Origin of the sequence: Exiguobacterium sp. s57 (genome assembly GCF_018617685.1) — a bacterium.
Classification (GTDB): domain Bacteria; phylum Bacillota; class Bacilli; order Exiguobacteriales; family Exiguobacteriaceae; genus Exiguobacterium; species Exiguobacterium marinum.
The window spans coordinates 229,300-285,764 of the sequence record NZ_JACSKR010000004.1; the positions used below are offsets into that span (position 1 = coordinate 229,300).

Annotated in this window: 60 protein-coding genes, 1 riboswitch and 2 other annotated features (2 of these 63 only partly in view); of the genes, 33 read left to right on the top strand and 27 right to left on the bottom strand. The window is 47.0% G+C overall.

Annotation, left to right across the window (positions count from 1 at the left end):
* A protein-coding gene (cbpA, locus tag KNO98_RS11335) for a cyclic di-AMP binding protein CbpA (RefSeq protein ID WP_026824532.1) crosses the window boundary here: on the top strand, positions 1–364 show its 3' portion. 272 nt of this gene lie to the left of the window's left edge; only the last 364 of its 636 coding nucleotides appear in the window; its start codon lies beyond the left edge, outside the window; the stop codon is at positions 362–364.
* 35 nt (positions 365–399) lie between these two features.
* Here the strand turns inward: cbpA and KNO98_RS11340 are convergent, their stop codons facing one another.
* The 3 genes from KNO98_RS11340 to KNO98_RS11350 all read right to left on the bottom strand — a co-directional run bounded on the left by KNO98_RS11340 (position 400) and on the right by KNO98_RS11350 (position 2,368).
* A complete protein-coding gene (locus tag KNO98_RS11340; RefSeq protein ID WP_214700997.1) occupies positions 400–924 on the bottom strand; it encodes a GNAT family N-acetyltransferase in 525 nt (174 codons plus the stop codon).
* Between the two features lie 57 nt (positions 925–981).
* Positions 982–1,866 (bottom strand): diacylglycerol/lipid kinase family protein, encoded by an 885-nt coding sequence (locus KNO98_RS11345; protein WP_214700945.1) that lies wholly within the window; start codon positions 1,864–1,866, stop codon positions 982–984.
* A gap of 127 nt (positions 1,867–1,993) precedes the next feature.
* Complete coding sequence (locus KNO98_RS11350; protein ID WP_015880488.1) at positions 1,994–2,368, bottom strand: hypothetical protein; 375 nt, start codon at positions 2,366–2,368, stop codon at positions 1,994–1,996.
* A gap of 159 nt (positions 2,369–2,527) precedes the next feature.
* On the opposite strand from KNO98_RS11350, the gene KNO98_RS11355 reads away from it, so the two are divergent.
* The 4 genes from KNO98_RS11355 (at position 2,528) to KNO98_RS11370 (ending at position 6,413) form a co-directional block, all read left to right on the top strand.
* Positions 2,528–2,959 carry a MarR family winged helix-turn-helix transcriptional regulator gene (locus KNO98_RS11355; RefSeq protein ID WP_026824529.1) on the top strand — a complete coding sequence of 144 codons (432 nt, stop codon included), beginning with the start codon at positions 2,528–2,530 and terminating at the stop codon, positions 2,957–2,959.
* A 119-nt stretch (positions 2,960–3,078) separates the two neighbouring features.
* Positions 3,079–3,714, top strand: a complete 636-nt coding sequence (locus tag KNO98_RS11360) for an NAD(P)H-dependent oxidoreductase (RefSeq protein ID WP_214700946.1) — start codon at positions 3,079–3,081, stop codon at positions 3,712–3,714.
* Positions 3,715–3,794: 80 nt separating this feature from the next.
* A complete protein-coding gene (locus KNO98_RS11365; protein WP_034770695.1) occupies positions 3,795–4,472 on the top strand; it encodes a uracil-DNA glycosylase in 678 nt (225 codons plus the stop codon).
* Between the two features lie 143 nt (positions 4,473–4,615).
* Positions 4,616–4,809, top strand: a binding site (T-box leader).
* 44 nt (positions 4,810–4,853) lie between these two features.
* Entirely contained in the window at positions 4,854–6,413 is a 1,560-nt protein-coding gene (locus tag KNO98_RS11370; RefSeq protein ID WP_214700947.1) for an aromatic amino acid hydroxylase, read from the top strand.
* A gap of 49 nt (positions 6,414–6,462) precedes the next feature.
* Here KNO98_RS11370 and KNO98_RS11375 read toward each other — a convergent pair whose 3' ends face one another.
* Together KNO98_RS11375 and KNO98_RS11380 are read right to left on the bottom strand one after the other, a co-directional pair.
* Positions 6,463–7,461, bottom strand: coding sequence for an alpha/beta hydrolase (locus KNO98_RS11375; protein WP_214700949.1), 999 nt, complete (start codon positions 7,459–7,461; stop codon positions 6,463–6,465).
* A 30-nt stretch (positions 7,462–7,491) separates the two neighbouring features.
* Positions 7,492–8,313: a Cof-type HAD-IIB family hydrolase gene (locus tag KNO98_RS11380; RefSeq protein ID WP_026824525.1), complete on the bottom strand. Its 822-nt coding sequence runs from the start codon at positions 8,311–8,313 to the stop codon at positions 7,492–7,494.
* 125 nt (positions 8,314–8,438) lie between these two features.
* Here KNO98_RS11380 and KNO98_RS11385 point away from each other — a divergent pair, with 125 nt between their 5' ends.
* The 4 genes from KNO98_RS11385 (at position 8,439) to KNO98_RS11400 (ending at position 12,358) form a co-directional block, all read left to right on the top strand.
* Positions 8,439–9,131, top strand: coding sequence for a response regulator transcription factor (locus KNO98_RS11385; protein WP_026824524.1), 693 nt, complete (start codon positions 8,439–8,441; stop codon positions 9,129–9,131).
* Positions 9,128–10,507 (top strand): sensor histidine kinase, encoded by a 1,380-nt coding sequence (locus KNO98_RS11390; protein WP_214700950.1) that lies wholly within the window; start codon positions 9,128–9,130, stop codon positions 10,505–10,507. Before KNO98_RS11385 ends, KNO98_RS11390 begins: the two co-directional genes overlap by 4 nt.
* A gap of 64 nt (positions 10,508–10,571) precedes the next feature.
* The gene (locus KNO98_RS11395) at positions 10,572–10,937 is read left to right on the top strand and encodes a DUF1499 domain-containing protein (protein WP_026824522.1); all 366 of its coding nucleotides are present in this window, start codon (positions 10,572–10,574) and stop codon (positions 10,935–10,937) included.
* Complete coding sequence (locus KNO98_RS11400) at positions 10,934–12,358, top strand: dihydrolipoyl dehydrogenase family protein (protein WP_214700951.1); 1,425 nt, start codon at positions 10,934–10,936, stop codon at positions 12,356–12,358. Before KNO98_RS11395 ends, KNO98_RS11400 begins: the two co-directional genes overlap by 4 nt.
* Before the next feature lie 33 nt (positions 12,359–12,391).
* Here the strand turns inward: KNO98_RS11400 and KNO98_RS11405 are convergent, their stop codons facing one another.
* From KNO98_RS11405 to KNO98_RS11415, 3 genes are all read right to left on the bottom strand, one after another.
* On the bottom strand, positions 12,392–13,171 hold the full coding sequence (locus tag KNO98_RS11405) for a flagellar motor protein MotB (RefSeq protein WP_214700952.1): 780 nt from the start codon (positions 13,169–13,171) through the stop codon (positions 12,392–12,394).
* Positions 13,149–13,931 carry a flagellar motor stator protein MotA gene (motA, locus tag KNO98_RS11410; protein WP_026824519.1) on the bottom strand — a complete coding sequence of 261 codons (783 nt, stop codon included), beginning with the start codon at positions 13,929–13,931 and terminating at the stop codon, positions 13,149–13,151. Before motA ends, KNO98_RS11405 begins: the two co-directional genes overlap by 23 nt.
* 86 nt (positions 13,932–14,017) lie before the next feature.
* Entirely contained in the window at positions 14,018–14,209 is a 192-nt protein-coding gene (locus KNO98_RS11415; RefSeq protein ID WP_251129482.1) for a hypothetical protein, read from the bottom strand.
* A 200-nt stretch (positions 14,210–14,409) separates the two neighbouring features.
* Here KNO98_RS11415 and KNO98_RS11420 point away from each other — a divergent pair, with 200 nt between their 5' ends.
* Together KNO98_RS11420 and KNO98_RS11425 are read left to right on the top strand one after the other, a co-directional pair.
* Positions 14,410–15,789, top strand: a complete 1,380-nt coding sequence (locus KNO98_RS11420) for a TrkH family potassium uptake protein (protein ID WP_214700955.1) — start codon at positions 14,410–14,412, stop codon at positions 15,787–15,789.
* 180 nt (positions 15,790–15,969) lie between these two features.
* Entirely contained in the window at positions 15,970–16,254 is a 285-nt protein-coding gene (locus KNO98_RS11425) for a hypothetical protein (RefSeq protein WP_214700956.1), read from the top strand.
* Between the two features lie 69 nt (positions 16,255–16,323).
* Here KNO98_RS11425 and KNO98_RS11430 read toward each other — a convergent pair whose 3' ends face one another.
* A complete protein-coding gene (locus KNO98_RS11430) occupies positions 16,324–17,394 on the bottom strand; it encodes an SDR family oxidoreductase (RefSeq protein ID WP_214700958.1) in 1,071 nt (356 codons plus the stop codon).
* The gene (locus tag KNO98_RS11435) at positions 17,391–19,565 is read right to left on the bottom strand and encodes a PAS domain-containing sensor histidine kinase (RefSeq protein ID WP_214700960.1); all 2,175 of its coding nucleotides are present in this window, start codon (positions 19,563–19,565) and stop codon (positions 17,391–17,393) included. The genes KNO98_RS11430 and KNO98_RS11435 overlap by 4 nt, the downstream gene beginning before the upstream one ends.
* Positions 19,566–19,692: 127 nt before the next feature.
* On the opposite strand from KNO98_RS11435, the gene KNO98_RS11440 reads away from it, so the two are divergent.
* Positions 19,693–20,187: a restriction endonuclease gene (locus KNO98_RS11440; protein WP_026824515.1), complete on the top strand. Its 495-nt coding sequence runs from the start codon at positions 19,693–19,695 to the stop codon at positions 20,185–20,187.
* A 217-nt stretch (positions 20,188–20,404) separates the two neighbouring features.
* Positions 20,405–20,887 (top strand): LURP-one-related family protein, encoded by a 483-nt coding sequence (locus tag KNO98_RS11445; protein WP_026824514.1) that lies wholly within the window; start codon positions 20,405–20,407, stop codon positions 20,885–20,887.
* Positions 20,888–20,948: 61 nt separating this feature from the next.
* On the opposite strand, the gene KNO98_RS11450 is transcribed toward KNO98_RS11445, so the two are convergent.
* Positions 20,949–21,572, bottom strand: coding sequence for a DUF1836 domain-containing protein (locus KNO98_RS11450; RefSeq protein ID WP_214700962.1), 624 nt, complete (start codon positions 21,570–21,572; stop codon positions 20,949–20,951).
* 151 nt (positions 21,573–21,723) lie between these two features.
* Here KNO98_RS11450 and KNO98_RS11455 point away from each other — a divergent pair, with 151 nt between their 5' ends.
* Together KNO98_RS11455 and murB are read left to right on the top strand one after the other, a co-directional pair.
* A complete protein-coding gene (locus KNO98_RS11455; protein WP_214700963.1) occupies positions 21,724–22,374 on the top strand; it encodes a diacylglycerol/polyprenol kinase family protein in 651 nt (216 codons plus the stop codon).
* Between the two features lie 154 nt (positions 22,375–22,528).
* Positions 22,529–23,449, top strand: a complete 921-nt coding sequence (gene murB, locus KNO98_RS11460) for a UDP-N-acetylmuramate dehydrogenase (protein ID WP_026824511.1) — start codon at positions 22,529–22,531, stop codon at positions 23,447–23,449.
* Between the two features lie 88 nt (positions 23,450–23,537).
* Here murB and ald read toward each other — a convergent pair whose 3' ends face one another.
* The 4 genes from ald to trhO form a co-directional block, all read right to left on the bottom strand.
* On the bottom strand, positions 23,538–24,668 hold the full coding sequence (gene ald / locus KNO98_RS11465) for an alanine dehydrogenase (RefSeq protein ID WP_026824510.1): 1,131 nt from the start codon (positions 24,666–24,668) through the stop codon (positions 23,538–23,540).
* 132 nt (positions 24,669–24,800) lie between these two features.
* Positions 24,801–26,024, bottom strand: coding sequence for a PucR family transcriptional regulator (locus tag KNO98_RS11470; protein WP_026824509.1), 1,224 nt, complete (start codon positions 26,022–26,024; stop codon positions 24,801–24,803).
* Between the two features lie 90 nt (positions 26,025–26,114).
* Positions 26,115–26,540, bottom strand: coding sequence for a divergent PAP2 family protein (locus KNO98_RS11475; protein ID WP_026824508.1), 426 nt, complete (start codon positions 26,538–26,540; stop codon positions 26,115–26,117).
* Positions 26,541–26,657: 117 nt separating this feature from the next.
* Positions 26,658–27,599 carry an oxygen-dependent tRNA uridine(34) hydroxylase TrhO gene (trhO, locus tag KNO98_RS11480; protein WP_026824507.1) on the bottom strand — a complete coding sequence of 314 codons (942 nt, stop codon included), beginning with the start codon at positions 27,597–27,599 and terminating at the stop codon, positions 26,658–26,660.
* 225 nt (positions 27,600–27,824) lie between these two features.
* On the opposite strand from trhO, the gene KNO98_RS11485 reads away from it, so the two are divergent.
* The gene (locus KNO98_RS11485; RefSeq protein ID WP_026824506.1) at positions 27,825–28,469 is read left to right on the top strand and encodes a TVP38/TMEM64 family protein; all 645 of its coding nucleotides are present in this window, start codon (positions 27,825–27,827) and stop codon (positions 28,467–28,469) included.
* A gap of 17 nt (positions 28,470–28,486) precedes the next feature.
* Here the strand turns inward: KNO98_RS11485 and KNO98_RS11490 are convergent, their stop codons facing one another.
* On the bottom strand, positions 28,487–29,770 hold the full coding sequence (locus tag KNO98_RS11490; protein WP_026824505.1) for a Na+/H+ antiporter NhaC family protein: 1,284 nt from the start codon (positions 29,768–29,770) through the stop codon (positions 28,487–28,489).
* Positions 29,771–29,837: 67 nt separating this feature from the next.
* A riboswitch (SAM riboswitch) is annotated at positions 29,838–29,932 on the bottom strand.
* A gap of 98 nt (positions 29,933–30,030) precedes the next feature.
* A complete protein-coding gene (locus KNO98_RS11495; RefSeq protein WP_214700965.1) occupies positions 30,031–31,710 on the bottom strand; it encodes a GGDEF domain-containing protein in 1,680 nt (559 codons plus the stop codon).
* Between the two features lie 154 nt (positions 31,711–31,864).
* Positions 31,865–32,076 (top strand) — a binding site (T-box leader).
* Positions 32,077–32,134: 58 nt separating this feature from the next.
* Between KNO98_RS11495 and argS the strand changes: the two genes are divergently transcribed.
* The gene (argS, locus tag KNO98_RS11500; protein ID WP_026824503.1) at positions 32,135–33,817 is read left to right on the top strand and encodes an arginine--tRNA ligase; all 1,683 of its coding nucleotides are present in this window, start codon (positions 32,135–32,137) and stop codon (positions 33,815–33,817) included.
* A gap of 44 nt (positions 33,818–33,861) precedes the next feature.
* Here argS and KNO98_RS11505 read toward each other — a convergent pair whose 3' ends face one another.
* On the bottom strand, positions 33,862–34,440 hold the full coding sequence (locus KNO98_RS11505) for a metallophosphoesterase family protein (RefSeq protein WP_214700967.1): 579 nt from the start codon (positions 34,438–34,440) through the stop codon (positions 33,862–33,864).
* Complete coding sequence (locus KNO98_RS11510) at positions 34,437–34,928, bottom strand: YajQ family cyclic di-GMP-binding protein (protein ID WP_214700969.1); 492 nt, start codon at positions 34,926–34,928, stop codon at positions 34,437–34,439. Before KNO98_RS11510 ends, KNO98_RS11505 begins: the two co-directional genes overlap by 4 nt.
* Before the next feature lie 68 nt (positions 34,929–34,996).
* On the opposite strand from KNO98_RS11510, the gene pulA reads away from it, so the two are divergent.
* Positions 34,997–36,994: a type I pullulanase gene (pulA, locus tag KNO98_RS11515; RefSeq protein ID WP_214700970.1), complete on the top strand. Its 1,998-nt coding sequence runs from the start codon at positions 34,997–34,999 to the stop codon at positions 36,992–36,994.
* Positions 36,995–37,008: 14 nt separating this feature from the next.
* Here pulA and KNO98_RS11520 read toward each other — a convergent pair whose 3' ends face one another.
* Positions 37,009–37,173 carry a YycC family protein gene (locus KNO98_RS11520; RefSeq protein WP_214700972.1) on the bottom strand — a complete coding sequence of 55 codons (165 nt, stop codon included), beginning with the start codon at positions 37,171–37,173 and terminating at the stop codon, positions 37,009–37,011.
* 130 nt (positions 37,174–37,303) lie between these two features.
* Here KNO98_RS11520 and KNO98_RS11525 point away from each other — a divergent pair, with 130 nt between their 5' ends.
* The 4 genes from KNO98_RS11525 to KNO98_RS11540 all read left to right on the top strand — a co-directional run bounded on the left by KNO98_RS11525 (position 37,304) and on the right by KNO98_RS11540 (position 42,023).
* Positions 37,304–38,104, top strand: a complete 801-nt coding sequence (locus KNO98_RS11525; RefSeq protein WP_214700973.1) for a hypothetical protein — start codon at positions 37,304–37,306, stop codon at positions 38,102–38,104.
* A 91-nt stretch (positions 38,105–38,195) separates the two neighbouring features.
* Positions 38,196–40,268 carry an MMPL family transporter gene (locus KNO98_RS11530; protein ID WP_214700974.1) on the top strand — a complete coding sequence of 691 codons (2,073 nt, stop codon included), beginning with the start codon at positions 38,196–38,198 and terminating at the stop codon, positions 40,266–40,268.
* A gap of 299 nt (positions 40,269–40,567) precedes the next feature.
* A complete protein-coding gene (locus KNO98_RS11535) occupies positions 40,568–41,200 on the top strand; it encodes a YitT family protein (protein ID WP_026824497.1) in 633 nt (210 codons plus the stop codon).
* A 103-nt stretch (positions 41,201–41,303) separates the two neighbouring features.
* Positions 41,304–42,023 (top strand): YwiC-like family protein, encoded by a 720-nt coding sequence (locus tag KNO98_RS11540; RefSeq protein WP_214700975.1) that lies wholly within the window; start codon positions 41,304–41,306, stop codon positions 42,021–42,023.
* A 1-nt stretch (position 42,024) separates the two neighbouring features.
* Here the strand turns inward: KNO98_RS11540 and KNO98_RS11545 are convergent, their stop codons facing one another.
* From KNO98_RS11545 to KNO98_RS11555, 3 genes are all read right to left on the bottom strand, one after another.
* Complete coding sequence (locus KNO98_RS11545) at positions 42,025–42,972, bottom strand: DUF4003 family protein (RefSeq protein ID WP_214700976.1); 948 nt, start codon at positions 42,970–42,972, stop codon at positions 42,025–42,027.
* An 89-nt stretch (positions 42,973–43,061) separates the two neighbouring features.
* Positions 43,062–43,493, bottom strand: a complete 432-nt coding sequence (locus KNO98_RS11550; protein WP_026824494.1) for a type III secretion system chaperone family protein — start codon at positions 43,491–43,493, stop codon at positions 43,062–43,064.
* Between the two features lie 67 nt (positions 43,494–43,560).
* The gene (locus KNO98_RS11555; protein ID WP_214700977.1) at positions 43,561–43,827 is read right to left on the bottom strand and encodes a metal-sensitive transcriptional regulator; all 267 of its coding nucleotides are present in this window, start codon (positions 43,825–43,827) and stop codon (positions 43,561–43,563) included.
* 276 nt (positions 43,828–44,103) lie between these two features.
* Here KNO98_RS11555 and KNO98_RS11560 point away from each other — a divergent pair, with 276 nt between their 5' ends.
* The 5 genes from KNO98_RS11560 to KNO98_RS11580 all read left to right on the top strand — a co-directional run bounded on the left by KNO98_RS11560 (position 44,104) and on the right by KNO98_RS11580 (position 49,560).
* The gene (locus KNO98_RS11560) at positions 44,104–44,409 is read left to right on the top strand and encodes a rhodanese-like domain-containing protein (RefSeq protein WP_026824492.1); all 306 of its coding nucleotides are present in this window, start codon (positions 44,104–44,106) and stop codon (positions 44,407–44,409) included.
* Entirely contained in the window at positions 44,406–46,871 is a 2,466-nt protein-coding gene (locus KNO98_RS11565) for a CoA-disulfide reductase (protein WP_214700978.1), read from the top strand. Before KNO98_RS11560 ends, KNO98_RS11565 begins: the two co-directional genes overlap by 4 nt.
* Before the next feature lie 203 nt (positions 46,872–47,074).
* Positions 47,075–48,520, top strand: a complete 1,446-nt coding sequence (locus KNO98_RS11570; protein ID WP_026824490.1) for an alanine/glycine:cation symporter family protein — start codon at positions 47,075–47,077, stop codon at positions 48,518–48,520.
* 85 nt (positions 48,521–48,605) lie between these two features.
* On the top strand, positions 48,606–49,061 hold the full coding sequence (locus KNO98_RS11575; RefSeq protein WP_214700979.1) for a hypothetical protein: 456 nt from the start codon (positions 48,606–48,608) through the stop codon (positions 49,059–49,061).
* 52 nt (positions 49,062–49,113) lie between these two features.
* Complete coding sequence (locus KNO98_RS11580; RefSeq protein ID WP_214700980.1) at positions 49,114–49,560, top strand: hypothetical protein; 447 nt, start codon at positions 49,114–49,116, stop codon at positions 49,558–49,560.
* A gap of 39 nt (positions 49,561–49,599) precedes the next feature.
* Here KNO98_RS11580 and KNO98_RS11585 read toward each other — a convergent pair whose 3' ends face one another.
* Positions 49,600–50,628, bottom strand: coding sequence for a metal ABC transporter solute-binding protein, Zn/Mn family (locus tag KNO98_RS11585; protein WP_214700981.1), 1,029 nt, complete (start codon positions 50,626–50,628; stop codon positions 49,600–49,602).
* A gap of 175 nt (positions 50,629–50,803) precedes the next feature.
* Between KNO98_RS11585 and KNO98_RS11590 the strand changes: the two genes are divergently transcribed.
* The 3 genes from KNO98_RS11590 to KNO98_RS11600 all read left to right on the top strand — a co-directional run bounded on the left by KNO98_RS11590 (position 50,804) and on the right by KNO98_RS11600 (position 52,889).
* A complete protein-coding gene (locus KNO98_RS11590) occupies positions 50,804–51,739 on the top strand; it encodes an alpha/beta hydrolase (protein WP_214700982.1) in 936 nt (311 codons plus the stop codon).
* A 63-nt stretch (positions 51,740–51,802) separates the two neighbouring features.
* On the top strand, positions 51,803–52,402 hold the full coding sequence (locus tag KNO98_RS11595) for a histidine phosphatase family protein (protein ID WP_214700983.1): 600 nt from the start codon (positions 51,803–51,805) through the stop codon (positions 52,400–52,402).
* Between the two features lie 10 nt (positions 52,403–52,412).
* Positions 52,413–52,889, top strand: coding sequence for a DUF456 domain-containing protein (locus KNO98_RS11600; protein ID WP_214700984.1), 477 nt, complete (start codon positions 52,413–52,415; stop codon positions 52,887–52,889).
* 76 nt (positions 52,890–52,965) lie between these two features.
* Here KNO98_RS11600 and KNO98_RS11605 read toward each other — a convergent pair whose 3' ends face one another.
* On the bottom strand, positions 52,966–53,439 hold the full coding sequence (locus KNO98_RS11605) for a YwpF-like family protein (protein WP_026824483.1): 474 nt from the start codon (positions 53,437–53,439) through the stop codon (positions 52,966–52,968).
* Between the two features lie 113 nt (positions 53,440–53,552).
* Between KNO98_RS11605 and KNO98_RS11610 the strand changes: the two genes are divergently transcribed.
* A complete protein-coding gene (locus tag KNO98_RS11610; RefSeq protein WP_026824482.1) occupies positions 53,553–53,855 on the top strand; it encodes a hypothetical protein in 303 nt (100 codons plus the stop codon).
* A gap of 32 nt (positions 53,856–53,887) precedes the next feature.
* On the opposite strand, the gene KNO98_RS11615 is transcribed toward KNO98_RS11610, so the two are convergent.
* Together KNO98_RS11615 and KNO98_RS11620 are read right to left on the bottom strand one after the other, a co-directional pair.
* Positions 53,888–55,333, bottom strand: a complete 1,446-nt coding sequence (locus tag KNO98_RS11615) for a nicotinate phosphoribosyltransferase (protein ID WP_026824481.1) — start codon at positions 55,331–55,333, stop codon at positions 53,888–53,890.
* Between the two features lie 22 nt (positions 55,334–55,355).
* On the bottom strand, positions 55,356–55,889 hold the full coding sequence (locus tag KNO98_RS11620; RefSeq protein ID WP_214700985.1) for a cysteine hydrolase family protein: 534 nt from the start codon (positions 55,887–55,889) through the stop codon (positions 55,356–55,358).
* Between the two features lie 139 nt (positions 55,890–56,028).
* Here KNO98_RS11620 and KNO98_RS11625 point away from each other — a divergent pair, with 139 nt between their 5' ends.
* Together KNO98_RS11625 and KNO98_RS11630 are read left to right on the top strand one after the other, a co-directional pair.
* Positions 56,029–56,304 carry a 4a-hydroxytetrahydrobiopterin dehydratase gene (locus KNO98_RS11625; protein WP_026824479.1) on the top strand — a complete coding sequence of 92 codons (276 nt, stop codon included), beginning with the start codon at positions 56,029–56,031 and terminating at the stop codon, positions 56,302–56,304.
* Positions 56,297–56,465 carry the 5' portion of a hypothetical protein gene (locus KNO98_RS11630; protein WP_251129481.1) on the top strand. It continues 314 nt past the right edge of the window, so 169 of the gene's 483 nt are visible here — the first part of the coding sequence; the start codon lies at positions 56,297–56,299; its stop codon lies beyond the right edge, outside the window. Before KNO98_RS11625 ends, KNO98_RS11630 begins: the two co-directional genes overlap by 8 nt.

A 56,465-nucleotide genomic window follows, 5' to 3' on the forward strand; every position in this document is an offset into this window, starting at 1 on the left:
CTTCTCCATCAAAGAATTGCCGTACATTGCGGTATTAAAAGATGAAAGCAACGAGTTTTATGGAATTTTGCCACACGGTAAGATGCTCGGCATGCTCGAAGAGGCGTGGAGTCGTGACACAGGAAGCTACGTCTTGACGATTGCCTTGAGTGAACAAGCGGGGGCGCTCGAAAAAATCACGAAAGTCGTGAACAAGTACACATCGATTGCGAGCCTGATGACACTCGATGCGAAAAGTAAGGTAGTGCGTCGGGTGCTCGTGACGCTGCCACCTGATTGCGATGAAGATAAGAAGAACAAAGTAGTCTCTAAGCTCGAACAAAAAGGCTTCCGCATCGTCGAAGTCGAAAATTTGAATAATTAAGTAAAAAATCCTTCCACATCAAGTGGGAGGATTTTTTAGTCAAAGCGTTTCTCCATACGAATATCGGCCCAAAATTGATCATCCCAATAGGTGAAATGCTCGATCCGTCCAATTTCTTGATAGCCACATTTTGAATAGAGACGATGGGCCGCATGGTTGAAGGCAAATACGCCGAGTTCCATACGAGGCGTTTGTTTGGCTCGCAATATCTCTTCTAACAAACGAAGAGCTTCCGTACCGACGCCTTTCCCTCGACCGATGGATTCACCGATAACGAAACCGAGCCATGCCGTACCGGGTTGTTGACGATACAAGTGAGGCGGGTCATACATAACGTTCATTTCTCCAACGAGATGGTCATCTGCATAGATGAGAAAAATGTCATGCGTTAAGAGTCGTTCTTCTAAATCATCAACTGTCATCTCATAATGGGCGGTCAATTCTTCTTCAGAGCGGCTCGGTCGAATGAGATGTACGATTTGTGGGTCGTTATTCCAACGATTGAACGTATTGACGATGTCGTCGGTTGCTGTTGTAAGTGGAACGAGCGAGATATTAATAGGTCATTCTCCTTTCTCGCTTAAAAACATTCGGTTCCATTGATAAAAGTCCTGCTCTTAGACCGGCTTCAATACGTTTAAATGGCTCGGTAAAATCTCAAATGTGAGCGGCAACGCACCGCCTGTGTCTCCATCTGCGTTTACCGGAAGGGAATCAGGCGAGCTTACTTTCACACATTTCGTACAAAATGATGTGACGCTGTCGGTCTCCTTCAGTTTCCCTGTGAATAGGGCGGGTGTTAATTGAAGGGCATCTTTTAGACGAAGTTCTTCAAAAATATAGACATGAAGAAGCCCATCGTTGAGTCGCGCATCCGGTTCGAAATTTTCAAAACCTCCGACTGAGTTCGTCAAAGCGATGACGGCGAGATATGCCTTATTATCAAATTGTCCGTCCTCACTCTCAACCATCAGTTCATATGGGCTATGTTCTCTGAAGGCTTTAATTCCTTCAATCAGGTAGGCGAACGGTCCCCATTTTGTTTTTTCTTCCACACTTACTTCGTCGACCGCTTCGGCAATGAGGCCGATGGCGATGACGTTCATGAAATAACCGTTCTCATATTTTCCGATATCCATCGGCGTCGGTTTGGCATCACGAAGTGCCTCGATCGCTTTTTTAGGATTGCTTGGGACACCGAGTGCACGGGCGAGGTCGTTGACCGTACCGAGTGGGATGATGCCGAAGTCAGGTCGATGAGTGGCTTCGGCCAGGCCGGTTACCGCTTCGTTCAAGGTTCCGTCCCCACCCATCGCAATGACGGCCTGATAGTGTTTTTCTGCTGCTTCACGTGCGAAGTCCGTCGCATCCTGTTCCTTTTCAGTGAATCGGACATCGACGTGTCCATATCGTTCGCGCAATACCTCTTCGGCATGTGTCGCATGTTGTTCCCCCAACTCTTTTCCTGAGGATGGATTGACGATTAACATGACTGTGTCCATTCCGACATGTCTCCTTTTTCATTCGAATACTGTCCTTTATTCCCGTCAAAGAAAACAGCTACTCCTAAAAAATCCCCATGTCGGCTAGTTGTTTCGGTCTAACCGTCATGGGGGATTATCGTTTTGTTTAGTAATGACGAAATGCGGACATATCTAAATGACTCGCTTCAGACTCATCGACCGCGAGCTCAATCCGCAAATGTTCATTGAATGGAGAGACGAGGGCACCCATACACGCGACCGGTTCATGATCGGGGACCGGTGATTTACGTTTCGTTTTGACGAATAAATAGTCCGATCGTTTCAACGTCAACAAGAAACGTTCCACGGCATGCGGTTCACGGGTCACGTTTGGCCATGGTAAATGATTGAATAGTAAAAAGACCGCGCCTTCCTTTTCGAGCGCATAGTCCGGTGCGATGCCTTCCCGATTCAACAAATCGATGACAGCATGCAAAAACTCCCGTTTAATCGTCAATGAAATTTCGTAATACTCACGCATACGGTCCACCCTTTCTTAAAATCACAATACTACCATTCTAAACGTTTCCGACATAGGCGACAATGAAGAAGTTCCTTGACGAAGTATTTTTCCCGGCTTATACTGCATAAGTCCTGCTATACTAGTGATATATGATGAACGAATTGAGGTGAAACCGACATGATTGAATCCCTTGAATTGAAGGCGTGGGTCGTTCTTGCGCGGACGATGGATGCCATCAGTGATCGTGTGAAAGAAGATTTACGACGCCACCAGTTAAATTCAACAGAGTTCGGTGTTTTATCCGTACTGTATAAACGAGGAGACACCCCGCTACAACAAATTGGGGATCAGATTTTGATTACGAGCGGTAGTGTGACATACGTCATCGACAAGTTGGAGAAGCGAGGGCTGATTGAACGAATCGCCTGTCCGTCTGACCGTCGCGTCACGTACGCCTCGTTGACAGACGATGGACAGACGCTCATGGACGTCGTCTATCCGCAACATATTGAAATCTTCAAAGATATATATGGACCGTTAAGTGATGAAGAGACGGAACAATTGATTACGTTATTAAAACGAGTCGGTTATAACGCAGCGGGCAAATAAAGCCCGTTGCTTTTTTACATAATATCTTGAAATTAAAATAATTGACGATGAGATATACAGATGATATAGTTCTAACTGTTATTGAAAAAGTATAGATTACACAAATGGAGGATTACACGATGACTAAAGTATTATATGTATCGGCTAACCCGAAACCAGCTGAACTTTCATACAGCAAGCAAGTTGCAGAAACATTCGTATCGACACTCAAGGCTGAAAACGAATCAATCGAAGTAGAAGCAATTGAACTCTACGATGTCGATGTACAAGAAATCGATGGAGATGTGCTTAGCGCATGGGGCAAATTCGCGTCAGGTGAAGCACTCACTGACGTGGAAGCGAAAAAAGTAGGAACGATGAGTAGCATGCTCGAGACATTCATGGAAGCGGATCTCTACGTATTCGCGACACCAATGTGGAACTTTTTCTTCCCAGCGCGTATGAAAATGTTCCTCGATAGCGTCCTTATGGCGGGCAAAACGTTCCGTTACACAGAGCAAGGTCCGGTCGGCTTGCTTGAAAACAAACAAGCGATTCACATCCAAGGAACGGGTGGAATCTACACAGGAACGGACCTCAACTTTGCGGACGCGTACCTCCGTCAAGCGCTCGCGTTTGTCGGTGTATCTGAAGTCACAACGGTAGCGGTTGAAGGGATGAACCAATACCCAGACAAAATCGAAGAGATTGTTGCGGACGCGAAAACGAAAGCAGAAGCACTTGCAAAAGAAGTAGCAGGCGCAGTAACGGTATAACCTTGAAGGACGAGTCGACCGACTCGTCTTTTTGTATGCAATTATTTTGGGTATGATACAAAGGGAAAGGGGAGTATGCAATGGCAGATCAGTTATCGAGTCGACTGCTTGGAGATTGGACGGATATCATACAAGAGGAAATGAAACAGCCCTATTTTCAACAGTTGAGGCAATTCGTCGACCAAGCTTATGAAGAAACAATCGTTTACCCGACCCGAGAAGACATTTGGAACGCATTTATTTACACGAAATTCAGTGAGGTGAAGTGCGTCATTTTAGGGCAAGATCCGTACCACGGACCGAATCAAGCGCATGGACTCAGTTTTTCGGTGCAGGACGGGGTACGTTTCCCACCGTCTCTACGAAACATCTTTCAAGAACTAAAAGATGACGTTGGATGTGACCTCCCGAAGAGTGGCAATCTTGAGAAATGGGCGAAACAAGGGGTCCTTCTCTTAAATACGGCACTGACGGTTGAAGCGGGGAAGGCGGGCTCTCACCGTGGAAAAGGGTGGGAACAGTTCACTGACTCCATCATTGAGCGGCTCGGGAGTCGTGAGGAACCAATCGTATTCATTTTGTGGGGAAATGATGCGAAGAAGAAAATGAAATGGATTGGAGACCAACATAAAGTGCTCACGTCGGTACATCCAAGTCCGTTGTCATCCCATCGTGGATTCTTCGGCTCTAAGCCATTCTCCCAAGTAAACGATGCATTGAATGAGTGGGGAAAACCCCCGATTGAGTGGTGTCTCTGACAGTCTGCGAAAATTCGTAGGCTGTTTTTTGTTGACGCCTTTGTTTAGCTTTGGTACAGTAGCTAACAAGACGTAACTTTAGTGCTTAAAAGCATATATGCATAACAGCATAACTGTATAAAAGATAAAGAATTGAATATGTAAGAAAAGCGAAGAAAGAACCGAAGTAGAGACATCTTCCATGGCCCAGAGAGCGTGTGGTGCTGCGAACACGCCCAAAAGATGAATCGAATTACAGTTCCCGAGCTCTCGTGATTGAGCGGTCCCCCGTTATCGGATCAAGTGACTAGATATTCTCTAGTAACTAGGGTGGTACCGCGGCTTTGTCGTCCCTATCGATTCAATCGATAGGGATTTTTTGATTTCAAAGGAGGACTTCACATGTTGACACAATCGATTCCAAAACATCTAGCCCCACATATTTCACCGCAGTTCTACAATGAATACACACCAACGGATCACGCCGTTTGGCGTTTCGTGTTGCGGTTGAACTTGCATACGTTAGAAGGGAAGGCGCATCCGTTTTACATCGAAGGATTGAAACGGACGGGAATGGGACCGGACCGATTGCCGAACGTCGAACTGATGACGGATGAGATGCAGACGGCAGGATGGTCGACGGTCGCAGTGGATGGACTCATCCCCGGTGTTGCCTTTTTTGACTTCCAAGGAAATGGGATGCTGCCGGTCGCGACAGACATTCGGAAAGTCGAGAATATTTTATACAGTCCAGCGCCTGACATCATTCATGAGGCGGCAGGACATGCGCCGATGTTGATGGACCCGACGTTTTCGGAAATCGTTAAACGCTTCGGTCAATTAGGGGCCAAGGCGTTCATGAACCGAGAAGAGCATGCCTCGTTCGCAGCATTGAAACGCTTGACGATTGTGAAGGAAAATGCCAATTCGACCGAACAAGACATCGAGGCGGCGGGAAAAGCCGTCCATGAGGCGAAAGCGCAAGTGACTGGCTTCTCAGAGGCACAACAAGTCGCACGAATCTTTTGGTGGACTGTTGAATTTGGATTGATTGGTGACCTCGAGCGTCCGATGATTTACGGGGCAGGTCTCTTGTCCTCTGTCGGAGAGAGCCGTCACTGTCTGACGGATGCGGTCGTCAAACATCCATTCGACTTAGAGCACGCGCTACAGACGAAGCAGGACGTGACAAACATGCAAAAAGAGCTGTTCGTTATTCCAAACTTTGAGACACTCTCTTCTGTCTTAGATGAACTAGAAGGAAGAATGGCGATTCGAAAAGGTGGAATTGAATCCGTGGCGAAAGCGTTGGCGTCGGGAAGTCAGTCGACGATTCGACTCGAAGACGGATCAGAACGTGTCGGCATCGTTCGCCACATGACGGAGTCGAAAGAGCATACGCTCATTCAATGGGATGAATGCACCATTGTAAAAAGTGGTCAGTTAACGAAACGAGAGCGTCATGGACTCCTCATTGTCCATGATACGGAATCTGCGCTAGACCGCGATGACCTCCTCGGGGACGGGACAGCCGTTCGTCAAGCCTGTGCATCTGATCTGCTCCAAGACGTGAACGTTCAGTTAGAAGGACGGACGATTCCTCTCGACTCACTCGAGGTACGTGTCGACTCGCTTCCATCGACCTTCCCAGGAACGACGGTAGACGAGCTGATGATCATCGAAAAACCTGTGATCATCGAGCGAGATGAGCGTGTATGGACGAACGATGACCCGATGTTCAATCGAATTCATCTCATGCGTGCGCGGGGAGAATCGATTGATGGTCTCATTCCAGAGATTTTAACGAACCACCCTGACGCCTGGTTATTACTCATCGAGTGTCTGGAACTGGTAAATGACGAAGGACTGAAACAGACATTGATTGAACGTCTTGAAGTATTGCGTCATACCTCTTCATCCCGAAATGAATTGATTGGTCGTGCGTTCGAACTATTGCGCTAACGAAAAGATGCGACGTTTTCCATAGTAGGAGAACGTCGCATCTTGTGCATTATACAGATTGATTTGTCGCTTCGCGTAAGAACGTAATCAAACGGCGATACGTAGAGTTAGCCGCTGGGCGGTCCATTTCGAAGTAATAGTTATGACCGAGCTCGTGCTCATTCCGATCATAAAAGACAGTCGTGACATCCGTCCGTCCTGAAAGAATCGTCGCAAATTCCTTGGCCTGCTCTTCAAAGGAATGGTCATTCCCGTCCGCGATAAACGTTGGGACGAATGTGGCCGGTACATTGACGAGTGGCGACGCTTCGGCGACAACCGGTAGGGTCTCCCAATTGTATGTGCCGAAGTAAGCCCATCCGATTCGTTTGAACAAGAAGCGGTTTACTGACTTCGATGATTCGAGCCATGCGCGCTTCAAGTCGAGCGGAGCAGACAAGAGGATGGCTCCGAGAATAGAGGACTTCGGTACGACTTGCTCAACTTCGGCAGAAGGCGAATAGTCGTCATTCAACTGGATGCCGACAAACTGTGCGGCGAGCTGTCCACCGTTCGAATCACCCGCAAAGAAGATGCGGTCTAAGTCGAGACGGAAGCGGTCATTGTTCTCAGCGATAAATGAGTACGCCTCTTCGATTTGTTTGAGCGGGGTCGGATACATCACGTCAGGTGCGAGTGCGTAATTGATACTGACGACATTGTAGCCGTTACTCGCAATCGAAGTGGCGTATTTTAACACATCCGATTTATCTCCGCCGACGAATGATCCACCATGCACCCAAAAAATCGTCGGCACAGTTCGTCCGTTTCCTTCATAACGAATCAAATCAAACATTCCATTGTCATAAGAAGACAAGTAGTCGATGTCTTTTCGGACAGACGTTTTTTGAACGACTTCCTCAAATTCTTTCATCTCCACTTCGTTCCCCCCTGCGAACGAAGTTTTGATTAAACGTGTCGCTGGTTTAGGAGAAAGTAACACATAAGCCGCTCCTGCGACTGCTGTTCCAATCAATCCGACTCCAGCACGTTTCAACCCTTTATTCATCTTACTTCCTCCCTTTCTACAATCAGAAGCTTATTGCGTGACGAATACGTCCGTCATATATGTCTCGATGACATGAGCGATGCCGTCTTCATTGTTTGACTTCGTAATGAAGTCCGCTTTCCCTTTGACTGTCGTGTTAGCGTTACCCATCGCAACGCCTAGACCTGCCCATTCAATCATCGTCAAATCATTGTTTCCGTCACCGCAAGCGATCACTTCGTCTTGTGCGATACCGAGTTGATTGGCTAGTAAGGCGAGGCTTGTGCCTTTTGTGACACCGGCTTCTGTGAACTCTAAGAAGAATGGTTTTGAACGAGCGACGGCTAGTTTTCCGGCCAACTCTTCTTGTAGCTTCGTTTCAATCGGAGCGAGCGTGTCACCATCCGCGAGCATCAAACATTTGACGACCGGAGCCGTCACAGCTTCTTTAAAGTTGTCGACATGTACGACAGGCATGCCCGTCAATTCACCTTCGATATCCGTATAAGAGTTCGGACGATCGGTTACGATTTCGTTACCGACGTACGTATGAATCGCGATTCCTTCCCGTTCACTGATATCATGGAGATGGGCGACCGTGTCCGGTTGGAGCGTACTTGAGAAAATCTCTTCATTTGTCGCACAATTAATGACCGAGGCACCGTTGAACGATAAGATGAAGCTTCCGTATTTCGCGAGCTCCAATTCGCGGGCTGCCTCCCACATCGCAAACGTAGGTCGTCCGCTCGCCAGTACGACTTTATAGCCGCGCGCCTGCGCATCGAGAAGTGCTTCTTTTGTCTTCGGGGAAATCGTATGGTCGCTCGTGAAGAGCGTATCATCCATATCTAATACAATCATCTTGTAACTCATAGTAGTAGGGGGTCCTCCTTCAGAATCTAATGATACAATCCTAAACCTTTTTAAGGTCAATTGACAACCTTGTCGCAAAAACGTAACTATAATGTAGAGAAGTGAACTCTAGAAGAGGTGGAAATATGAATCGAATTTTAGTAGCTGAGGATGAACATGCGATTCGCAGCTTCATTATTGTCAACTTAAAACGAGCTGGATTCGATGTGTTCGAGGCAACAAACGGTCGTGAAGCGGTTACCGCGTTTGATCGTGAACCGTTTGACGTTGTTTTATTAGATGTCATGATGCCAGAAATGGATGGATTCGAAGCATGTGCCGCTATACGGGATATCGATGAAAACGTCGGAATCATCATGTTGACGGCACGAACGCTCGAAGAAGATAAAATTGAAGGACTCGGAAAAGGAGCAGACGATTACATCGCTAAACCGTTTAGTCCAGGTGAGTTGGTCGCGCGCATTCAAGCATTATTGCGCCGAGTCGAGAAAGTGAAACGAAAAGACTCGAAACGCTTGAAGTCGGGACCGTTCGCAATCGACCTTGCAGCGAAGCAAGTGACAAAGTACGGACAATCTATTGATTTAACACCAACAGAGTACGACTTGATTTGTCATCTCGTTCAAAATGAAGAGATCGTCTTGTCACGCGATGCGTTACTCGACGCGGTATGGGGGGTCAATTACTTCGGCGATCGAAAAACGGTCGATGTCAATATTCGACGCCTGCGTCAAAAAATCGAAGACGATCCGAGTCATCCGATCTATATTGAGACGTTATGGGGTCACGGATATAAATGGCGGAGACATGAGGCATGAAACAACAGTTAGTCATTCGCATGATGATTGTCGTGACGATCGTCTTACTTCTGCTCGTCAGCGTCTTGTCTTACGGGACATATCGATACTATTACGAGTATGAGTCAGAAGCGTTACTGAGTCATGCGACAACAAGTGCATATCTATACCCTCAAGCCCAAGTCGGGTTTGAGACGCCTAGTGCGTTCTCTGTCCTCGTCCGAACATTCGGATATCCAGGAACCGATTTGACGATTGTCGACCGGAGCGGTTCGATTGTCAAAACGACCGGTCAACGGACTAGACAGGCTTCTTTTTCTCAAGAACAATTACAAGAGCTTGCACGAGGTGAATCGGTCGTACAAGACTATGATGTCGGTGAAGAGCACTATCTGTCTGTTACGAGCCCAATTGTGACAAATGATACGTCAGAGTTTGCCATTAGTTTCACGCGTCCGCTTGAAGACTTGGATACGCTCATTCGCGAAATCTGGATGACGGTCGTCATAATTGGTGTCTTGATCTGGTTACTTGCTCTGTACACCGTCATTCGGATTGCCGATCGCTTCGTCAGACCGATTCGTCAAATTATTGAAACCGCTGATGAGATGGCTCAGGGCGACTTCGATGTATCGGTTGAATCGAATGAGAAACATGAGCTAGGGGCATTGGCTCGAACCCTCACGTATTTAGGTGCGAAAGTGCAACAACATCAATCGACACGGAACGAATTTCTCTCGAGCGTCTCACATGAGCTTCGAACACCTCTCACATCGATCAAAGGATGGACCGAGACGATTCGGGGAGGCGATGAGAAACTGTCTGAAGAAACAGAGCTTGGTTTGAGCATCATCCATTCCGAAACGGAGCGTATGATTGGTCTTGTGGAACAGTTACTTGATTATACAAAAATCGAAGAGAGTCGATTGGTCTTGTATCGTCAGGAACTGGATTTAGTTTCCTTGTTGCGAAAAGTGACGTTGCAGTTAAAGCAGTCACTCGAAGACAAAGACATCACGCTCGTTGAACGGTATCCTCAAAAGTCGGTCGGACTTTTTGATGAGAACCGATTGAAGCAAGTGTTTTTAAACATTCTCGAGAACGCGATTCGCTTCTCACCAGACGGTGGGACATTGACGATTCGTTTCGTTCAATCAGAACGCGTCGCCTTCATCTCGATCATCGATGAAGGTCCTGGTATTTCTCGTGAACATTTACAGCGCATCACAGAGATGTTTTATCAAGCTCAAGTGACGGAAGGCAGTAGCGGTCTCGGACTTGCGATTTCGAAGGAATTGATCGAGGCACACGAAGGAAAACTGGTCATCGAGAGTGAGATTGGACACGGGACGACCGTGACCGTTTTATTACCGCTCGATCCGAGCGAACTACATTAAAAGGGTTAAATCTCCCGAATTCAGGCTACATATAGATATATGTAGAATGAGGGAGGTTTTTATGATGGCAAATCAATCCTTGAAGCCGTTAAAAGGAAGTCCGAACGCCGTTTCGACACAAACCTCGATTGAGGAATTGCGTATGTCTCCATTGCCATATGCGGGCAGTCGCGAGCAATCGGTTGAAGCAATCAAGATGGCAATGAATCAATTGTCTCGGGCCGAACTGGTGAAAGAAACAGACGATGGTCTTCATTATGTCGTGACTTCGAAAGTGATGCGATTTAAAGATGATGTCGATTTTCTATTTGATGATGCGACTCAACAAATCGAGTTTAGGTCCGCATCCCGTGTCGGCTATTCAGACCTTGGCGTGAATCGAAAACGGATGGAAAATGTGAGTGAACAATATCGGAGGTTGATTCGATGAAGGATTATCAGTTGATAGTCATCGGTGGTGGTGCCGCTGGAATGACGGTGGCCGCGGGTGCTGCAAATTTAGGTGTGAAAGTAGCGCTTGTTGAAAAGAACAAACACTTAGGTGGAGACTGTCTACATGTGGGATGTGTACCATCTAAGGCGCTGATTGCCGCATCAAAAGAAGCAAATGCGATGATGCGGGCGGCGCGTGTCCTCGGAACAGAGTTCAATGGAAGAGAGCATTACCAAATGTCTAAGGCACGAGTCGACAAGGCACGTGCTATCATTCAAGACCATGACGGGACAGAACGCTTTGAAAAGATTGGCGTGGACGTCTATATTGGAGAAGCCTCGTTCCAAAGTCCGCATGAACTAAAGGTAGGGAACGATTTATTGATCGGGAAAAAATTTGTTATCTCGACGGGGTCGAAACCAACAGTCCCTCCCATCGATGGACTAGATCAAGTCCCATACTTAACAAATGAAACCGTCTTTGAAGAAGAGACGCTTCCAGAGAGTTTGATTGTCATCGGTGCCGGAACGGTCGGACTCGAGCTGGCTCAATCATTCGTTCGACTCGGCTCTCAAGTCACGGTGCTCGAGGCGCAGGAAGACTTCCTTCCGAAAGAAGACAAAGACGTCTCAACGTATTTAAAATCCCAACTTGAGATGGCGATGCGCTTAAAAATCGGCGTGAAGGTGAAACGAGTCGATGAAATCGATGGACGAGTCCGTGTCACGACAGAAGTAGATGGTGAAACGATTGAATATGAGGCGGACAAATTGCTCATGGCGACAGGTCGCGTTCCACGGATTGATGCGCTTCGTCTCGACCGGGCAAACGTTCAAGTGACGAAAGGGTATATCGACGTCTCATCTTCGTATCGAACGTCACAATCACATATCTTTGCGATTGGGGATACAATCAAGACGCTGCCGTTCACACATGCGGCCGGCGAAGAAGGGAAGGCGGTTGTCGCGAACGCACTATTTGGGTTATGGAACAAGGTCGACTATAGTAAGCTACCGTGGATTACGTTCACAGACCCTGAAGTGTTTCACGTTGGCATGACAGAGCAGGAGGCGCGCGAGCATTACGGCGATGACATCGAGACGTATGAAGCGAAACTGTCCGAAGTTGATCGCTTTATCGCTGAGCGGCAAGAGGCTGGTTTTGTCAAAGTCATTACGAAGAAAAATGGAAAGATTATCGGTGCGCATGCGGTCGGTGAATCGGCAGGCGATTGGATGCAAATTGTCGTCTATGCGATGCAACGTGGTGACAAAATCGGGAAGCTGTCCCGTATGATTTACCCGTATCCGTCGCGAAGTGAGGCCGTGAAGAAAGTGACAGATCTTTACTGGCGGAAACGGTTGTTCGAAAGTCCGCTCACCGAACTTGCGAGACGCTACTTTAAATTGATGCAATAACACAAATCACCCACTCGAACGAGTGGGTGATTGTTAGTTTGGTAAGGTGATGGTTTCAATCATTTTCGGTTCGCCCTCAGAAAGGTCGACGAGTGGTTTGATCAACACCTCGACACGTCGGTTTTTAGAGCGACCTTCTTCTGTATCGTTCGTCGCGATCGGTTTAAACTCACCGTAACTCGCGAGCGTGAATTGAGCCGGGTTCAAGGCATCATTTGCCAAAAGGCCACGCATGAACGCGGTCGCACGTGCCGAACTGAGTTCCCAGTTTGACGGGAAACGTGCTGTATTGATTGGAATGTTATCCGTATGGCCGGAGACGACAATCTCTCGCTTGCCCGCCTTCTCTAAAATTTGACTGATGTTTTGTGCGACGTTACGAGCATCCGTATCGAGAGTCGCCTCTCCTAAGTTAAACAGGGCACGGTCTTGAATCGTCAAGACGAGACCACTTGAATTGATCGTCGCTTTGATTTGGCTTTCGAGACCGTTCTTTTTAATGTATTTGTTTACATCTTCTTTTAACTCGTCAAGTTGAGCCAATTCATACGTCCGTGGGTTGGCGGTCGTATTGGTTTTGTCTGTGCGACTGATGTCACTGTTTGAGGCAGTCGAAGCCTGAAAGACGCTGACGCCTCCTGAGAATACTTGGTTGAAAGACTGTGACATTTTCTCAAGCTTTGTCTGGTCGATGTTACTCGATGCGAATAGTACGATGAAAAGCGCGAGCAACAGTGTCAACAAGTCGGCGTAAGGAATCAGCCAGCCTTCGGGAATATGTTCTTCATGATCATGCTTCTTTTTGCGCTTCATAGTCAGCTCGCTCCTTTGGAGACAAATACACAGACAGTTTATCTTCTAGCGTTTTTGGAGATTCACCACTTTGAATCGATAAAATCCCTTCAATCATCATTTCCTTGATGATGACTTCACTCTTCGAATACTGCTTCAACTTGTTTGCAAACGGGAACCAAAGTACATATCCGGTGAAAATTCCGAATAATGTTGCCACGAAGGCCGCTGAAATGGCATGACCGAGCTTTTCAATATCCGATAAATCTTTTAAAGCTGCAATCAATCCGATAACGGCTCCGAGTACCCCGAGTGTCGGGGCGTATGTTCCGGCTTGGGTAAAAATGTCGGAGTTCGCTTTATGGCGTTGTTCCATGTTTTCGATGTCACGTGACATGACTTCCGCAATATATTCAGAAGGCTGACCGTCGATAACCATCATCATGCCTTGACGTAAAAACGGTTCTTCGACTTGTTCGAGCGCCGTTTCGAGTGATAAGAGGCCCTCTTTCCGAGCTTGCGTCGACAAGTCGACGAATTGCGTGAGCAATCCGGATTTACTTGGGAGTTCTTGTTTTTTGAACAAGATTTTAAACAGTTTGGGGACGTTCTGCAGCTGCTCTTTCGATACGGCAATACTGACCGCCGCGGCTGTACCGACAAAAATGATAACCAGTGCGGCTGGGTTGATCAGCGGCGCAACACCTGCTCCTTTTAATATCATTCCACCGACGAGGGTGAGGAACCCGAGTATGAGTCCGACTAACGTGACGACATCCATGTCTTTGTTTTCCACCTTTCCGAAATAAATCAGGACAAAAAAAGCGAGAGACGCTACTCGTCTCCCGCAACATGCGTTCCCGATGATTAAGCGCCGTTTTCATCTATCAGCATTTGAATGCTGATATTTCGTACTTCACGCTCTATATCGGTTAATACATCGTATTTTTTTAACAATGCGTACAATTGATTCACGACTTCTTGCTCGAGTGACCAATTGAGTAACTCTTCTAGCTGAAAATAAAGGTGGGCGGGCATACATTGTGATTGGCGCTCCAACCTTCGTGAGACATCCTCTATCGAATGATCTACCGTACTAGGGTCCACGGTTTCATTCAACCTCCTCAACAATCTTAAAGTCTATCTCTCATAATACCAAAAAATCGTGAGGAGCGTTAGAGATACATTTTCTTGTTGGCATTTATTGAGGCGAAGAGTAACATGGGGCTTAGAATAATAGAAGTGAAGGAGATGTCGTGATGCGGCATAGATTGTCAGCGCGTGAGTTGCGCTTAAAGCGAGTCGAGTCACTCTATCGAATCGTATTTGAAAAACCTGCTCGTTTCATTGCGGGCGGCTTCTTACTTGCGATTTTTATTGGGGCAACTCTTTTATATATGCCATTTGCCCAAGATGAGCCTGTTTCTTGGATTGATTGCCTATTCATCGCGACTTCTGCGGGAACTGTGACGGGGTTATCTACGGTTGATATTGGAACATCTTTCAATACATTCGGGGAATTAGTCATTGTTGCTCTTATTCAAATCGGTGGTCTCGGCTTTATGACAATCGCATTAATGCTCTTGAGCGTATTGGGTAAGAAAATCGGATTGAAACAACGAATAATTTTACAGGAATCATTAAACTTAGCAGGACCGGGTGGAACGGTACGACTTGTAAGAAACATCATTTTTACGACTGTAATTGTGCAATTCATCGGGATGTTATTTTTAACGTTTGAACTTTATAGTACAGAAAATTATTCTTTCATCTCAGCGCTACACTACGGTTTTTTCCATGCTGTTTCTGCCTTTAACAATGCAGGGTTCGCATTATTTCCGGATAGCCTGATGTCGTTTGAACAGAATACGGCGATTGTTGTAACGATTGCCATCATGATCATGGTTGGTGGTCTCGGCTTTACGACCATTGCCGACGCGACAGAAGTAAGAGGGTGGAAACGCCTCGCACTTCATTCGAAAATCATGATTCTATCTCTGCTTGTCATAAATGGGATCGCTTGGTTCATGCTAATGATGTTTGAATGGGTATCGAACGAAGGTGCTTTGTATGGACGATCGTTCGGTGAGGCGTTACATGTGACATTCTTCCAAGCCGTGACGACGCGAACAGCCGGTTTCAATACAATCGATATCGCCACGATGGCGCCTGTATCAATCGGCTTAATTTTGATTCTCATGTATATCGGGGCTGGTGCAGCTTCGACTGGGTCTGGGATTAAAGTGACGACACTTGCAGTCATCTTCGCGGATATGTGGGCGTTCATCGCAGGAAAAAAAGAAACGGTTATTATGGAACGGACGATTGATGCGTTTCAAATAAAAAAAGCATACGTCGTCGCGATTTCGAGTTTCTTTTTTATTCTTATAATCACGACACTTGTTATTTTGACGAACGGTCACATTCCAGCGAGTGCCATTTTATTTGAGACAGTCTCGGCATTCGGGACGGTGGGATTATCGCTAGGAATCACCGCGGAATTGAACGATGCTGGAAAAGGTCTGATTATGTTCATGATGCTTCTCGGACGTGTCGGATCGCTGACGATTCTCTTTACCGTCGCACGTCAAGCCGACCGGAAGATTCGCTATCCGAAAGAGAAGATTTTGATTGGGTGAACGATGGTCCGTATATAAGAGTAGGTTGCAATCCTTGTGAATGGGGTTGCAACTTTTTTTAGATTTAGAATAGTCAGGAGGTGACAACGTTTTTTGACAGCCTTCATCCGATTAAATCATTGGTATATAATGGGCTCGTGAATGCAAAATCGATTTAGATTGACGAAGGAGGGTTATGGCTTGTTATCTTGGCTCGGTATGACAAAAGGAGAGGAGACAGGACGATCATTTTTCGGGGGTGTTTCGAAACGAGCGGTGACGCTTGTGTTGCTCTCCTCATTGATGTTGATGTACGGTGTGAAGTCGCTATTGATCTACCTGATTCCCACAGCGTATTTGGAAGATGCCATCGTTGCGGTTCTCCCTGGCATCGTGGGGCTCCTCGTTTCGTTGGTCTATATCTTCGTCCTCGAACGTCTGCTGCACGATCAAGCAGTGTCTCGTAACCACGCGGATGAAAACTAAAAAAGTGTACGCTCGTTCACAGCGTACACTTTTTCTTTTGATTCCAGTCATAGTTGAAGCCCTGACACCTCAGGGCTTTTTGTTTGCCATAAAATAATGGACAATCTCTGGGAGGTAGTCCTGTAGGTCCGGACAAACGATTCCCGTCCCATCGAGCGCACGGATCGTTTGTGTCGTGTCAAAGTGAACGGGATGTTTAAAGTACTCCAATAGTTCGTGAGGAACTTCGAGCCGTTTAGCACCATTCCATGCAGTAAATGCCGCGTCGGCAACGGCGTGAGGAACCGTTCCTCGAGGCGGACGTTGAAACATTGTCTCATGCAACATACGATACACCTCGCGCGCACCGTGTGGAAAAGGGTCTGTCAAATGGAACGTTCGCTTCATTCCTTCTGGCGAGTGTGCCAAGAAGGCGGTCGCTTCCACTACGTAATCATAAGGAACGAGATTCACCTCGACGTTTGCTCGACCGATATAAGGCAATGGTCGCATCTGCTGGAGTTGAGCCATCAACTTCAGTACGAAATAGACACCGTCAAACTTTTTCGTTTCTCCTGTTCGACTATGGCCAATCACGATACCAGGCCGAATGATGGTGATTGGCATGATTCCCATCTCACGTGAGACGAGCGCTTCTGCTTCGTATTTAGTCGCTTCATAATGATTTTTAAACTGTGCCCGATGCCATAACTCGTTTTCATAGACCGTTCCCCGACGATGTCCAGCGATATAGGCTGTACTGAAGTATACGTAACGCTTTAATTGTTTCGAGCGCTTGGCGAACGCCGTTACATGTTTCGTTCCGAGGATATTGACACGATAACCGGTATCATAAGGAATGCTTAGGTCGTAGGCAGCAGCAAGGTGAAAGACGTAATGCACGTCTCGCTCGATGACGGACCGCATAATCGGATCAAGAATCACTTCAGGCAACGTGATATCCGCCTCCACTAAAACGAGCTGACGAGGCTCGAGGGATGTCGTGGACAGCAACGTATCCCGTAGTTCTTCCGCTTCACGCTGTTGGTTCGGAAGATGTAACGCATAGATCGTTCCGATTTGGTGAGGTAACGAAGCGAGGTGTTCAATTAATTTTCCTGCTAAAAATCCAGGGAATCCGGTAAAGGCATAATTGTTCATGACGTTTCCTCCGCTAAGTCTAATGTGAATGTAAAAGTTGATCCTTTTCCGATACTCGATTCTACTTCAATGCTTCCGCCGTGTGATTCGATAATTTCTTTACAAATGGAAAGACCGAGACCGGTCCCGCCGATTTTACGCGTATCCGAATTGTCGACCCGGTAGAACTTTGTAAATAATTTCTCGAAAGCGTGCTCAGGAATACCGATTCCGAAGTCCCGAATGGATACATGAGCCTGGTCGTGGTCTTGTCGGATTCGTACTTCGATTTCTTGTTCGTTCGGCGAATACTTGATGGCATTTGAAATCAAGTTGACAAGTACCTGTTCAATCCGGTTTCGGTCAGCAATCAACAGCATGTCATTATCGGCATTGTCGAAATGGATAGCGTGGTCATTCGTTTCACGGAAGCGTTCAATCACTTCTAAGACGAGTTTATTCAAAGAAAAATGATCTTGTTTATATTCCTGATGCCCATCCTCCATGCGTTGAATGTCCAAAAAATCGTTTAGTAAAGCAGTCAGCCGTTTGGCCTCCTTCGCCATCGTCTTCAAGAACCGTTCTCGTTTTTCAGGTGTCAAATCACGTGCGAGCATCAATTCGATGTACCCTGATAACGAGGAGAGTGGTGTTCTGAGTTCATGTGAGACCGTACTCACTAATTCATTTTTAATCTGATCCATTCGTTCTTCTTCAGTCCGGTTCCGGAACACGAATAAGAAGCCACTATCCATACCGAATTGTCGCTTCGTATCCATAATTGTCCCGTACATCTCGTAATATTCTTCATCCCGGTCGCTCGGCTGTGGGATGGAGAAGCGCATCGACACCTCTTGAGCCGTTCCGTCGAGAAGTTGGTCCATCTTGCGTAACATTTCGCTTCGATCACGTGGACGGAACGTAGAGAGGAGCGGGATACGTTCCTGAATTTTATTCGGAGCGATTCCAGGTAAATCCATGAGTCGTCGCGCATGGACGTTCATGAACAAGACACTCCCGTTCGATTCGGTTAAGACGAATGCTTCATTCGACGCTTGCAAAATGGATTGAATGACATCCCGTTGACGGGCGATTGCATTTTTTTCACGTTCGAGCATACGCTCTACTTTTTTACGGTCACTGATGTCACGCATGACGGCTACCCGTAACGTTTGACCTTGATACGTCACTTCTTTCGGATATACTTCCATTTCTAAGAATGTCCCATCTTCTCGCCGTCCAATCACTTCATAAGGGGTTTGAATATGGTTCCGAATGCGTCTCAGTACGTCAGCCCGGTACCCTTCTGCGATGAACTCGATGGTTTGGCGGCCGACCATCTGTTCGGCAGGGATTTTAAAAATGGATTCCGCCGCTTTGTTCGCATCGAGAATCATCCCATCCTCATGAAACAGGACGGCTTCGATGACAGATTCGGCAAACATACGATAGCGTTGTTCTTTATAACGCAGCTCTCGTTTTAATTCAATCTCCGGGCTCACATCGAATACAAAGAAAAAAAAGCCGATGAGTTGCTCTTGCTCGTACACCGGATGCATGAATAGTTTTCCGATGAAATGTGTCCGGTCCTTACATTGAAACTTCCACTCCCGGTCTCCTTTGTCGAGAGCAAGGCGCAGCATTTGTTCAAAAGAAAGCAGCTGTTCCATTTCGTCCTGGTACGCGGAGCGCTTCTCGCTCAACTCTCTCGATTCAAATAGAGCGAACGGAGTCATTTCATAGAGCACTTCATGGGGTGCATAGCCGAACAGTTCTGTTGCCCCTTGATTAAATCGAGTGATTAACAGATTCGCATCCGTCATAATCATCGCCATATCGAGCTCTGTGTGCATCATTGCCTCAAAGGCGTTATGCTGAATCGTCACGCGTGTATCGTGAGGGAGGGGTTCGATGGAGAGGATGTAATTATCTTCCCAAGGGTTAGCGTGCACACGCATCGTCGGTAGTTCATACATCCAAGGAAGCCCTTGTTCCATGCGACGAGACAATTCCATCGTAATCGGCGACTGGTTGACCATATGGAAAAGGTTAGCACGGGTTTGCAGATTCTCTGGAAATTGTTCTAGAAATGGGCGGTTTGCTTGGACGATTGTTCCATCTTTCTGTATTAAAGCAACCCCATAAGGTAGTGCATGTAGTAACTTACTTTGGAGATTGGCGTGATTCTCCATGAACGATCATCCCTCCTTCGTCGGTGTCAGACGAGCATATCTTTTATATCATTCGACATATCCCCCTTTCATTTCCTGCCCTCGAAACGGTAAAGTGAGAGAGAAGACTCAGAAAGGGAAGATGGGGATGATTGGATTACTCATTAGTATCATCGGTGCCATTAGTTTATGGTGGTTCGAGGCACCACTTTGGAGCAGTATTTTGCTTCTCCTGCTTGGAATCGGGTGGTTTGTTTGGAAGATTCGGTTGTCGACGATTGATCGAATCGATCGCATGGACGGTCGAGAGTTTGAACTATTTTTAGAAGAAGTGTTCACAGCACTCGGTTACACGGTCACCGTGACACCTGCATCCCGAGACTTTGGAGCTGACTTGTTACTGAAGACACCTGATGGATGGACGATCGCGATACAAGCGAAACGATATGAAAAGGTGGTCGGACTTGAAGCGGTTCAACAAATTGCGGCGGCAGTCCCGTACTATCAAGCTCATGAAGGATGGGTCGTGACGAACTCGACTTATACGGACGGTGCGTATGAATTAGCGTCACCAAATCAAGTTCGTTTGATTGCAAGAATGGAACTTGAAGAACTCTTAAAAGAAGCGGGATATAAGCGATAAGAATAGGCCTGTTCACAAGTTCGACAGAATCCGGAATAATGTCGAAAAAAAGGGGTTGTCTTTTTCGTTAAACGATGCAATAATCATCTTCGTCATATGAAATATGTAGTAGTTGAAACGAGATAAAAACTACACAGAGAAACGATTGGGGTTTTAAGAAATACCCGACCGTACACATAAAAAAAACACGGTTGGAACGTGCTAGGAGGAAAAAGCGGTGCGCAAATTAATTTATGTAAAAGGTTGTGTCTTTACGCAAGGTGAGGCGACCATTTATGATGAGACAAATGATGCGATCGGATCTGTTCACCGCGACGCGGAAGGCAGTGTCCAAGTACACAATTTGTCTGGACGACAGATCGCTCACGGGAAGTATATTCCGAACTGCCAAAAATGGGTCGTGATGAACCATGACGGGCAGGCGATCGGTCAATTGAAAGATAAGTTCTCGTTATTCGGGAAAAAGTGTGAGTACAATGTCTATGAACGCGGACTCTTCACGATTCAATACGATGTGGAACGTCATAAGTTCAGTGTCCGAGACAAAGCAGGTAAGCTTGTCGCCGAACTACGGAAACAAGAAAATGATACGTTCTGCCTAACGAAAGAAGCAGACCAACTATCCATGTTCGAACTTCTTTCTGTTTTAAAGACGTTAACGGTTAAATCGCGGATGCCGCTTGCAGTATCTGTCTCATAAAAATGACGAGCACCGGTCGAGGGGACCGGTGCTTTTTTGATGCCACGACAAAACCGCTTCATCAAATGAAGCGGTTTAAATAGTGCTTCGCCTCGAGTTCGAGTGTCGTCACCCGATGTGCGTATAGACAGAGCTTCAAAACGTGGACGATATTCGGATGGGTATATTTCGTCTTTTCAAGTGAACGTTTTGCCCGCGTATCGAGAAGATCAATCGGGCTTGTGGACTTCGCATATTCCGCATACAGACGATAGAAATCAATCGGGGTGATGAAGTCGTCTTCGTCCCGGTCAGGGTTGTTGAAGATGAGCGCCAACAAGGAACTCGTTTCTTCCAGTGAAAAAAGGTGTTTCAAGTCATCAAGGAGATAAATGATTGCCGCTTGATGCAAGGAATACTTTTTACCGATTCGTGGGACACCGATGATTTTCCGGACTTCACGCTTCGTCCAGTTTTGAATTGTCGTCGCGGAGAGATGTTCTCCGGTCAATGCGTTCGCAAGTGCGACGATTTGGTTGATTGATAAGCCGTTCTTTTCAATATGAAACAAGTGGATTTTTCGAAGCTCTTTTGGAAAGTGCTCACGTATGTCCTCGGGGAAGAGGGCGATGGCTCGCTCGATTTCTCCGACCTGCATAAAATGAAGGCAATCTGCCAAAGTTTGAATTGAAGTTGCGTCGCGCATACGGCCACCCTTTCTATCGCCAACATCGTACGTTGGCTATACAGTCATTTGACCTCATTCTACCAAATGTTTGAAAAGTAAGCTAGGATGGGCACCGATTAAGGTATAATGACGGTATCATATACACTCTGTACATAAAGGTGGTCAAGCAATGAATGAATGGATTAGTTCAATTCTTTCGATCGTGGTCGTCCTCGTATTTCTCGTAGGACTCGAACAAGTTGGGAAACGTCTTGGATGGACAGATGAAACAATTCGAAAAAGTGTACATATCGCAGTCGGGCACTGGTCTCTTTTAGCGATTTGGTTATTAGAGTCATGGTACGTTGCGGCAGTCCCGCTTATCTTTTTTACCTTTGCGAACGCGATCATGTTATATAAAAGTCCATCGCCGGTACATCAAACGGAAAGAAAGTCGCTCGGGACAGTTTATTATCCAATCGCGTTACTCGTTATCCTCTATTTTTTCTTTGAGTCAGAGTCGATTGCTTTTTTAGCCGGTTCACTCGTTCTCGCATGGGGAGACGGGATGGCTGCACTCATCGGACGGAAATACGGCACAATCACTTATGACTTATACGGCCAAAAGCGTTCCTTCCAAGGAAGTGTCGCGATGTTCCTTAGTTCATATACGGTCTTATTTTTATTGTTTTTGTGGAATGATATCGTGATGTGGCAAGTGGTAACTTATGGGTTTATTATTTCCATCATTGCAACGCTGACAGAAGCGATATCGTATCGAGATTGGGATAACTTTACAATCCCCATTGTAGTTGCTATGGCCACATCACTATTGTTATAAACTAATTGCTAATTTGTAAGAAAAACGTTGCTTGTCACGCCCGGTAATCATTTGTATACTGTGTTTCGTACTGAAACCATTCAGGGACGTGCTCGGGATGAATGAAATGGGACCGAACACTGATTAAATAGAACGTAAAGGATTGAGTGAACGCATGAGCTTTTTACAGCAACTTCAAAGTATCATTCCGACCGAGCGCGTCCTTCAAGACGAGCCATTGTCGGCGCACACGTATACAAAACTAGGTGGAAAGGCAGATTACTTCGTAGCACCACATACGTACGAAGAAGTACAGGCCGTTTTAGAACTAGCCCACCAGGAAGCGATGCCATTTATGGTTCTTGGGTTCGGTTCAAATTTGATTGTCCGGGATGGGGGAATCCGCGGAATCGTTTTAAATTTGAATGAATTAAACACGATTCGTCGTGATGGCGATCAAATGATTGCACAAGCTGGAGCAGCGATTATCGATGTTTCTCGTCAAGCGCTTGCAGAGAGCTTGTCTGGTCTTGAGTTTGCTTGTGGTATTCCTGGAACGGTCGGTGGTGCGGTCTATATGAATGCTGGTGCATACGGAGGAGAGACGAAAGACGTCATTACGTCTGCGACGGTATTGACACCGGAAGGCCAAGTACTTCATTTGTCAAAAAACGAACTGGAACTTGATTACCGGACGAGTCGTGTATCTAAAGAGGGATTGATCGTATTAGAAGCGACGTTCGAGCTCGAACCGAAGAATTACGAAGTGATCAAAGAAGTGATGGACGATTTGACATATAAACGTGAATCGAAGCAACCGCTGGAGTATCCTTCGTGCGGAAGTGTATTTAAACGCCCACCTGGCTATTTTGCCGGCAAGTTGATTCAGGAATCAGGTCTACAGGGCAAGCGAATCGGAGGAGCAGAAGTATCGCTCAAGCACGCCGGATTTATCGTCAATATTGACGAGGCGACAGCGACAGAGTACATCTCGCTCATTCGTCACGTCCAAACGACCGTCAAAGAAAAGTTCGAAGTGGAGTTAGAACCGGAAGTGAAAATTATCGGGGAAGACATCACCGTTGAGAATGCATAATGAAAGAAGGAATCGGACGAATTCGTTCGATTCTTTCTTTCATTTATAACAAAAAAGCAACGAGAACGGGCATCTCGTTGCTTTAGATTTATGCTTGTGTTTGTTTTGCGACCGCTTCATGAGCAGGAACGAACGGATATTCCAGATCACGAGCGACCGCTTCATATGTGACAGTCCCTTTGATGACGTTTAAGCCTTTGAGAAGTGAACCATTTTCAAGAAGTGCTTGGAATACGCCTTTTTGTGCACATTCAATGATATATGGCATCGTCGCGTTCGTCAGACCCATTGTTGATGTGCGTGGTACTGCTCCCGGCATGTTAGCAACGGCATAATGCTGTACACCATAACGTTCATACGTCGGTGCATCATGTGTGGTGATGTGGTCGATTGTCTCACAAATGCCTCCTTGGTCGATCGCGACGTCTACGATGACAGAGCCTGGTGACATTCGTTGTACCATTTCTTCTGTGACAAGCTTAGGTGCTTTCGCTCCTGGGATGAGGACAGCCCCGATGACGAGGTCACTCTCGGCCACTCGTTTGGCGATATTATATTTATTTGAGATTAACGTGTTGATGGTATTTCCAAACAAGTCATCGATTTGACGAAGACGAGCAGGGCTAATGTCCATCAGCGTAACGCTTGCGCCGAGACCGATTGCGATGCGGGCCGCGTTCGTTCCGACGACACCGCCCCCGATGACGGTAACATTCGCACGAGGCACGCCTGGTAATCCTGACATTAAAATTCCTTTCCCACCGTGAGGTTTTTCAAGGATTTGTGCTCCGATTTGGGCAGCCATCCGACCTGCCACTTCACTCATTGGTGTGAGAAGTGGTAACGTCCGATCGACCTCTACTGTCTCATACGCAATCGCTGTTATACCTGAATCGACGAGCGCTTTCGTTAACTCTGGCTCCGCCGCGAGGTGTAAATACGTGAAGAGCGTCAAATCAGAACGGAAATATTGATATTCCGACGGCTGTGGCTCTTTTACTTTAAGTGCGAGTTCGACGCCTTCCCATACTTCTTTCGCTGTTTCGACGATTGTTGCACCTGCATCGATATACTCCATATTCGTGAATCCACTACCGAGTCCGGCGTTCGTTTCGACGACTACGTCATGACCAAGCTCTGTTAGCATAAATGAACCCATCGGTGTTAATGCCACCCGATTTTCGTTGTTTTTAATCTCTTTCAATACCCCGATTTTCATGGAACATTCCCCTTTCATTCCGTTGACACAAATTGTTCACACACCTAGTATAAATCCAATTGAAAGCGATGTCTTTATCATGGATTCTAAAAACGAAGACGTTCGCTTTGTGAAAAAACACAAAGCGAACGTCTAGTCTTCTAATCGATATTGACCAGCTTTGATTGCCAAATAAATCATAGCTCGTTCCGGTAATGACACTTGAGTGATATTCGTCAACTCTTCGATGCGTCGAATCCGGTATAGGACGGTATTCGGATGGATGTGTAGGTGGGATGCGACTCGCTTAACATTGCCTTCGAAATAAAAATACCATTCGAGTGTCGTCACGAGTTCGGTCTGATGGGACGAATCGTAATGTTGCAACCGCTCGATGGTCGGATGGGTTTCAAGTCGGAGCCCGATGCGCCGTGCGAGCTCTGGGACAAGTTGATAAATTCCAATCTGTTCGAAAGCACGGGAAGTCGAGAGTTCGAGAGGGAACTTGCGACGCAATGTCGTGACGCGTCTTGCTTCTTCGGCTGCGTCGTATAACATGTCACTCTCAAAAAAGCGTCGACTGATTCCGAGTCGTGGTTCGGATTCGATAAATTTGTCTTGAAGTAACTGTTCGAACCGTTCCGCCCAAGCTAATAATTCCGTCTCTTCATCGGACAGCTCAGACTTCATATAGTGCCAGACGAGTAACTGCTGACCATCGATGGCATGTAAAACGACTTCGATTGCCTCTTGAGTTGCGAGCACATAATGAAGACGCTCAGCGAGTTGAGGGGTGATCGGTTGGGTACATTCGATGATTGTTAGACGACTCGCGACCGCGATAGGTGCGAGTTCATTCAATCTTTCGCGATTAGAATCGGAGAGCGACGAGGAAGCAAGGACATCTAATAAAAAACGTTCAAGCTCGGCACTGATACGACGTTCGTGCATCGCAATTGTCATGAGTAGTTTCTTGGCGATTGTCGCTCCTTCTTGTAGAATTGCCAACTCTTGATTGGTGAACGGATTTGTGCGAGCTAAACTCCAAATATAGCCGAGTACTTCATCATGTTGTTTGATGACGATTGCCGCGCGTTCCCCGAGACCGATGGAGAGCCGCGCTGGGATGACAACGGGTTCATCTTGGACGATGACTTCTCTTAAAATACCACTCTCCCATAAATCTTCGATCACGGCTTCAGGTACACGACGACCGATAATGGTCGCGATTCTGGCCGGGTCGGTCGAGTCGGGATGGGTACTATAGGCGAGTAATTGGTGATAGCGATTTTCAATCGTAATAGGTGCTCGAATCGCTTGGCCAATCGCTTCGGCGAGTGTATCGAGTGATTCATATGATTTCTGCAAAAAAGGCATATCGATTCCTCCTCACTCTGAGTATACCGTCTTCTTTGTGAAACTTCACAAAAAGAATCGAGAGTGTGAGAAATGACATACCTTTAACGATTAAATGGGAAAAAACAATCCAACGACAAGGCCGAGTAAAGCCCCAATGATGACTTGGAACGGCGTATGTCCGACAAGCTCATTCAAGAGCGGGGTTTCATGTTTGATCCCCTTAAAGTAGTCATTCAAGAGACGAGCTTGGAACCCGACCGCCTGGCGAACTCCGGTAGCATCATACATGACGATTGTCGCAAAGACGACGGCGAGTGCGAACATACTCGAGTCAATCCCTTCTGCACGACCGATTGCCGTAGCGAGAGCAACGACAGTAGATGAGTGTGAACTCGGCATGCCGCCTGAAGCGAACATGATTTCAATTTCAAAATCTCGTGTTTTAATGAGTTCAGTTACGAGTTTGGCCGCTTGGGCGATAAACCAAGCAAGAATCGCAGCGAGTAAAGGTTCGTTAAACATGCAAGTATTCACTTCCTGTCTGACATAGTACCTTCACTATACCCGAAAGCGTCTCAGGTTATACGTTAAGATTTCGTCAAAAAAGGTGCCGCGGATGAGTCATCCGTGACACCTTTTGGTCGATTTTTGTTACCCGACTACTCCTTCAGTTTCCTGAAGTTTCTCTGCAATATTGTCGATGATATAACGGTTGCGTGGGTGTTCTTGACACTCTTTTGAGCATGAACGCATTTGTTTCGGTTCACACTCTTCACAACAGAAATGTTGAACGTTGCACTCCGGGTTGGCACAATTAACGTAACGAACCGTCTCTGTCCCGCAATGCATGCAATGTGAGACGACAGATGGGTTCACCGAGTTGACAGGGACGTTGATGCGCTCATCGAAGACATATAGCTCACCGTCCCAGTTCTCTCCTTTTGTCGCTTCGTCTTTTCCATACATCGCGACACCACCTTTTAAGTGGAAAATGTTATCGTGACCTTGGTCACGCATATATGCTGTAAATTTCTCGCAACGGACGCCGCCGGTACAGTATGTGAGAAGAGTTTTCCCTTCGTAGAGGTCCTTGTTCTCTTCAAGCCATTCCGGCATGTAACGTGAAGCCTCTACATCAATTTTGATCGCATTTTTAAAGCGACCAAGTTCGTACTCGTAGTTGTTACGAACATCGAGGATGACGACATCATCACGGTTCATCATCTCTTTCCATTCTGCTGGTTCTAGGTATGCTCCGTGTTGTTTCGGCACATCAAACTCACCATCAAAGCGCCACGTTACGAGCTCTTTCTTGTGACGAACAAAAATTTTCTTGAAGGCATGCTCTTCGACTTCATCGATTTTAAACTCAATATCGCTGAAGAGTGGGCTTGCTTTCAAATCATTCATGTATTGCTCGGTTTGTTCCCATGTACCGGAGCACGTTCCGTTGATTCCTTCAGAAGAAATCAGGATACGCCCTTTGATACCGAGATCTTTACAATACTTCAAATGTTCTTGCGTGAGTGTTTCTGGGTCTTCGATATTGACGTACTTATAGTACAGCAAGACCCGCATTGGTTTTGTTTCCATGTTATGTTGCTCCCCTGTGTTCAGTTTTTTGCAGGAAAACGAACGTTGGGTTGTGTCGTTCGACGAATAGACTTGCCTGCAACCACAAGTCCATTATTATATGATAAATATCACGACGGATTTTCGCAAATGGTTTTTATTTTTTTTTGATGAATGCAGGGAGATGCGTCTTCTAAATCGAATTCGGGTAATAGAGTAGTAACGAAAGTTGAAGGTGGAACGACTATGCTCACTTCTCTCCAACAGTACATTATCCAATTGATTGAGTGGCTTCAGAGTTTGCCTGGTGGTCCTTGGGCTGGTCTTGGTGCTCCATTTTTAGAAGCAATCTTCCCTTTTCTGCCACTCGTCTTAATCATTTCTGCGAATGCGGCGACATATGGCTTTTTGTTAGGTGTTCTCTTGTCGTGGATCGGGAGTCTTCTCGGAACGATTGTCGTCTTCGCGGCCGTCCGGTACATCTTCCGAAAACCGATGACACGATGGCTTGAGAAGCATAAGACGGCGGTATATTGGTTAGAACGAATTAATCACATGAGCCCGATTTCGCTCGGGTTCTTATATTCACTCCCGTTCATCCCGGTCAGTTTGATTACCTATTTACTGGCGCTCATCCAAATGAAGCTCCGTACGTTCATATTAGCAGCGGGATTTGGTAAACTGCTCGTCGTCGTCATTTTCTCTGTCATCGGAGACCAGTGGGAAGAATTTATTCAAAGCCCGTTTCGCTTGTCGATGCTCGGTCTGCTCTTAGTCATACTATGGGCCATCAGTCGAGGACTTGAGGAAGTGCTCAAGCGACGGGCGTTCAAGAAACGGAACGAGCAATTGAAACAAGAGATGGTGACCAAACGACAAACACCCCTTTGAGAAAGGGGTGTTTTCGCTTATGACTGTTTTTTAAAGCGCGGGAAGTTGAAAGCAATGGCAATCCCTCCGCAAATAAAGAGGAGGAACGGATAGAACATGAACGGGACGAGGTCAGGCGATGCCGTCTCCGTCAACTCTGCGGCAATGAGGAGTTGTGCTCCGTATGGGAGAATCCCTTGTACGCCGCACGAGAAGATGTCGAGCACGCTAGCAGACTTTTTCCGTTCGATGTCATATTCGTCTGCGATGTTCGCTGCAAGCGGTCCGGCTACGAGAATCGAAATCGTGTTGTTCGCCGTCGCCACGTTTGTCGCACTGACAAGACCGGCGATACTCCATTCAGCACCGGCCCGTTTTTGGATGCGTGACGTCAAGGCATCACGTAAATATGCGAGACCACCGTTATGTGAAATGAGTCCGACAAGTCCGCCCATGAGTAACGTCAAGAACGAGATTTCGGCCATGCCGATCATCCCGTCCGCAATGGCTGTCACAAACGCTGTCACAGATAAGCTTCCGTCAAGTAGACCAATGATACCCGTGAGCGTAATCCCACCTAACAAAACGAGAATGACGTTCAGTCCTGTTAACGCTAGTCCGATCACCGCGAGATACGGAATCAGTTTATACCACTCAAATGCAGCGACATCGACAGTCGATTCACCGTTCGATAAGACGGCGAGTAAAATGGTCGTGATGATCGCGGCCGGTAACACAATCCAGAAGTTCGTTCGGAACTTATCACGCATATTCGTCCGTTGTGTCCGCACAGCAGCGATGGTCGTATCTGAGATGAACGAGAGGTTGTCCCCGAACATCGCACCCCCGACGACCGCTGCCGCAGCGATGGCGACGTTGACACCACTCTCTTCATGTATACCGAGTGCGATTGGTGCAAGTGCCGCGATTGTACCCGTCGACGTTCCCATCGCCATGGAGATGAAGGCGGCAATGACGAAGAGCCCGCTCAAAAGAAGCGATGGTGGTAAGAGAGTCAACGCAGCGTTGACCGTTGCATCGATGGCGCCGATTGATTCAGCGACGGTTGAAAATGCGCCGGCCAGTAAGAAGATAAAAATCATAATGATGATTCCCGGATTGCCGGCTCCTTGAGCGATGCGCTCGACGGTTTGGGTAGCATTTCCTTTTGTCATGAATGCTGCAACCATCAAGGCGATGATGGCCGCAACGAGGACCGGAAACTTATAAAAGTCCCCGTAATAGACACCCGCTCCGATGAAGAAGAGTAAGAAGACGAGCAACGGCAAGAGTGCCCATTTATTTGCTGTTGGTTGTTCCAAAATAATCACCTCACTAAAAATAAAAAGGACCTTCTTCTAAGAAAAAGGTCCTTCGTGCGAAATACCCTTTTCATCTTTCGAGCATACGCCCGCTGGATTTGGCACAGGTTACCCGCTGCCGAGACTTCATAGGGCCAGTCCCTCCGTCTCTCTCGATAAAAAGTGAATCTATCCAATTAGTAAACACGTTCCCTAACGTACATGTTTCGAATCCGCTTGTCAACTTAAAAACTCCCCAATTCGATGTGAGAAAGGGGAGTTTACGTCGTTAAATTGTTGAAGTGTGCCACGCGGTTACGTCCTGCATATTTCCCACCGACATACAGCGCACGGTCTGCGTTTCGAATCGTATCATCTAGACGCTTATTTCCAAACGCTTCAATCGTATCGACTCCAATCGACGTGGTCACAGAAATTTCGTGTTGGTCGACACAAAATGGTTTTGCTTCGATTTGGTGACGAATGCGCTCTGCGACTTCAATCGCTTGGGTCATATCACACTGGTTGAGGAGTAAAATGAATTCTTCCCCGCCATATCGTGCGGCAAAATCATCTGTACGAAGTACTTGTCGAATTCGTCGCCCGAATTCTTGTAACACGTGGTCACCGACTTGATGTCCATACGTATCATTGATTTTTTTGAAGAAATCAATATCGAGCATGGTGACCGAAATCGGATACATCGAGATATCGGATATTTGTTGAATCCCATATTCATAAAATGCGCGTGCATTTGCGAGAAGCGTCAAACTATCCGTCCGGCTCTCGGTATAGAGACGGTCTCGTTCATGACACCGACTGATGGTCCGATTGAACGACTTTAAGAGTTTGATGATTTCCTGCTGAATGATTTTTGGATATCCATAAACCGGCTCGCCGGTCATGACAATCCATGTACGAATTCCTTCTATTTCTTCCGAGCGGACAGAGACGAAGCTATGATAGTCATTATGGAAAGCATCGGAAAGTGAGGCATCCCATTCAAATCGCATCTCATAGTCGAGGACGGGATCATTCGGTTGACTAATGTCGAGTAGTGCGTATACGACTGGTCGATCGATTGGTTGACGTGTCTTCAAATCAAAGTAGAGTATACGATCGAACAATCTGAACTCGACATATCCTTCATCGTAGTGATTCAATTGTTCACACTGACTTAAAAAAACTTCGATGGCTTGCGCCTCACTCTGTGACAAGGAGACGGTTTCTTTTGCTTCATCGTATTGTTCGATCAACGATTTGAATGCATCTTGTCGCTCTTTTTGAATGAGGAGCCGCTTAATAAAGAATGTTAATGCAGCCGCGATGCTACTGACGACAAGTAGATTGGTCTCTCGGAACAACGCCGCCGCTAAAATGAAGATCAGACTGACGACGTACGTATAAAATGCAATCTTCATAAAGTCACTCAAGGCGATGTCGACACGGAACCACCATTTCACCTGATATTTTTGGAACACGGTGTTTAAGAAAATTGCAAGAAACAGTCCGGCGAGTGGAACAAAAGATTCCTGTGAATAAAAGTCAAGTCCGGTCTCGCCACCAATGGCGAGATAGACAGCTGCCGGAATAACAATTTCTAAATAAGCTGTAATGGCGTTCCAAGGATAAGTGAAACGGAATCGACGGATGGCGACTTTTGGTTTCAGATTGGCAAATTGAAAAATAAACAATCCGATTTGGTTGACGATGAGTGCCGTTTCAAATCCAAAAAATAAAAATAAGATTAAGACGATACTCTCAGAAAAAGTGAAGTACACACCTTTGACTTCGATTGAGTCGAGTTGAAAAATGATGACGAGTAATGAGATTAAAATAAACGACAACGGATCGATGGTCGGGGCGTGCAGGATATCCAATGCAAATAATCCGATGGTGAAGAGGAATAAAACGCTCCATATACTCCAGCCGAGCACGGACATCTTGCGAAAGTGGTTCATATGTTCCCTCCTAGCTTGGGAAATTTCAAGATATAATAGTAAAGATTCGTCAGGATTTCGTGAGAGTCCTGCTTCTCTTCTATCATGATTGAATTCTAGCATTGAGTATACAGGGAATATCCTCTATAATGAAGTTGCTTTTCAACCGCATAGACGAATGTCGATGAAAAAGAGAGTAACGACGATTTGGTCAACAAAGCGATTCGGGGATTGGTGAGAGCCCGGGCTGACAAACGTCGCGAAGCGCACTTTTGAGATGCTATCCGAAATGAGAGTAGGCGTAGCCGGAGGGAACCGTTATCACCATAAAGCGGTCTGCATCATGCAGGCAAGAAGAGTGGTACCGCGGGAATTCCCGTCTCTTTGCATCTATTGCAAAGGGCGTTTTTTTTATGAGCTGCAATAAAAGAAGGAGGACATACAAATGAGTTATGAACGCAAGTACGCAGAAGCGTTATCACGTGTCATCGGAGAAGAACTTACGATTGACCAAATTGAAGCACTGATTGAAAAGCCGAAACACGAGGCGCACGGTGACCTCGCCTTCCCATGTTTCCAATTGGCGAAAGCTTACCGGAAAGCACCTGTCATGATTGCGACAGATATCGCGAATGAATTAAACGATGAATTGTTCACGAAAGTCGAGGCGGCGGGACCTTACGTCAACGTCTTCTTAAGCCGTGATGTCGTTTCAAAAGAAATTATTAATACGGTGCTCGATGAGAAGTCGGATTATGCAACACATGCGACGCGCAATGAAACGATTGTGACAGACTTTTCATCACCGAATATTGCGAAACCGTTCTCGATGGGGCATTTACGTTCGACAGTAATCGGGAATGCGATCAACCAAATCGCACGTAAAAACGGATATGACGTCGTCGGTGTCAACCATCTTGGAGACTGGGGTACACAGTTCGGAAAACTGATGGTCGCATACAAGAAATGGGGCGATGAAGAAGCGGTTCGTGCCAACCCGATTGCAGAACTCTTGAAGTTATATGTCCATTTCCATGAAGAGGTGAAGACACAGCCGGAACTCGAAGATGAGGGTCGTGCCTGGTTCAAAAAACTCGAAGATGGCAATGCGGAAGCGACAGAACTTTGGCAATGGTTCCGTGACGAGTCACTCAAAGAATTCCAAAAAGTATACGACCTCCTCGGTGTGAAGTTCGAGAGCTTCAACGGTGAAGCGTTCTATAACGATAAGATGGGACGCGTCGTCGAGATGCTCGAAGCGAAAAATCTATTGGTCGAAAGTGAAGGCGCAATGGTCGTCTCACTCGAAGACGAGAACTTGCCACCGTGTTTGATTAAGAAGAAAGATGGCGCAACATTGTACGCGACTCGTGACTTGGCAGCGGCCATTTATCGCTACGAGACGTACAACTTCGTTCAAGCGAATTATGTCGTTGGTGGCGAACAGGCGCTCCATTTCAAACAACTTTTCTCTGTCCTTCGTAAGCTTGGATATGACTTTGTTGATGGCATGCATCACGTGCCGTTCGGCTTGATCTTGCAGGAAGGGAAGAAGATGTCGACACGTAAAGGACGCATCGTTCTTCTTGAAGAAGTCTTGAAAGAAGCGATTGAAAAGGCACAAGGGAACATCGAACAGAAGAACCCAGACCTTGCGAACGCACAAGACGTTGCTCGTATGGTCGGTGTTGGTGCAGTCGTCTTCCACGACTTAAAGAATGAACGTATCAACAACATTGAATTCGATCTCGACAGCATGCTCAAGTTTGAAGGCGAGACAGGACCTTACGTCCAATATACGAATGCCCGTGCCAACTCACTCCTTCGTAAAGGAAACTATGATGGCTCACCGTTCGCCGGTGCAGACGATGACCACTCATGGAATGTCGTCACGATGCTCAACGCGTTCCCGCACGTCATCACTCGTGCTCATGAACGCCGCGAACCATCCATCATCAGCCGTTACGTACTTGACCTCGCGCAAGCGTTCAACAAGTATTACGGTCACGTCCGCGTCCTAGAAGACGATGCGGGCAAACAATCACGTCTCGCGCTCGTCAAAGCCGTGACGCTCGTCTTGACGGAAGGACTCCGTTTACTCGGTGTCGAAGCTCCAGGAGAAATGTAAGACAGACGAAAGGACCTCAAAAAATTGAGGTCCTTTTCCTATGCTCACACTTTCATCCGTGTCACCGTTCGGGCTTCCGTGTCATAGAGACACCATTCTCGGTCGAAGATGACGGCACCGACGTTAATGACATATCGTTTTTTCTTCAAAGAGAAGGGTGTTTCGATGTCCCAAGGAAGGGATTTCCCTTTTCGATAGATTCCTGAAATGTGACTGTGCCCAATAAAGACGAGCGGGTATTCCCCTTTTTCGACGAGCGGTTCCCAGTTCTCGCGCCACTTTATTTGATGTCCGTGTAAAAAGCATGCCTCCCCAAACGTCATCTGTTCTGGTAACGATGAGATGCGCGTTTTAATCGGGTGATCGATTTCGAGGACCTCGTCGATTCGCTCTTCCTGGTTACCCCCTAGACTCGGGAATGTCAGTAACGCTTCATAGTTTGGGTCGTACGTCACGACGTCTTCCACATGATGAAATCGTTCGTGGCGTCGTTTTTTTCCGATATGACACTCGTATAGGTCCCCGAGACAGAGGATGTGCTCCGTTTCGCGATGAACGTCATCGAGAACAGCCTTTAAATCATCAAACGAACCGTGCGGATCACTGATGATGGCGAGTTTCATCGGAAGTTCGTGAATTGGGCATCAACGGACAACGCGAGCTCACGTACGAGTTGCATGACGGCCTGGAGGTCATCACGTGATTTACCCGTCACTCGGATTTGGTCGTCTTGAATTTGTGATTTCACTTTTAATTTTGATTCTTTGATGGCGTTGTTGATTTTTTTTGCGTCATCTTTATCGATACCGCTCTTCAATTTCACGCGTTGACGCACCGTGCCGCCGAGTGCGTGCTCTACTTTTTGATAGTCGAGGTTTTTTGTCGGGACACCGCGTTTGATCAATTTCGTGATCAAAACGTCTTTTAATTGCTCGAGTTTATAGTCGTCATCCGAGATGAGGACGAGGTCGCCATTGTCGAGGGACATCTCACTCTTTGACCCTTTGAAGTCATAACGGTTTAAAATTTCCTTTTCCGCAATTTGGATCGCGTTCTTTACTTCTTCAAGATTCATTTCTGACACGATATCGAAAGAATTGTCTTTTGCCATGTTTCATCCATCCTTTGTGTGGTTTTGTTATAATGATAGCAGATTTGAAGCAGTGAAGGAGTGAAGAGATGGAACGTACAATGGATCAACATACACATGCAGACTTAGATCACGTTGCCTATCACGGGAAAGACCTAGGGGTGACGTTCAAAGGAGAACAGATTCGACTACGTGTCTGGTCTCCGGTGGCGGAACAGATGTCGGTTAAACTATATCGAACAGCCCGTGCCCGTAAGTTTGAACGAATCGAGCTCGAGTCGGCTGAGAAGGGGACGTGGGTCATTGAACTCGAGCGGGCCTTGTTCGAAGGTCAGTTTTATATCTTTGAAGCCATGATAGATGGGAAGAAAGTAGAATCACTCGACCCGTATACGAAAGTTGTCGGAGTGAATGGGAAACGAGGATGTCTTCTCGACCCGACCTCTTTGAACCCAGACCATTGGATCAAAGAACGTCCGCTATTCAATTCTTCACAAGAAGCGGTCATTTACGAAGCACACGTACGTGATTTGACGAGTCACCCGGAGAGTGGGGCTACGCATCGCGGGAAATTCTTAGGCATGACCGAGACGGGTACGACGACAACGAGCGGTTATCCGACCGGTCTCGATTACATCACATCGCTAGGGATCACGCATCTCCAATTGATGCCATTCTTTGACTATGGGTCAGTGAATGAATCACGTGAAAGCGAAAATAACTACAACTGGGGATATGACCCGGTACATTATTTCGCGGTCGAAGGCTCCTATGCTTCAACGGCAGACGATCCGGCAACGCGAATCGTTGAACTGAAAGCGTTGATTCAATCTCTCCATGACCGGGGTATTCGTGTCATCATGGATGTCGTATTTAACCATACGTACGATGCGTTGACGACGCCGCTCGGTCAATTCGTCCCTGACTACTACTACCGATTAAACGAAGACGGGACACTAGCAGATGGTTCGGCATGCGGGAACGATACGGCATCCGAGCGCGCGATGATGCGTAAGCTCATGGTCGAGTGTGTCACGTACTGGGCCAAAGAATTCATGATTGACGGGTTCCGTTTTGATTTGATGGGACTACATGACGTCAAGACGATGAATCAGATTCGAAAGGCGCTCGACCGCGTCGACCCATCAATCCTTGTCATCGGGGAAGGTTGGGATTTGGATACGCCCCTTCCAGTCCGTAAAAAAGCGAACCAACATAATGCGCACAAAATGCCGCGGATTGCCCAGTTCAATGACGGGATTCGAGACGGTGTCCGAGGAGACGTCTTCATCGAAGACTTGCCGGGCTGGGTGAGTGGAAACACGGACATGACAGCAGACGTGAAACGGGGGATTGCTGGTGGAATCACGAGCCAAAGTTTCGCCGATGAGCCGAACCAGGTCGTCAACTATGTGGAATGTCATGATAATTTGACACTTTGGGACAAGCTGTCTGTGACGAATCCAGAAGATGATGAGACGACACGTCGTCGCCGTCACCGCTTAGCGACATCGATTGTGCTTCTTGGACAAGGGATTCCGTTCCTCCATAGTGGCCAGGAGTTCTTCCGGACAAAAGACGGGGATGAGAACAGCTTTAACTCAGGTGAAGTCGTCAACCGTGTGGACTGGACACGAGCGGAACAAGAAGCGCCAAGTGTAGAATATGTCAAAGGCCTCTTGCGTTTGCGGAAGCAATATCCGCTCTTCCGCCTCGAGAACACGGAACAGATTCGAAAACATTTACGTTTCTTCGATGAAGAAGAAGGCGTGATTGCGTTTGAATTGAGTCGCCATGTAGAGGGTTACGTAGAAAGACACGTCGTGTATCATAACGGGCTTGAAGAGGCGGTCGAGGTCAAACTCCCGTCTGGTAAGTTTGAGGTGAACGTAGAAGACCATACCGTCAATCTGACGGCACCGCGCCAAGTCGAAGAACGCCACATGACGGTGGCACCCCTTTCGACACTTGTTGTGACCGAGCGTCGCCCGGATTACAGCAAATACGCTGTGGCCGGTGGTGCTGCACTCGCCGTGATCGGCGGTCTCTGGTATGTATCGAAGAAGCGGAAACGTAAAGAGCAGTAATCAAAAAGGAGACGTTAATCCGTCTCCTTTGGTGTGTCTCCCTCTGATTGAGATGCTTCGAGTTGCATCATTTTTTGGACGAGGATGTGCTTCGGCATATGCATCAGTTCTTCGAGCGGGACGTTTAATTTTTTCGCAAGCTCAACAGCGGTCTCTGGCGATAATTGTAATGGACGCATTGGAATTCTCCTTTCTAAACCATAATTCTATACCGTCAGTATACAGGAAAATAAGAAATGTGTTGAACGAACACATTCAAAATCGAATTTCGTTTCGGTCGTTGCTAAGCTGAAATTAGGAAGTGATCAAATGTACAAACAAACAGCAGATTTTCAATTTCATCAAACGATCGAATGGTTAGAACGTGTCGGTGAAGGTTGGATGTTGTACTTGGCGCAAACCGGCTTTTTGTTCTTTGACGAGTCGTCTCAAATTCGCTGGGAGATTGACTGGATATGGACGCCGTGCGCCCTATATGTGGAGCCGAACACGACGCGTGCCGTAGCTTGGTTTCAAGAAAGAGGATTTTATGGAGTCATTGATTTACAACGAGGAACGATGGAGACACATGCGATTCCACAAAGATTCAACGGAGATTGGTTTAGCAATCTGCACCATTGGCAAGGTAATGACATCTTCTTATATTCAGCCGAATCGGATGTCGTGGCTTTGAACCTTGACGATCATACGTTTCGGTATAGTCGTTACGAAGAAGTCCCGATGTTCGGGGACATCATCGAGCTGGCCTATCAAGGGACGTATGATTTCGAAAGATTCACACCTGAAACATGCGTGACCCTGTTCGATGAAAAAGCACATCATTTTTTAGTTGAGAATGTGATAACGAATGAAAACTGGCGCATTCCCTACCAAGGAGACCGTGACACGGTCATTCTCGATCAAGTCGGAGAAACGACGGCCATCACATCGACGGAGTCGTTTCAGCTATTTCACCGGGATAAAGAGTTATTTTGTTCAAGCATATGTGCAGACAATCAATTATTGAAAGTTATGCTATTAGATGACCGAGGCGATCGTCTCGTCGTCTTATCTGCACCACCAAGATTTTGTCATAGTTGGCTTCAAGTTTTTGAACGACAAAGCTCCTGAACCGAGCACGGGTTCAGGATTTTTTTGTGAAGTGATGATGAATGGAGAGAGAAACGGGAAGTAAATGGTTAGAGAGGGAGGAGTGACAAAGATGGAATGGTTGGGTAGGCAGTTAATTCGCTTTCGATATGGGGTGCTACTCGTTTGGGCAATTTTAATTGCGGGGTCAGTTTATTTTGGATTGCAGCTTCCGAGTGAATTAAAAGGAAACGGTTTTGCGATTCAAGACGGACGGTTCCAACAAGTGGAAGATACATTGAATGAACGATTTGATCGGGCAGGGGCATCCATGATCGTCTTATTCGAAGGTGGAGACCTAGATGCGATTATGGACGAACAACAGGAACGCTTTGAAGCGATTCCAAGGATTGACGGGGTGGTCACACCGGCAGAGAACCCAGACGCCCGGTCAGGAGACGTCTCCTATTTTGTTTTGGAATTCGAAGATTACGAAGCGGCAGAGGCGTCGATAGATACGGTCCGTGACGCACTCATTGCGAACTCGGATACGGAAGTTCGATTGACGGGAGAACCCGTATTTGCGGACGATTTGAATGAGGCTTCAAAAAATGACTTAATTCGGGCAGAGTTGATCGGGATTCCGGTTGCGCTTGTTGTGTTGTTGCTCGTTTTTGGCACACCACTCGCCGCGCTCATGCCGTTACTCGTCGGGTTGATTACATTCATTGTGGCGGCGGGATCGCTATTCTTTTTTGCACAAAACATGGAATTATCCATCTTTGTCCTGAATGCTGTAGCGATGATTGCCATCGCGCTCGGGATTGATTTCTCCCTGTTACTCGTCAATCGGTATCGTGAAGAATTGGCGCGTGAACAATCGAGAGAAGAGGCCATCATACGAACCGTTGCGACGGCCGGACGGTCGATTCTCTTCTCGGGACTTTGTGTATTTGTCGGGTTGGCCGGCCTATTGTTCATCCAGGTCGACGTTTTTCAGGCAATCGCACTCGGTGCACTCATTGCGGTTGCAGGGGCGGTGTTATCGGCACTGACACTCTTGCCGTCATCTCTTTACTTAGTCGGTGATGCCTTGAATAAAGGACGGATCATCAAGTCTGATGAGACCCGTTCTGAAAAGCGTTGGCAAAAGCTTGCCCGCTTCGTGATGAAGCGTCCCGTGACGATGACACTCGTTGCATTGTTGTTATTGCTACCGAGCCTTTGGTTCGTTCGCGATTTAGAGTTGAACATACCAGATGCCGACGCTCTCCCGACCTCATACGAATCACGAGCTGCGCTCGAGCGATGGGACGATGTGTTTGGGGATAATTCGACCGATGCGGTCATTCTGTTCGAAGCGAACGATTTGACCGATCCGATGATTTTAGAGGAATTGACAAGTCTCACGGATGAGTTGAATGAAGTCGACATCGTCGATAACGTTTCGACTTTCCTGACGACATCGGGGTTAACACCGGAGACGTTTACGCAACTCGCCCTGGCGGCACCTGAACAACTCGCTCCGCTTGAACGCCTCGTCACACTTGACGGGAATACGGATCTGGCACTCGTCAACGTGAGCTTTGATGTACCTCCGAGCGACAAAGAAGCGCAAGCATTCGTACGCGATTGGCGAAATCAAGGGTTCGAAGTCGGTGGACCGGCAGCCTTCAATGAAGAGATTTACGACGAAATTTATGACAGCATCCCCTATGCGGTCATCACTGTCATCTTGGCGACATTCTTTATCCTCATGTGGGCGTTCCGTTCTATCTTGATTCCGATCAAAGCGATTCTCATGAACGTGCTCGGTCTAGGGGCGACGTTCGGACTGCTCGTCATCATCTTTGAGTCGGGCTATGTGTATGACGCCGAGACAATCAGTATTTTGACTCCAGTCTTTATCTTCTCGCTCGTCTTTGGGTTGTCGATGGACTACGAGGTGTTTCTCGTTTCACGAATCGAAGAATATTACCGCGAGACGGGTGACAATGACTACGCGACGGAGATGGGACTGGCGAAAACGAGTAAAATCATCACCTCGGCAGCCATCATTATGATTGTTGTCACCGGTGCGTTCGCCTTCACAGGCGTCAGCCCGATCAAACAGCTCGGAGTCGGGATTGCGCTCGCCATCTTCATTGATGCGACTATCATCCGGATCCTGCTCGTTCCGTCCCTCATGAAACTGTTCGGAGATTAGAACTGGTGGTGGTTCGGGAAGAAAGATTTACCGAAACGTAACATGCACTAAAGGTAACATTCAGCAACTAAATCAAAATGTGTGGTAAACTGTGTACAAGATTACGCGCAATTTGAGAAAGGAAGGTCTTTATGGATACCGAGAGGACATGGCCTCTGTTCCAACTTCCGGACTTCTAGCGTTGAAGGATCACAATCACGTGTATCAATCAACAAACGGAAGATCGGAGATGGAACAGATGGAACCGCGGCTACGACTGAGGATCCTCCTCTCCGTCAAGAACGGGGAGGACAATCGGAATGAAACGAGTTGCTACCATAGTGCTCGGAACGCTAATCATGGCGTTCGGTTATTATTATTTGAATGAACAGTTTGGTTTGGCGGAAGGTGGGTTCGTCGGATTATCGCTACTCGGTCGTTATTTATTTGATATCGACCCGGCGATTTCGATGATCGTGCTCGACATCCCATTTTTTATCATCGCGTTATGGTGGAAAGGATGGCGTTTTGTCGGGCAGGCGGTATTAGCCGCTTCGTCCTTATCGCTCAGTTATGCGATGTGGGACCGTCTCGATTTGCTCACGTTTGATATTCAAGTATGGCCGGCGACGTTATTCGCTGCCATCGCGAGTGGGATTTTGACCGGATATGGTCTCGGTCTCGTCTTGAAGTCAGGTGGAGCTACCGGAGGCGACGATTTATTCGCCATTGGCTTATCGAAATGGACAGGCGTGTCGGTCGGCACGATTTTGATTATCTTTGATGTGATCGTCCTTGGGATTTCACTCATCTATTTACCATTATCGAGCGCATTGTATACGCTCGTCGCGGTGTCAATCGCCGGACGGGTCGTCACAAAGATGCTCGTCGTCGACGAGCTCCAAGCGACACCTGTCGTGCCAAATTGGACACCAAAAAACGATCTCGCGTGAGATCGTTTTTTGGTTCATATTTTTCTTTTTCGCTATTTGTGTCAAATCTCATAGCTTATGCCTTCACCGTCTAATACACTGAAGGATGAAGGAGTGAAGTGTGATGAAATGGATGATTCCAAATCAACATGGGGCATGGTCGATGCTCATTTTACCGTTCGTTCTCGGAGGAATGGTCGGAGGATGGACATGGGCACACGTACCTTTTGCAATCGCATGGCTATTTGTTTACATGGGTACATTTTTCTTATTCCAATACATAAAACAGCGCAAGAAGTCGCGTGACCTCTTACGCACGGTAATGATGTATCTCATCATTGCTATCGTAGCTATCGTGCCAGTATTTCTCGTGGAGTGGCGTCTCATCTGGTTCGCCGTTGCGATGATCCCATTTGGTCTCGTGAACGCTTACTTTGCCAAAATCAAAGATGAACGAAACGTATGGAACGACGCTAGTGCTGTCACTTCGTTCTGTATCGGCGGGATGGCGAGCTATTATCTTGGGGCACGCGTCTTGGATGAGACGATGATATGGGTGTTTGTCTTATCATACTTATATTTCTTCGGGAGTATCTTTTTCGTCAAGACGATGATTCGGGAAAAGAAGAGCATTATTTATCGGAACCTTTCGTGGGGGTATCATATACTACTGATCATCGTGTTCATTGTACTGGGTTATCCTCTGCTCGTATTAGCTTACGCCCCAAGCCTGATTCGTGCTATTTGGTTTTACGGAAAAAAAGTCCCAATCATGAAGATTGGGATTGTGGAGATTGCGAATTCTGTATTTGTACTGACGTGTCTCGCGACGTACCTCGTCTAATTTAGTTCGTGGACGTGGTACTGGCAATGACTGCGGCAGTCGTGGCAGCCGTCATCGCTTGTTGCATCGCGAGCAGGTGAGCGAATGTTCCGTGAAGCAATAAATCGTTCGCTTCTCCAGTAGTGATGTGGTCGGCTGCCACAAGTTGAAGAGCGACGAGCACGCTATGTGTATTGAACCAGCGCTGCTTGTCTTTTTCCACATCCACAATTTCTTTTACGGCGTGTATGGAATCCATGTTCGGCTCTGTCACGATGCTAAGTAGGGCGAGCGCAGGCAAGTGTTCACGACGGATAGATACTTCTACTTCCTCTAAGTGCGACTTCCAAGTGAGCAATCGTGACACCGCTTCTTCTGGAGAAGAGTCGCTGAATGTCAGTAAATGAGAGACGAGTTGCAGTTCGTTTGACTTCGGAAGTCGGTCTTTCAATAATGTATAGTGCTGCTCAATGCGTTCATTTAAATCGATGATGTCGTCAAACGCTTGAACGAGTACGAGTGCTGATAACAAATCTTCCTCACTCGTCAACCAGGGATGATGTTGCTTAAACGTTTGATACAGGTCCGTCGCCTCATCGAGTCTTTGCTCAGGGTGATCTACATTGATCAGTTGATTCGCTAAAAAAGGACGCAATGAACTGAAGCGGAAGTGTTTACGGTCGAGCAATGTATCAAGTCGGAGCGCCTCATCGATCGCAGTTCCGATGTCTTCGTACTTAGCGTCGAGAAACGAAAGCCACACGAGGTTTTGACTACCTCTGAACTTTGAGAATATCTTTGTTTTTTGTTTCAATGCATCACGTGCGTCTGAAAATCGTGATGCATCGAACGGGGTATCGTGAATCGCGTAATGAATGGCCATCAAGCGCCGGAAGTCATCTGTCAGTTCCCATTTCGTCGCTTCTTTGATGGCATCTAGTGCCTCTACATATCGTTCATAACGTGTCATGTCGAATCGCCTCCTTGGTCAACCATACGAGATGGAGTAGAAAGATGTTTCAAAAAAGCCGCCACGGAAAAAATCCGGGCGGCTTTTCATTATTGTACTTGTGTATACAATTTTTGCATGTACTCGTTCACTTCATCGGCCGCTTGGAACATCATGAATGAATGTTGCAAGATAATCTCTGGTGAGAAACCGAGGTCGAGGTCGAGTGTAGATGCGAGTGTGACATCACGATCGCTGTCGAGTACGCAGCGGAAGTATTTGAACTCCTGGTTGAACTCGTTCAAGGCATTGAGAATCGGTAAATCTTCTACATAGTCTGGGACGTGCGTGACGGTCGCAGCGTACAACTCAGCGTCTGTCGTCTTTTTGTTAAAAGCGATAATCATAACGGGCTGAGCCCCGGATTTTGTTGTTTCACGCGTCAAAAACGTGACGTGCGTTTCAGTGTCGCTCTCTTTGAACGTCATATTGCGTTCAGCGGCGAGCGCTTTAAATGATTCTACTTTTTCTTCGAAGTTCACAAGGAAATCCCCCTTAGTAAGTCGTTACTCTAACTTTCCCCCATTTGAACAGGGAAAGCAAGGGGAACTAGCGTTTCATCAACATTTTAATGGCTTCTTCTACCGTTTCTGACGTATCTTCACCATCTTCCTGAGCTGTGATGATGCACTGCTCTAAATTCTTAGCCACGATGATTGTCGAGGCACGATCGAGTGCGGATCGGGCGGCACTGAGTTGTGTCACGACATCGCGACACTCTTTCCCTTCTTCCATCATACGAATGATGGCGCGAATTTGTCCTTCCACGCGTTTCATACGGTTCAATACTTTTGGATCGTATTGATATTGTTCCATGTCATTCACCTCTATAGTAAAAATTGTTCAGTTACCCAACTATTTATTGTGTAGGCTCATCTTAATACATGGGGGAGTATGTGTCGAGCATCAACTATCCGAATGAGCAATGAAGAAAAATTCTACATTTCGTCAAACTTATTTCTTGCATTCTAATACCTAAGGGGGTATATTAATGACGTGGAAGCGAAATGTTCAACAAATCACAAACTTGTTGAACGCCAGCTACCAAGCCGAATGGTATAGATTGAATCGAAAAGGAAAGGTAGATCAGTGATGAAAGCATCCGCTTTAAAACGTCAGATGGACTTTGAAGTGCCTGTAAACATCGTCGACGTACGTGAACGTGACGAGTTTGAAGAAGGTCATATCGAAGGTGCAAAAAACTATCCGTTATCAGAAATCACCACTTGGATTGATACACTCGATCCTGCTGAAGAATATGTCGTTCTTTGCCGCTCTGGTGCACGTAGCACGCAAGCAACTTGGCAAATGGAGGCAAAAGGCTATAAAGTGGTCAATATAGAAGATGGCTTGATGAGTTGGCCAGGAGAAGTCGTCAGAGGAGGAAATGGACAATGAGTAAAAAAATCGTAATCGTTGGTGGAGTAGCAGGTGGTGCATCTGCAGCAGCACGTCTCCGTCGTTTAAATGAAGAAAACCAAATTGTCATGTTCGACCGTGGGGAGTATATTTCATTCGCGAACTGTGGTCTTCCATACTACATCGGAGACGTCATTCAAGATCGTCAAAAATTGCTCGTTCAAACAGTTGAAGGAATGAACAAACGTTTCCAACTCGATATCCGCAACTTGACGGAAGTGACAAAAATCAACCGTGACGAAAAAACGGTGACAGTGAAACACGTCCAAACCGGTGAAACGTATGATGAGTCATATGATGTACTCATTTTATCACCGGGGGCGAAACCGATTCGTCCGAACATTCCTGGAATCGATGAAGCAGAAGATATTTTCACACTACGTAACATCCCGGACACGGATAAAATTCGTAGCTACGTTGATGACAAAGCACCAAAACACGCGACAGTAATCGGTGGGGGCTTCATCGGGATTGAGATGGCGGAAAACTTACGTGAGCGCGGCGTTGACGTCACACTCGTCGAGATGGCAGACCAAGTCATGACGCCACTTGACCGCGAGATGGTCGCTCCAATTCATGAACACATGCGCCTTCACGGTGTCGAACTTCAATTATCAGACGGTGTTTCTTCATTCTCTGAAAAAGGGAAGAAAGTACATTTGACAAGCGGTCGCGTCATCGATACGGATATGGTCATCATGTCAATCGGTGTCATCCCTGAATCGACGATTGCACGGGAAGCGGGCCTTGAGACAGGTACGCGCGGCGCGATTCGTGTCAACGAAAAAATGCTCACATCAGATCAAAATATTTATGCAATCGGAGATGCCGTCGAAGTACTCGACTATGTCTTCCAAGAACCAACCGTTGTACCACTCGCATGGCCAGCGAACCGTCAAGGACGTCTTGTGGCGGATATCATTAATGGTCGTGACGTTAAATACAACGGAACGATGGGAACAGGAATTGCCAAAGTGTTTGATATGACGGTCGCATCGACAGGATGGAACGAAAAACGTTTGAAAGCGGCTGGTAAGACTTATGAAGCCGTCCACGTGCACCCGGGTTCGCACGCAGGGTACTATCCAGGATCGACACCAGTTTCGCTCAAACTCTTGTTCCACCCGACAACGGGTGAGATTTACGGTGCGCAAGGTGTCGGCATCAATGGAGTCGACAAACGTATCGATGTCCTTGCCACAGCGATGAAAGGTGGTTTGACAGTTCTTGACCTTCCGGATCTCGAACTCAGTTACGCTCCACCATTCAGCTCAGCGAAAGATCCGGTCAATATGATCGGCTATGTCGCTTCGAACGTCGTGCTCGGCGACAACGAAGTCGTACATTGGGATGAAATCGATGAGCTCGTGAAAAATGGAGCGACATTGCTTGACGTACGTGACGAATCAGAACATGAACTTGGGAAGATTCCAGGATCAATCAACGTTCCGTTGAATTCATTACGTGAAAACTTAGACAACTATGACCGGAATGAAACAATTTATGTAACGTGCCAAGTCGGTCTTCGTGGATATCTCGCATCACGAATCTTGCGTCAAAACGGATTCAAAGTGAAGAACTTGAGCGGTGGCTACAAAACGTGGTCACAAATCAATCGTGATTTCGAGGCGCTTGAAGAGGAGAACACATCAAATGAAACTGCAGCAACCGTTGTAGAGGAGGAGTCAGCACAGATGACGAATGCACCAATCGGTGAAGCGGTTATTTTAGACACGTGTGGTCTACAATGCCCGGGACCAATTCTGGAAGTGAATAAGAAAGTCGCAGACCTCGGAGAAGGCGAAACGCTCCGCGTACTCGCAAGTGATCCAGGATTCTTCGCTGATATCGAAGCGTGGGCGAAGAAGACAGGCAATAAGCTCGTCTCGAAACAATTTGTTAACGGACGAGTCGAAGCCATCCTTCAAAAAGGACAAGGTCCGGCTGCTCCGCAGGCGGGCGCTCCAACAAAAGACGGTGCGTCAATGGTCGTCTTCAGTGGAGACCTTGACCGTGCGCTCGCATCCCTCATCATTGCGCAAGGTGCTGCAGCGATGGGTAAAGACGTGACGATGTTCTTCACATTCTGGGGACTCAATGTCATTCGCAAACCGGACGCACCGGAAGTGAAGAAACAAGGCCTTGAAAAAATGTTCGGTATGATGATGCCAGGACATGCCGGCGAACTTCCGCTCTCGAACATGAACTTCGGTGGTGTCGGTCAAAAAATGATGAAAAAAGTCATGAGTGACAAGAACGTCCCTTCTGTCGAAGAGATGATCAAGTCAGCGCAAGAAGCAGGTGTGAGAATGGTAGCCTGCACGATGTCGATGGATGTCATGGGCATCAAAGAAGAAGAGTTGATCGAGGGGGTCGACCTTGGTGGTGTTGCGGCATATCTTGGCGCAGCAGAAGACGGCAACTTGAACCTCTTTATCTAAATATGAAATATTTAACGAATCGGGTTGCGATGAGCAATCTGATTCGTTTTTTTTTTCGCAAGATTCGATTTGGTCAAATAGCCTATCATGCAAGAAAGTGAATTAATATTGCAATTTTCGTATAATTTACCTATAATTCTACTCATGTTAAAAAAGTTGACATGACTTTTTTGTTAAGAGTTTTAGAATGATGGAGGATTAGTATGGAGAAATTGGTAGAGAAGCTTGTTTCGCAGGCGAACGATTTGTTGTGGTCGCAAGTGCTCATCGTTGTACTTGTCGCATTAGGTCTTTATTTTACGGTTCGTATGGGGTTCGTCCAGTTCCGTATGATTCCTGAAATGTTCCGTCTTTTGTTTAAAGAAGGGACGGCGCGTGAGAAAGGACAAGTATCTTCTTTCCAAGCGTTCGCAATCGGAACGGCGGCACGTGTCGGTACAGGTAACATTGCCGGTGTGGCGACAGCGATTGCGCTCGGTGGTCCAGGGGCGGTCTTTTGGATGTGGCTCATTGCCTTGATTGGAGCAGCATCTGCATTCGTCGAAAGTACATTGGCACAAGTGTATAAGATTCGTGACGGACGCACATGGCGCGGGGGACCGGCTTATTATATGGAACGTGCGCTTGGTCAACGCTGGCTCGGTGTTTTATTCGCAATTTTGATTACGTTCGCATTTGGATTTGCATTCAACTCGGTACAGTCGAATACGATTTCACTCTCTGTGAGTAATCAATTTGGGATCAGTACAACAGTCGTTGGGATTGTCCTTGCGATTGTGACGGCCGTTGTCGTCTTCGGTGGGATTCAATCTATCGCACTCTTGTCGAGTATTATCGTTCCAGTCATGGCAGGTGGCTATATCCTACTCGCGATTTGGATCATGGTGACAAATGTCAATCTCCTACCAGACGTCTTCAGCCTCATCTTCTCAGAGGGAGTCCTCGGAATCGAGCAACTCTTCGGTGGTGCGATTGGTGCGATGGTGCTTCAAGGGATTCGTCGTGGTCTCTTCTCGAACGAAGCAGGTATGGGTTCTGCGCCGAACGCCGCTGCAACAGCGGAAGTGTCACACCCTGTCAAACAAGGATTGATTCAATCGTTTAGTGTCTTCGTGGATACATTACTCGTCTGTACATCGACAGCGATGATCATCTTGATTTCAGGAGTAGCAGGTTCAGAATCGTTTGCAGGTGTCGAACTGACACAAGCTGCATTGACAGCAGAAGTCGGTCCGGTAGCGACATCGTTCTTGACGATTGCAATCTTCTTATTCGCTTTCAGTTCGATTCTTGGAAACTATTATTACGGAGAGACGAACATTCAGTTCATCTCAGATAAAAAAATCTACGTCACGCTCTATCGCATCGGTGTCGTCGGAATGGTCTTGTTTGGTGCGGTCCGTTCTGCAGGTCTCGTCTGGTCGATTGCGGACGTGTTCATGGGTCTCATGGCACTCGTGAACTTGTATGCGATCTTCCGCTTGGCGAAGGTGGCTCGCGCCGTTCTCGATGATTACTTGTTACAACGTCGAGCAGGAGAAGACCCGGTCTTCTATGTCGACTCGGTTGAGAACCTTCCTGGCCGTGAATATATCGAAGCTTGGGAGAGCGAACCAGAAGAACAACAAACAGGAACAAATCGTTTTTGATGTAGGAAACCGTCTACGAATTTAAGTAGGCGGTTTTTTTACATATACAAGACGGGTAATGTCATAAAAAAGGGGGCGTTCATGTATGGAGACGACGCATTATGTACGTGTTTCCCCAGAAGTATGGGTATCGTTCAACCAAGAACCGGAGATGATTTTAGACTGGTTGATTCATATGCATGAGCAATATCGGGATCGGGACGACACGCTGACGCTTCCGAATGTGGAACCGTTTCAACGCGTGCTCAGTCAAATCGAAGTGTATATCGATGGGGCGGACACATACAATATGGAAATGGCACTCGTTGGCGAGGAGTTGATTGTGAATGAAGCGCAGGCGGTCGTTGTCGGTATACTGACTCCTCAATTGCTTCACATCGTCAAAGACACGTTGCATGCGTTCGGACGAGATGACGTGAAAGACATGGCGCTCGTGGCAAAAGATGAGTTCGAGACGATTTGGGAAGACTGGACCCGGTTGCAACAGTTTTGTGAGACGGCTTCGTCCCAGGAAGAACTAGTCCTCATTTATTATGAATGAAAGTGAGTTCCTCATCGTATACTGTAAGAAATGGTATTAAGGGGATTTGCTCATGGACGTGTTCGGTACACTCATTTCGCTCGGAATACTCATCAATCCGTTTATTGCGTATCAAACGGGAGTCAAATCACTTTATCGCATCACGCTTATCTCATTCACCGTCTTCTTGGTGACATGGGGGTATGCTGTGACGGGCGGGGTGGTATCTGTCCAGTTTGACACGGCTTGGAACGTCCTACTCACCGCTTATATTGGTCTTTTAGTGTTAAACAGTTATTTGGTCAGCAAACGGTTCGTTCCAAAGATGACATGGATTCGTTTCGGTGTAATCGCACTGGTTGGCGTTGGTGTCAGTCAAGCGTGGTTGGGACTGAGTGCAGGGGAGTGGGCACCATCATTCTTCGTGGACGGAGATTTCTGGATGATGAGCGTCATCGTATCGCTAATACTCCTGCTTCTCGTCACGATGAAGACGTTAGACCGTCGAATAGAAGCATGAAAAAATCCCGAAACGAGCCATCTCGTTTCGGGATTTTAATTATTTCAAAGCTGTCTCGAGTGCCTTGACGTTTTCACGCATCAAGTCGAAATAGCTCTTATCCATCTGTTCTTTTGTGACCGATTCCAAGTTGTAAATCGTCACGCTTTCTGCGCCGATTTCTTGCTTCACGACCTCAGCAACTTTTGGTGTGACCGTGTCTTCAAAGGCAATATAGTTCAAGTCGTGGAGACGAGCCTCTTCAATGATTCGTTTGAGGGCTTGTTGTGATGGTTCTTCAGAAGGTGTGAGTCCGGCGATTGGTAATTGTTCGAATCCATAGCGTTCAGCTAAATAGCCATAAGCGGCATGCGTTACAAGAAGTTCTGATTTCGTCCCGTTTTCGACCGCTGCTGCCAATTCACTATCTAGGGAGTCCGCTTCTTCTTTGAATGCACTTAAGCGATCCGCAAACTCGTCTTTATAGTCCGGGGCCTCTTCACTGAGAGCTGCTTCAACGGCTTCCGCCATTGTAACGGCGTTCATTGGGTCGAGCCAAACGTGAGGGTCGTATTGTCCGTGGTCGTGATGGGCATGCTCGTCTTCCGAGTGTCCATCTTCTTCATGGGCGTGCTCGTCTTCCGAGTGTCCATCTTCTTCATGTGCATGCTCATCCTCAGTGTGACCATCTTCTTCATGAACATGAACGGTATCAGTTGCATCGAGCAACGCCACGTTCTCCGCTGTTTTAACGAAGGTGACGTTCTGTCCATCTAAACTCTTCTCCATTGATTCGACATATGGCTCTAAATCGTGACCAATCGTCAAAAAGAGATCGGCTTCAGCAATTTGAGTCATCTGCTTAGAAGTGGGTTCAAATGTGTGCGGGTCTGCTCCGGGTGGGATGACCATTTCGACGTTGACTTGATCTCCGCCAATTTCTTCAGCTATTGACTTTAAAGCGAAGGTCGAGGCATACACCGTCAATTTGTCGCCCGTTGATTCCGTTGTGTTATCTCCTTCGGTATTACCGCAAGCTCCAAGTAGAAGCGTCCCGGCCGCGACGGCACCTAGCCATGTCTTTTTCATCTTTCATCGTCCACCTTTCAAAAATTATCTGAATATTAAATCGTAACAATTACGTTTTATGACTGCGATTAATATTATAGTGTGCCTTTCGAAGCACGTCAAGTCCGACTTCTGATGGATAGATTTTTGAAAAAAACGGGAATATGATTAAAAAAAGGGACGAGGAGTGGATTGTATGAGAAAGGAGACTGCCTGGTTTGTAGGTGGTGCGGCGATTGCTGCCGCGACTGCAGCCGGGGCTAGCGTGTGGAGTCAGTATGGGTCACTTGTCAGATGGCAAGAACCCGAATTGCCGATTCGACCGACAACACGCCGGCGTCACACGTACACGTATAAAATTGTCAACGATCGTCCGCTCCAATTTGATTTATATCTCCCTCCAGGTGAAGGTCCATTCCCGGTAGCGGTCTATGCACACGGGGGAGCATTTGTCAGAGGGGACCGGAGCATGGTGACGTTGTTTCATCCGTTACTCGATCACTTTTTAGGGAAAGGAATCGCTGTCGTCAGTATCGATTATCGCTTATTTGAAGATGGGGTGTATTTCCCTGATAATATCTCCGATGCTTCAGATGCACTTTGCTATTTGAAGAAACACGAATCGTTGTTGATGCTTGATACACAGCAATTACTCGTGTGGGGCGATTCTGCGGGAGCGGCTTTGTTGCTCGCGACAGCACTCGATCGTCACAAACAATTTGTAGGTGAACTCGGGGATGATCTCCCAGAAATCAAAGGGGTTATCGCCTTGTATCCACCAACAAACTTTTTATTATTCAAGTTCATTCAGACGTGGTTGGCTCATTTGAAATTCTATGAAGGAAGCCGTGAAGAGTGGCGTGAACTGATGGTGAAATGTTCACCCGTTTCCCATTTATACGCTGATGCACCGCCAATCTTATTGTTACATGGGAAGAAAGATCCGATTGTGCCATTTGGCCAGGCGCTTCACTTCGTCGAACATGCGAGTGATGTCGGTGCGAACGTCCAACTCATTTCATTTCCTAATGGAACGCACTCACTTGCAAGTTTCCTGCAATCGGACAATCCAATCAGCGAAAAGCAACTTATGGTACGCCTCAACCGTTTTATTGATGAATGCATGGTATGACGTTGCGATTTTTAGGGAAGATGGTACGATGAGTGATGATTGAAAGTATAAGGAGTGGAAGTAGTGACAGAGTTATGTTTAGTCAGGCACGGTCAGACCGATTGGAATCGTTTAGAAATTATTCAAGGGCGCGAAGATAATCCTTTGAATGCACTCGGACGTCAACAGGCCGAAGAGAGTGCAGCTTTTTTAAGTCAAGAACAGTGGGACATCATCGTCTCTAGTCCCTTATCGCGTGCGGTTCATACGGCAGAAGCGATTGCGACATCATGTGGTATCGAGCATGGGGCGATTCGTTTAGATGAACGGTTTATTGAACGTGAATTTGGAGCGGCATCGGGACAGCCGGTAAAAGGTATTTATGAGGCTGTTCAAGCCGATGATCAGGAGCGCCTTCCTGGCCTCGAGTCGGAAGGTGAGATGCGCGCCCGTGTTTTAGAAGGAATGAAGCATTTGGTCGACACACATCCAGGCAAGCGCATCATTGTCGTCTGCCATTCACATGCAATCAAAGCAGCGCTTTCAGCGATTGATGACACATACACGTTCCGTCATGCGATGCGGAACGCCTGCTCGAACTATATCATCCATCAACATGGTCAGTTTGAGGTGAAGGCAATCAATGTAGCTGACCATATCACCGATCCGGCCATTATGAAATGAGGAGAATGTCATGACGACCTTATTATGGGTATTTATTATCGCATCATTTGTAGTCGCTTTTGCCGGACTCATTTACCCGGTCATTCCGAGTGTCCTATTCTTGTTTATCGGTTACATGATTTATGGGTTTGGTTTCTCATTTGAGCCACTGACTTGGACGTTCTGGGTATGGCAATCCGTCTTCCTCATCTTTTTGTTTGGGGTTGACTATGTCGTTACCCGGGCAACGGTGGACAAACGAGGTGGCTCGGAACGAGCGAAATGGGGCGCGACGATCGGCTTGATTGCCGGACCTTTCATATTCCCGCTCGTCGGAGTCCTTATTTTCCCGTTCATCTTCGCATTTTTGGCAGAATTGACGCTCGGGAAGACGACACGCGAGGCATGGAGTATCGGCGTCGGGACGGTTCTCGCCTTTCTCGGCAGCACGTTGTTAAAAGTTATCGGAATGACGATGATGGTCATCTTGTTCTTTATCTACGTGTGAGGCGGAGGTTATTTCTCCGTCTTTTTTTTGTTTGAAGGGTCCAAGGTTGTGGGGAAATAAAAATAAGGTCATTCGATTATTCGAATGACCCGGTTTTGACTAATTGATTAAAGGCGAAACGGCTGAACGTTTGCTGCAGCTCGACTTTCTTCTCGAAGAAAGCTGGTTTCAAATTCGATGTGGCAACCCCATCTTGAATCAAGGAATCAAGCACTTGTTTCGTAGCATCCTGTTTCGGGATCAACATAAGTCCCTCGGCGACGAACGTATGATGATCGTTCAAAGCGCGTTCGCTCGTGAACGTCAAGGCGAGCGCAGCCGGGGCATTCGTCCGGGACGTGATGATTGCCTCGGCGAGGATAAGAATTCGTTTGTTTAAGTAGTGATGGAGCGTGACCGCGGACTCGGTCGGTACGAGCATCTCGAGTAGCCACTCAGAGTCGTGTTCTTTGGAGATGATCAATCCGTCGAGCAAATCGATTGGTAAGTTCAGTTCATTGCCGTATTCGTCTTGAACGAGACGGACTTGGACGAGGCGAAACGTTTTCATAGGATCGTTCCTTTCCGCGTTTTCTTTAGACCATCTTAACATAGTATGATGAATAGAATATGTTAAGATAACGGGGAGGAAACAGAAAAATAGAGAGTGAGGGAGGCATCAAGATGAGTTGGGTTGTTGGCGTAATCGGTTATGTGACGATTCTGGCGATTGTCTACTATGGTGTCCTTTTCTTCAAAGTGAAAGGGGAGCGGAGTCGGGCCGGCTATCGAATCTTTCTTTTGCTTGCCGGACTGTTTTTAGTCAGTGGGAGTGATTATATCATTGCACTGTTCCAAGGGGACACCGAAGCTACGTTTTGGCAACGGACTGTCTATTTTGTCTTGATATTGCTCTCTTTGTCGATGGCGCTTTACTTTCGGAGAAAAGAAGATCAAAGCCAAGCGGGCGAGATGACGATGGTATAAAAAAGGTTGTGGGAATGCACCCACAACCTTTTTTATTTTGGAACTCGCGTTTTGCGAATCATATCAAGTTTTAGATCCCAAAGTGGTTTACTGAACGTCACCGAGTAAACTTCCGGCAGGCGAAGGCGTTTATACTCTTCCCAAAGACCGTTCATCTGCTCATGGTGGTAAGTACGAATCTCGGTTGTGCTCGGTAGGTCATATACTCGTTTCCCATCGAGGAAAACTGGCTGCAACAAGCGTTTGACGTTGAAGTTACGTGTCTTGATTTTAAAGGCTGGGTCACGGACATCGATTAAGTCGATCTCTGTGTATGAATCAACCGGTTCGTCAGAAAGGGCGATGTAATCCCCTTTGAACATTTTCGTTTCCTTATCGATGATCCGGTACAATTCTTTTTTATGAGGCGTCGTCGTCTTCACTTTGGAAGAAGACACTTTGATGACCGGTTTCAACTCTCCGGTCTCATCTTCTCGTGCGACGAGTTTATATACCATACCAAGTGCCGGCTGTTCATAAGCTGTGATCCCACGCGTCCCAACGAGGAACGTATCGGCTTCGGCGCCCTGCATTCGTAAGTCTTGGATGACGTACTCATCTAAATCACCAGAGACGACGATTTTAACATAGTCGAGACCGGCTTCATTCAATGCTTTCCGGGCACGTTTCGACAGATAGGCGAGGTCTCCGGAGTCGAGTCGTACAGACTTGAGGCGGTGTCCGTTTGCCTCAAGTTCTTTCGCGACCGTGATTGCGTTCGGAAGACCGGATTTAAGAGTATCGTATGTGTCGATGAGAAGGCTCGTGTTGTCTGGGTACATCTCAGCGAATGAACGGAATGCGCTCAATTCATCATCATGGAACTGAATGTCCGCATGTTCCATCGTCCCTCCTGTCGGTACATCGAAATCACGTCCGGCAGAGACGAGGCTTGTCACATCGAAACCTGCGATGTAAGCGGCACGTGTGCCGTAATAGGCAGCATCGACCCCTTGCGCGCGACGTGCGCCGCCTTCAAGGAGTGTTTCGTTCGGTGCAGCTTGGCGAATCCGTGCATATTTCGTAGCGATAAGTGATTCATGGTTGGCGATATTGAGGAGTGCCGTCTGGAACAACTTTGCCTCAAAGATGGTCGACTCAATCCGGACGACTTGTTCGTGGGGGAAGATGATTTCTCCTTCGCGGACACTATATAGTGAACCAGTGAACTTGAAATTTCGTAACACATCCTCAAACTCGTCTTCGAATCCAAGTTGTTTTTTCAAGTAGGCGATATCTTCTTCGGTAAACGATACGTTCTCTAAATAATGGACGATGTTCTCGAGTCCAGCAAAAACAACATATCCTCCACTAAATGGATTCGAGCGGTAGTAAAGGTCGAAGACGACTTTTTCGTTATGACGACCTTGCTTCCAGTAGATATACATCCAACGTGGAAGGTAAAGGTCCGTATGAAGTGCTAAATTGCGATGTAACATATATTTTCCTTTCTGTTTTACGTCACTTTCCGACGACGGTCGCACCGAGTGTCGTGACGAAATGTTCGAGCGCCCATTCGTGACCGACCGGATTAAAACTTTGGACGGCATCGGCGTGGACGACGATTTGATAACCAAGATTGTAGGCATCTACGGCTGTGTGGAGCGCGCAGATGTCCGTACAGACACCGACAAGATGAACTTCTGTGATGCCGCGTTCCCGAAGACGCAAGTCAAGGTCCGTTCCGGCAAACGCGCTATACCGTGTCTTATCAATCCAGTGGTCTGCCGTTTTGGATGCTTCTTTCACAGCTCCGTACAATTCACGACCTTCTGTCCCACGGATATTGTGAGGTGGGAACAACATCGTTTCCGGATGGAACGTGTCGCCTGCATCATGGACATCGTTTGCGATGACGACATAATCCTCTGTCGAGAACGTTTCAATCAACGTGACAATCCGTTCTTCAATCTCTTGCCCAGGTTTCCCGCAAGTCAAACGACCACTGTCTGCGATAAAATCAAATGTATAATCAATAACAATCAATGCGCGCATAGAAGATGCTCCTCTCATAATCAAAATGATGGCTATCCATCTCATTCTAAATCATTATACATCATGCGCGGAAGATTATTTTTCTTCGGTTTGGGTAGAATAAGACAAGTAGACCGTATAGGGAAAGGGGATTGTGACGATGGTATTATCACAAAGTGAATTGACAGACGAACTGTCACGCTTAAGCGGTTGGCAAGAAGTGAATGGGGAGATTCAAAAGACTTACCGCCTTGAAACGTTCCCGGAAGCCATCCAATTCGTACATCTAGTAGCGGATTTGGCTGAGTCACTCGATCATCACCCAAACATCTTAATCGAGTATCGGGATGTAACTTTGACCGTATCGACTCATGACGAAGGTGGTATCACGGAGAAAGACATTACACTCGCGAAAGGGTGTGAAGGACTTGTCTAAACTTTATATGACGTTCGCGTCAGGTAGCGTTTCGGAGCGCCTTCGGAAAGAACCGGGTGTCATCGCGGCGAATGGACATGAGACGATTTTACTCGCGGAGGGGGACAAATCCCCGTTCAAAAGTGGCAAAGTGTTTGAAATTGAAGAGGCATCAGGGGAAT

Bases quoted from the DNA above. Each gene is read 5' to 3' on its own strand.
- KNO98_RS11430 (WP_214700958.1), bottom strand. From the start codon at position 17,394: ATGAACAATTATGCCTTTACCGGATTCCCTGGATTTTTAGCAGGAAAA.
- KNO98_RS11545 (WP_214700976.1), bottom strand. From the start codon at position 42,972: ATGACACGTTATGAACGATATGTAGAGGCACTAGATGCCATCAAAGAA.
- argS (WP_026824503.1), top strand. From the start codon at position 32,135: ATGAGTTATGAACGCAAGTACGCAGAAGCGTTATCACGTGTCATCGGA.
- KNO98_RS11530 (WP_214700974.1), top strand. From the start codon at position 38,196: ATGGAATGGTTGGGTAGGCAGTTAATTCGCTTTCGATATGGGGTGCTA.
- KNO98_RS11600 (WP_214700984.1), top strand. From the start codon at position 52,413: ATGACGACCTTATTATGGGTATTTATTATCGCATCATTTGTAGTCGCT.
- KNO98_RS11580 (WP_214700980.1), top strand. From the start codon at position 49,114: ATGGACGTGTTCGGTACACTCATTTCGCTCGGAATACTCATCAATCCG.
- KNO98_RS11555 (WP_214700977.1), bottom strand. From the start codon at position 43,827: ATGGAACAATATCAATACGATCCAAAAGTATTGAACCGTATGAAACGC.
- KNO98_RS11520 (WP_214700972.1), bottom strand. From the start codon at position 37,173: ATGCGTCCATTACAATTATCGCCAGAGACCGCTGTTGAGCTTGCGAAA.
- KNO98_RS11485 (WP_026824506.1), top strand. From the start codon at position 27,825: ATGCTCACTTCTCTCCAACAGTACATTATCCAATTGATTGAGTGGCTT.
- KNO98_RS11615 (WP_026824481.1), bottom strand. From the start codon at position 55,333: ATGTTACATCGCAATTTAGCACTTCATACGGACCTTTACCTTCCACGT.
- KNO98_RS11360 (WP_214700946.1), top strand. From the start codon at position 3,079: ATGACTAAAGTATTATATGTATCGGCTAACCCGAAACCAGCTGAACTT.
- KNO98_RS11560 (WP_026824492.1), top strand. From the start codon at position 44,104: ATGAAAGCATCCGCTTTAAAACGTCAGATGGACTTTGAAGTGCCTGTA.
- KNO98_RS11385 (WP_026824524.1), top strand. From the start codon at position 8,439: ATGAATCGAATTTTAGTAGCTGAGGATGAACATGCGATTCGCAGCTTC.
- KNO98_RS11575 (WP_214700979.1), top strand. From the start codon at position 48,606: ATGGAGACGACGCATTATGTACGTGTTTCCCCAGAAGTATGGGTATCG.
- KNO98_RS11535 (WP_026824497.1), top strand. From the start codon at position 40,568: ATGAAACGAGTTGCTACCATAGTGCTCGGAACGCTAATCATGGCGTTC.
- trhO (WP_026824507.1), bottom strand. From the start codon at position 27,599: ATGGAAACAAAACCAATGCGGGTCTTGCTGTACTATAAGTACGTCAAT.
- KNO98_RS11605 (WP_026824483.1), bottom strand. From the start codon at position 53,439: ATGAAAACGTTTCGCCTCGTCCAAGTCCGTCTCGTTCAAGACGAATAC.
- KNO98_RS11540 (WP_214700975.1), top strand. From the start codon at position 41,304: ATGAAATGGATGATTCCAAATCAACATGGGGCATGGTCGATGCTCATT.
- KNO98_RS11525 (WP_214700973.1), top strand. From the start codon at position 37,304: ATGTACAAACAAACAGCAGATTTTCAATTTCATCAAACGATCGAATGG.
- KNO98_RS11390 (WP_214700950.1), top strand. From the start codon at position 9,128: ATGAAACAACAGTTAGTCATTCGCATGATGATTGTCGTGACGATCGTC.
- KNO98_RS11380 (WP_026824525.1), bottom strand. From the start codon at position 8,313: ATGAGTTACAAGATGATTGTATTAGATATGGATGATACGCTCTTCACG.
- KNO98_RS11620 (WP_214700985.1), bottom strand. From the start codon at position 55,889: ATGCGCGCATTGATTGTTATTGATTATACATTTGATTTTATCGCAGAC.
- murB (WP_026824511.1), top strand. From the start codon at position 22,529: ATGAGCTTTTTACAGCAACTTCAAAGTATCATTCCGACCGAGCGCGTC.
- KNO98_RS11395 (WP_026824522.1), top strand. From the start codon at position 10,572: ATGGCAAATCAATCCTTGAAGCCGTTAAAAGGAAGTCCGAACGCCGTT.
- KNO98_RS11585 (WP_214700981.1), bottom strand. From the start codon at position 50,628: ATGAAAAAGACATGGCTAGGTGCCGTCGCGGCCGGGACGCTTCTACTT.
- KNO98_RS11375 (WP_214700949.1), bottom strand. From the start codon at position 7,461: ATGAATAAAGGGTTGAAACGTGCTGGAGTCGGATTGATTGGAACAGCA.
- KNO98_RS11610 (WP_026824482.1), top strand. From the start codon at position 53,553: ATGAGTTGGGTTGTTGGCGTAATCGGTTATGTGACGATTCTGGCGATT.
- KNO98_RS11350 (WP_015880488.1), bottom strand. From the start codon at position 2,368: ATGCGTGAGTATTACGAAATTTCATTGACGATTAAACGGGAGTTTTTG.
- KNO98_RS11495 (WP_214700965.1), bottom strand. From the start codon at position 31,710: ATGAACCACTTTCGCAAGATGTCCGTGCTCGGCTGGAGTATATGGAGC.
- KNO98_RS11565 (WP_214700978.1), top strand. From the start codon at position 44,406: ATGAGTAAAAAAATCGTAATCGTTGGTGGAGTAGCAGGTGGTGCATCT.
- pulA (WP_214700970.1), top strand. From the start codon at position 34,997: ATGGAACGTACAATGGATCAACATACACATGCAGACTTAGATCACGTT.
- KNO98_RS11440 (WP_026824515.1), top strand. From the start codon at position 19,693: ATGATTGGATTACTCATTAGTATCATCGGTGCCATTAGTTTATGGTGG.
- KNO98_RS11435 (WP_214700960.1), bottom strand. From the start codon at position 19,565: ATGGAGAATCACGCCAATCTCCAAAGTAAGTTACTACATGCACTACCT.
- KNO98_RS11510 (WP_214700969.1), bottom strand. From the start codon at position 34,928: ATGGCAAAAGACAATTCTTTCGATATCGTGTCAGAAATGAATCTTGAA.
- KNO98_RS11455 (WP_214700963.1), top strand. From the start codon at position 21,724: ATGAATGAATGGATTAGTTCAATTCTTTCGATCGTGGTCGTCCTCGTA.
- KNO98_RS11570 (WP_026824490.1), top strand. From the start codon at position 47,075: ATGGAGAAATTGGTAGAGAAGCTTGTTTCGCAGGCGAACGATTTGTTG.
- KNO98_RS11370 (WP_214700947.1), top strand. From the start codon at position 4,854: ATGTTGACACAATCGATTCCAAAACATCTAGCCCCACATATTTCACCG.
- KNO98_RS11590 (WP_214700982.1), top strand. From the start codon at position 50,804: ATGAGAAAGGAGACTGCCTGGTTTGTAGGTGGTGCGGCGATTGCTGCC.
- KNO98_RS11625 (WP_026824479.1), top strand. From the start codon at position 56,029: ATGGTATTATCACAAAGTGAATTGACAGACGAACTGTCACGCTTAAGC.
- KNO98_RS11505 (WP_214700967.1), bottom strand. From the start codon at position 34,440: ATGAAACTCGCCATCATCAGTGATCCGCACGGTTCGTTTGATGATTTA.
- KNO98_RS11405 (WP_214700952.1), bottom strand. From the start codon at position 13,171: ATGAAGCGCAAAAAGAAGCATGATCATGAAGAACATATTCCCGAAGGC.
- KNO98_RS11400 (WP_214700951.1), top strand. From the start codon at position 10,934: ATGAAGGATTATCAGTTGATAGTCATCGGTGGTGGTGCCGCTGGAATG.
- KNO98_RS11420 (WP_214700955.1), top strand. From the start codon at position 14,410: ATGCGGCATAGATTGTCAGCGCGTGAGTTGCGCTTAAAGCGAGTCGAG.
- ald (WP_026824510.1), bottom strand. From the start codon at position 24,668: ATGAAAATCGGGGTATTGAAAGAGATTAAAAACAACGAAAATCGGGTG.
- KNO98_RS11345 (WP_214700945.1), bottom strand. From the start codon at position 1,866: ATGGACACAGTCATGTTAATCGTCAATCCATCCTCAGGAAAAGAGTTG.
- KNO98_RS11470 (WP_026824509.1), bottom strand. From the start codon at position 26,024: ATGCCTTTTTTGCAGAAATCATATGAATCACTCGATACACTCGCCGAA.
- KNO98_RS11365 (WP_034770695.1), top strand. From the start codon at position 3,795: ATGGCAGATCAGTTATCGAGTCGACTGCTTGGAGATTGGACGGATATC.
- KNO98_RS11355 (WP_026824529.1), top strand. From the start codon at position 2,528: ATGATTGAATCCCTTGAATTGAAGGCGTGGGTCGTTCTTGCGCGGACG.
- KNO98_RS11450 (WP_214700962.1), bottom strand. From the start codon at position 21,572: ATGCGCGACGCAACTTCAATTCAAACTTTGGCAGATTGCCTTCATTTT.
- motA (WP_026824519.1), bottom strand. From the start codon at position 13,931: ATGGATGTCGTCACGTTAGTCGGACTCATACTCGGGTTCCTCACCCTC.